55 protein-coding genes (1 of these 55 cut by a window edge) are annotated in these 55,309 nt (G+C 67.2%); 31 read left to right on the top strand and 24 right to left on the bottom strand.

Annotation, left to right across the window (positions count from 1 at the left end; genetic code table 11):
- A protein-coding gene (locus tag AC07Z7_RS15240; protein WP_494766749.1) for a YgiQ family radical SAM protein crosses the window boundary here: on the bottom strand, positions 1-1,023 show its 5' portion. It extends 1,479 nt beyond the left edge of the window; 1,023 of the gene's 2,502 nt are visible here — the first part of the coding sequence; its start codon is at positions 1,021-1,023; its stop codon lies beyond the left edge, outside the window.
- Positions 1,024-1,215: 192 nt separating this feature from the next.
- On the opposite strand from AC07Z7_RS15240, the gene AC07Z7_RS15235 reads away from it, so the two are divergent.
- Together AC07Z7_RS15235 and AC07Z7_RS15230 are read left to right on the top strand one after the other, a co-directional pair.
- Positions 1,216-2,178 carry a bifunctional helix-turn-helix transcriptional regulator/GNAT family N-acetyltransferase gene (locus tag AC07Z7_RS15235; RefSeq protein ID WP_494766748.1) on the top strand — a complete coding sequence of 321 codons (963 nt, stop codon included), beginning with the start codon at positions 1,216-1,218 and terminating at the stop codon, positions 2,176-2,178.
- Between the two features lie 40 nt (positions 2,179-2,218).
- Positions 2,219-2,767, top strand: a complete 549-nt coding sequence (locus tag AC07Z7_RS15230) for a GNAT family N-acetyltransferase (protein ID WP_494766747.1) — start codon at positions 2,219-2,221, stop codon at positions 2,765-2,767.
- An 85-nt stretch (positions 2,768-2,852) separates the two neighbouring features.
- Here AC07Z7_RS15230 and AC07Z7_RS15225 read toward each other — a convergent pair whose 3' ends face one another.
- Entirely contained in the window at positions 2,853-3,044 is a 192-nt protein-coding gene (locus AC07Z7_RS15225) for a hypothetical protein (protein WP_252660126.1), read from the bottom strand.
- A gap of 206 nt (positions 3,045-3,250) precedes the next feature.
- On the opposite strand from AC07Z7_RS15225, the gene AC07Z7_RS15220 reads away from it, so the two are divergent.
- Both AC07Z7_RS15220 and AC07Z7_RS15215 read left to right on the top strand, forming a co-directional pair.
- Positions 3,251-3,844, top strand: a complete 594-nt coding sequence (locus AC07Z7_RS15220; protein ID WP_094286288.1) for an IMPACT family protein — start codon at positions 3,251-3,253, stop codon at positions 3,842-3,844.
- Positions 3,845-3,927: 83 nt separating this feature from the next.
- Positions 3,928-4,143, top strand: a complete 216-nt coding sequence (locus tag AC07Z7_RS15215; protein WP_094286290.1) for a YjfB family protein — start codon at positions 3,928-3,930, stop codon at positions 4,141-4,143.
- A 28-nt stretch (positions 4,144-4,171) separates the two neighbouring features.
- Here the strand turns inward: AC07Z7_RS15215 and AC07Z7_RS15210 are convergent, their stop codons facing one another.
- Genes AC07Z7_RS15210 through dsdA form a run of 4 tightly spaced genes read right to left on the bottom strand, consistent with a single transcriptional unit; the run spans position 4,172 to position 9,319 of the window.
- Positions 4,172-5,317, bottom strand: a complete 1,146-nt coding sequence (locus AC07Z7_RS15210; RefSeq protein WP_494766746.1) for an NAD(P)/FAD-dependent oxidoreductase — start codon at positions 5,315-5,317, stop codon at positions 4,172-4,174.
- Positions 5,318-5,330: 13 nt separating this feature from the next.
- Positions 5,331-6,893 (bottom strand): amidase, encoded by a 1,563-nt coding sequence (locus AC07Z7_RS15205; RefSeq protein ID WP_494766745.1) that lies wholly within the window; start codon positions 6,891-6,893, stop codon positions 5,331-5,333.
- A gap of 34 nt (positions 6,894-6,927) precedes the next feature.
- Complete coding sequence (locus tag AC07Z7_RS15200) at positions 6,928-7,914, bottom strand: Bug family tripartite tricarboxylate transporter substrate binding protein (protein ID WP_494766744.1); 987 nt, start codon at positions 7,912-7,914, stop codon at positions 6,928-6,930.
- 52 nt (positions 7,915-7,966) lie between these two features.
- Positions 7,967-9,319: a D-serine ammonia-lyase gene (gene dsdA, locus AC07Z7_RS15195; RefSeq protein ID WP_494766743.1), complete on the bottom strand. Its 1,353-nt coding sequence runs from the start codon at positions 9,317-9,319 to the stop codon at positions 7,967-7,969.
- Between the two features lie 93 nt (positions 9,320-9,412).
- Between dsdA and AC07Z7_RS15190 the strand changes: the two genes are divergently transcribed.
- Positions 9,413-10,375: a LysR substrate-binding domain-containing protein gene (locus AC07Z7_RS15190; RefSeq protein WP_494766742.1), complete on the top strand. Its 963-nt coding sequence runs from the start codon at positions 9,413-9,415 to the stop codon at positions 10,373-10,375.
- Between the two features lie 196 nt (positions 10,376-10,571).
- On the opposite strand, the gene AC07Z7_RS15185 is transcribed toward AC07Z7_RS15190, so the two are convergent.
- Entirely contained in the window at positions 10,572-11,474 is a 903-nt protein-coding gene (locus AC07Z7_RS15185; protein WP_494766741.1) for a LysR family transcriptional regulator, read from the bottom strand.
- Between the two features lie 167 nt (positions 11,475-11,641).
- Here AC07Z7_RS15185 and AC07Z7_RS15180 point away from each other — a divergent pair, with 167 nt between their 5' ends.
- The 3 genes from AC07Z7_RS15180 (at position 11,642) to AC07Z7_RS15170 (ending at position 13,912) form a co-directional block, all read left to right on the top strand.
- Complete coding sequence (locus tag AC07Z7_RS15180) at positions 11,642-12,682, top strand: aldo/keto reductase (RefSeq protein ID WP_494766740.1); 1,041 nt, start codon at positions 11,642-11,644, stop codon at positions 12,680-12,682.
- A 99-nt stretch (positions 12,683-12,781) separates the two neighbouring features.
- The gene (locus AC07Z7_RS15175) at positions 12,782-13,408 is read left to right on the top strand and encodes a hypothetical protein (RefSeq protein ID WP_494766739.1); all 627 of its coding nucleotides are present in this window, start codon (positions 12,782-12,784) and stop codon (positions 13,406-13,408) included.
- Between the two features lie 216 nt (positions 13,409-13,624).
- Positions 13,625-13,912, top strand: coding sequence for a 7(1) septoil knot domain-containing protein (locus tag AC07Z7_RS15170; protein WP_094290715.1), 288 nt, complete (start codon positions 13,625-13,627; stop codon positions 13,910-13,912).
- Between the two features lie 40 nt (positions 13,913-13,952).
- On the opposite strand, the gene AC07Z7_RS15165 is transcribed toward AC07Z7_RS15170, so the two are convergent.
- Positions 13,953-14,798, bottom strand: a complete 846-nt coding sequence (locus tag AC07Z7_RS15165) for a fumarylacetoacetate hydrolase family protein (protein WP_494766738.1) — start codon at positions 14,796-14,798, stop codon at positions 13,953-13,955.
- A 343-nt stretch (positions 14,799-15,141) separates the two neighbouring features.
- Between AC07Z7_RS15165 and AC07Z7_RS15160 the strand changes: the two genes are divergently transcribed.
- The 3 genes from AC07Z7_RS15160 (at position 15,142) to AC07Z7_RS15150 (ending at position 17,386) form a co-directional block, all read left to right on the top strand.
- On the top strand, positions 15,142-15,750 hold the full coding sequence (locus tag AC07Z7_RS15160) for a chromate transporter (protein ID WP_494766737.1): 609 nt from the start codon (positions 15,142-15,144) through the stop codon (positions 15,748-15,750).
- Positions 15,747-16,343, top strand: a complete 597-nt coding sequence (locus AC07Z7_RS15155) for a chromate transporter (protein WP_494766736.1) — start codon at positions 15,747-15,749, stop codon at positions 16,341-16,343. The genes AC07Z7_RS15160 and AC07Z7_RS15155 overlap by 4 nt, the downstream gene beginning before the upstream one ends.
- 62 nt (positions 16,344-16,405) lie before the next feature.
- Entirely contained in the window at positions 16,406-17,386 is a 981-nt protein-coding gene (locus AC07Z7_RS15150; protein ID WP_494766735.1) for a hypothetical protein, read from the top strand.
- A gap of 43 nt (positions 17,387-17,429) precedes the next feature.
- On the opposite strand, the gene AC07Z7_RS15145 is transcribed toward AC07Z7_RS15150, so the two are convergent.
- The 4 genes from AC07Z7_RS15145 to AC07Z7_RS15130 form a co-directional block, all read right to left on the bottom strand.
- Positions 17,430-18,596: an ABC transporter substrate-binding protein gene (locus tag AC07Z7_RS15145; protein WP_094290749.1), complete on the bottom strand. Its 1,167-nt coding sequence runs from the start codon at positions 18,594-18,596 to the stop codon at positions 17,430-17,432.
- Between the two features lie 161 nt (positions 18,597-18,757).
- Positions 18,758-19,483: an SIR2 family NAD-dependent protein deacylase gene (locus AC07Z7_RS15140; protein WP_494766734.1), complete on the bottom strand. Its 726-nt coding sequence runs from the start codon at positions 19,481-19,483 to the stop codon at positions 18,758-18,760.
- Between the two features lie 11 nt (positions 19,484-19,494).
- Positions 19,495-20,241: a 23S rRNA (guanosine(2251)-2'-O)-methyltransferase RlmB gene (gene rlmB / locus AC07Z7_RS15135; protein ID WP_494766733.1), complete on the bottom strand. Its 747-nt coding sequence runs from the start codon at positions 20,239-20,241 to the stop codon at positions 19,495-19,497.
- Positions 20,242-20,352: 111 nt separating this feature from the next.
- Positions 20,353-21,066, bottom strand: coding sequence for an ABC transporter ATP-binding protein (locus AC07Z7_RS15130; protein ID WP_494766732.1), 714 nt, complete (start codon positions 21,064-21,066; stop codon positions 20,353-20,355).
- Between the two features lie 15 nt (positions 21,067-21,081).
- Between AC07Z7_RS15130 and AC07Z7_RS15125 the strand changes: the two genes are divergently transcribed.
- A complete protein-coding gene (locus AC07Z7_RS15125; protein ID WP_494766731.1) occupies positions 21,082-21,756 on the top strand; it encodes an arylesterase in 675 nt (224 codons plus the stop codon).
- 30 nt (positions 21,757-21,786) lie between these two features.
- Here AC07Z7_RS15125 and AC07Z7_RS15120 read toward each other — a convergent pair whose 3' ends face one another.
- The 4 genes from AC07Z7_RS15120 to AC07Z7_RS15105 all read right to left on the bottom strand — a co-directional run bounded on the left by AC07Z7_RS15120 (position 21,787) and on the right by AC07Z7_RS15105 (position 24,819).
- The gene (locus AC07Z7_RS15120; RefSeq protein WP_094290706.1) at positions 21,787-21,975 is read right to left on the bottom strand and encodes a hypothetical protein; all 189 of its coding nucleotides are present in this window, start codon (positions 21,973-21,975) and stop codon (positions 21,787-21,789) included.
- Positions 21,976-22,052: 77 nt separating this feature from the next.
- Positions 22,053-22,925, bottom strand: a complete 873-nt coding sequence (locus AC07Z7_RS15115) for a DUF2189 domain-containing protein (protein ID WP_252660142.1) — start codon at positions 22,923-22,925, stop codon at positions 22,053-22,055.
- 92 nt (positions 22,926-23,017) lie between these two features.
- Positions 23,018-24,256 (bottom strand): PLP-dependent transferase, encoded by a 1,239-nt coding sequence (locus tag AC07Z7_RS15110; protein ID WP_494766754.1) that lies wholly within the window; start codon positions 24,254-24,256, stop codon positions 23,018-23,020.
- 68 nt (positions 24,257-24,324) lie between these two features.
- Positions 24,325-24,819 (bottom strand): BON domain-containing protein, encoded by a 495-nt coding sequence (locus AC07Z7_RS15105; RefSeq protein ID WP_494766730.1) that lies wholly within the window; start codon positions 24,817-24,819, stop codon positions 24,325-24,327.
- A 165-nt stretch (positions 24,820-24,984) separates the two neighbouring features.
- Between AC07Z7_RS15105 and AC07Z7_RS15100 the strand changes: the two genes are divergently transcribed.
- The 4 genes from AC07Z7_RS15100 to AC07Z7_RS15085 all read left to right on the top strand — a co-directional run bounded on the left by AC07Z7_RS15100 (position 24,985) and on the right by AC07Z7_RS15085 (position 29,249).
- The gene (locus tag AC07Z7_RS15100) at positions 24,985-26,673 is read left to right on the top strand and encodes a SulP family inorganic anion transporter (protein WP_494766729.1); all 1,689 of its coding nucleotides are present in this window, start codon (positions 24,985-24,987) and stop codon (positions 26,671-26,673) included.
- Between the two features lie 103 nt (positions 26,674-26,776).
- Positions 26,777-27,550 carry a GGDEF domain-containing protein gene (locus AC07Z7_RS15095; protein WP_094290703.1) on the top strand — a complete coding sequence of 258 codons (774 nt, stop codon included), beginning with the start codon at positions 26,777-26,779 and terminating at the stop codon, positions 27,548-27,550.
- 10 nt (positions 27,551-27,560) lie between these two features.
- On the top strand, positions 27,561-28,415 hold the full coding sequence (locus AC07Z7_RS15090; protein ID WP_094290746.1) for a MinD/ParA family protein: 855 nt from the start codon (positions 27,561-27,563) through the stop codon (positions 28,413-28,415).
- Between the two features lie 84 nt (positions 28,416-28,499).
- A complete protein-coding gene (locus AC07Z7_RS15085; RefSeq protein WP_494766728.1) occupies positions 28,500-29,249 on the top strand; it encodes a sulfurtransferase in 750 nt (249 codons plus the stop codon).
- 77 nt (positions 29,250-29,326) lie between these two features.
- Here AC07Z7_RS15085 and AC07Z7_RS15080 read toward each other — a convergent pair whose 3' ends face one another.
- A complete protein-coding gene (locus tag AC07Z7_RS15080) occupies positions 29,327-30,115 on the bottom strand; it encodes a substrate-binding periplasmic protein (protein WP_494766727.1) in 789 nt (262 codons plus the stop codon).
- A 169-nt stretch (positions 30,116-30,284) separates the two neighbouring features.
- Here AC07Z7_RS15080 and AC07Z7_RS15075 point away from each other — a divergent pair, with 169 nt between their 5' ends.
- A complete protein-coding gene (locus AC07Z7_RS15075; RefSeq protein ID WP_494766726.1) occupies positions 30,285-32,699 on the top strand; it encodes a putative bifunctional diguanylate cyclase/phosphodiesterase in 2,415 nt (804 codons plus the stop codon).
- A 32-nt stretch (positions 32,700-32,731) separates the two neighbouring features.
- Here AC07Z7_RS15075 and AC07Z7_RS15070 read toward each other — a convergent pair whose 3' ends face one another.
- From AC07Z7_RS15070 to AC07Z7_RS15050, 5 genes are all read right to left on the bottom strand, one after another.
- Complete coding sequence (locus AC07Z7_RS15070; RefSeq protein ID WP_494766725.1) at positions 32,732-33,649, bottom strand: pirin family protein; 918 nt, start codon at positions 33,647-33,649, stop codon at positions 32,732-32,734.
- Positions 33,646-34,053 carry an OsmC family protein gene (locus AC07Z7_RS15065; protein ID WP_494766724.1) on the bottom strand — a complete coding sequence of 136 codons (408 nt, stop codon included), beginning with the start codon at positions 34,051-34,053 and terminating at the stop codon, positions 33,646-33,648. The genes AC07Z7_RS15070 and AC07Z7_RS15065 overlap by 4 nt, the downstream gene beginning before the upstream one ends.
- A gap of 59 nt (positions 34,054-34,112) precedes the next feature.
- Positions 34,113-34,667 carry a flavodoxin family protein gene (locus AC07Z7_RS15060; protein ID WP_094290697.1) on the bottom strand — a complete coding sequence of 185 codons (555 nt, stop codon included), beginning with the start codon at positions 34,665-34,667 and terminating at the stop codon, positions 34,113-34,115.
- A gap of 120 nt (positions 34,668-34,787) precedes the next feature.
- Positions 34,788-35,201 carry a DoxX family protein gene (locus tag AC07Z7_RS15055; RefSeq protein ID WP_094290696.1) on the bottom strand — a complete coding sequence of 138 codons (414 nt, stop codon included), beginning with the start codon at positions 35,199-35,201 and terminating at the stop codon, positions 34,788-34,790.
- 40 nt (positions 35,202-35,241) lie between these two features.
- Complete coding sequence (locus tag AC07Z7_RS15050; RefSeq protein WP_494766723.1) at positions 35,242-35,943, bottom strand: pirin family protein; 702 nt, start codon at positions 35,941-35,943, stop codon at positions 35,242-35,244.
- 105 nt (positions 35,944-36,048) lie between these two features.
- Here AC07Z7_RS15050 and AC07Z7_RS15045 point away from each other — a divergent pair, with 105 nt between their 5' ends.
- From AC07Z7_RS15045 to AC07Z7_RS15025, 5 genes are all read left to right on the top strand, one after another.
- On the top strand, positions 36,049-36,987 hold the full coding sequence (locus tag AC07Z7_RS15045) for a LysR family transcriptional regulator (RefSeq protein ID WP_494766722.1): 939 nt from the start codon (positions 36,049-36,051) through the stop codon (positions 36,985-36,987).
- A 97-nt stretch (positions 36,988-37,084) separates the two neighbouring features.
- On the top strand, positions 37,085-38,227 hold the full coding sequence (locus AC07Z7_RS15040; protein WP_494766721.1) for an NAD(P)/FAD-dependent oxidoreductase: 1,143 nt from the start codon (positions 37,085-37,087) through the stop codon (positions 38,225-38,227).
- Complete coding sequence (gluQRS, locus tag AC07Z7_RS15035) at positions 38,224-39,204, top strand: tRNA glutamyl-Q(34) synthetase GluQRS (RefSeq protein WP_494766720.1); 981 nt, start codon at positions 38,224-38,226, stop codon at positions 39,202-39,204. The genes AC07Z7_RS15040 and gluQRS overlap by 4 nt, the downstream gene beginning before the upstream one ends.
- Complete coding sequence (trmB, locus tag AC07Z7_RS15030) at positions 39,201-39,962, top strand: tRNA (guanosine(46)-N7)-methyltransferase TrmB (protein ID WP_494766719.1); 762 nt, start codon at positions 39,201-39,203, stop codon at positions 39,960-39,962. Before gluQRS ends, trmB begins: the two co-directional genes overlap by 4 nt.
- 44 nt (positions 39,963-40,006) lie before the next feature.
- A complete protein-coding gene (locus AC07Z7_RS15025; protein WP_094290691.1) occupies positions 40,007-41,062 on the top strand; it encodes a GGDEF domain-containing protein in 1,056 nt (351 codons plus the stop codon).
- A 52-nt stretch (positions 41,063-41,114) separates the two neighbouring features.
- Here the strand turns inward: AC07Z7_RS15025 and AC07Z7_RS15020 are convergent, their stop codons facing one another.
- Together AC07Z7_RS15020 and alaS are read right to left on the bottom strand one after the other, a co-directional pair.
- Positions 41,115-44,099 (bottom strand): HD domain-containing phosphohydrolase, encoded by a 2,985-nt coding sequence (locus AC07Z7_RS15020; protein ID WP_494766718.1) that lies wholly within the window; start codon positions 44,097-44,099, stop codon positions 41,115-41,117.
- 92 nt (positions 44,100-44,191) lie between these two features.
- A complete protein-coding gene (gene alaS / locus AC07Z7_RS15015) occupies positions 44,192-46,822 on the bottom strand; it encodes an alanine--tRNA ligase (protein ID WP_494766717.1) in 2,631 nt (876 codons plus the stop codon).
- A gap of 300 nt (positions 46,823-47,122) precedes the next feature.
- On the opposite strand from alaS, the gene AC07Z7_RS15010 reads away from it, so the two are divergent.
- From AC07Z7_RS15010 to AC07Z7_RS14970, 9 genes are all read left to right on the top strand, one after another.
- A complete protein-coding gene (locus tag AC07Z7_RS15010; RefSeq protein ID WP_494766716.1) occupies positions 47,123-48,040 on the top strand; it encodes a dihydrodipicolinate synthase family protein in 918 nt (305 codons plus the stop codon).
- A 75-nt stretch (positions 48,041-48,115) separates the two neighbouring features.
- Positions 48,116-49,267 carry a branched-chain amino acid ABC transporter substrate-binding protein gene (locus AC07Z7_RS15005; protein ID WP_094290688.1) on the top strand — a complete coding sequence of 384 codons (1,152 nt, stop codon included), beginning with the start codon at positions 48,116-48,118 and terminating at the stop codon, positions 49,265-49,267.
- 34 nt (positions 49,268-49,301) lie between these two features.
- Entirely contained in the window at positions 49,302-50,237 is a 936-nt protein-coding gene (locus AC07Z7_RS15000; RefSeq protein ID WP_494766715.1) for a 4-hydroxyproline epimerase, read from the top strand.
- Between the two features lie 28 nt (positions 50,238-50,265).
- Entirely contained in the window at positions 50,266-51,381 is a 1,116-nt protein-coding gene (locus tag AC07Z7_RS14995) for an NAD(P)/FAD-dependent oxidoreductase (protein ID WP_494766714.1), read from the top strand.
- Positions 51,378-51,668 (top strand): 2Fe-2S iron-sulfur cluster-binding protein, encoded by a 291-nt coding sequence (locus tag AC07Z7_RS14990; RefSeq protein WP_494766713.1) that lies wholly within the window; start codon positions 51,378-51,380, stop codon positions 51,666-51,668. Before AC07Z7_RS14995 ends, AC07Z7_RS14990 begins: the two co-directional genes overlap by 4 nt.
- Positions 51,665-52,996, top strand: coding sequence for an FAD-dependent oxidoreductase (locus tag AC07Z7_RS14985; RefSeq protein WP_494766753.1), 1,332 nt, complete (start codon positions 51,665-51,667; stop codon positions 52,994-52,996). Before AC07Z7_RS14990 ends, AC07Z7_RS14985 begins: the two co-directional genes overlap by 4 nt.
- Positions 52,997-53,092: 96 nt before the next feature.
- Positions 53,093-53,728, top strand: a complete 636-nt coding sequence (locus AC07Z7_RS14980; protein ID WP_494766712.1) for a TRAP transporter small permease — start codon at positions 53,093-53,095, stop codon at positions 53,726-53,728.
- Between the two features lie 14 nt (positions 53,729-53,742).
- Positions 53,743-55,008: a TRAP transporter large permease gene (locus tag AC07Z7_RS14975; protein WP_494766711.1), complete on the top strand. Its 1,266-nt coding sequence runs from the start codon at positions 53,743-53,745 to the stop codon at positions 55,006-55,008.
- 62 nt (positions 55,009-55,070) lie between these two features.
- Positions 55,071-55,309 (top strand): twin-arginine translocation signal domain-containing protein (locus tag AC07Z7_RS14970; protein ID WP_494766710.1); only part of this gene is annotated, 239 nt, incomplete at its 3' end.

Raw genomic sequence — 55,309 nt, 5'->3', positions numbered from 1 at the left:
CTGCTCGTAGCTGGGCAGGCGGATCACGCTCTTCTCGCGCGGCGGCACCTTGAGCTTGGCCTTGAGCGCGGGGTTGGCCACAAAGACCATAGGCTGAATGGCGGGGTTGGGCTCGGCTTTTTCAGGGCTTTTTTGGCCGTTACCGCCCGTCCCACCTTCCTTTGCAGCTACAGAATCAGGAGCATCCTCTTTGCTGCAGGTGCTGCCCTGGGCGGCCGCCTGCTCGCTGGTGGTCATGTAAGGGTTGATGTGCGCTTCCACACGGCCGGGTTCGTCCACGGTGGTGGAGTCGATCTCGAACCAGCCCTTGCCGCTTTCGTCGTCGGGGCGGCGCACAAAGGCCGTGCCGCGCACATCGGTGATTTTCTCGACCGGCTCGCGCGCAGCAATGCGGTGGGCCACTTCGACCAAGGCACGCTCAGCGTTGCCGTACAGCAGCAGGTCGCACTTGCTGTCCACCACGATGGAGCGGCGCACCTTGTCGCTCCAATAGTCGTAGTGCGCGATGCGGCGCAGGCTGCCTTCGATGCCACCGAGGATGATGGGCACGTCCTTGTACGCCTCGCGGCAGCGCTGGCTGTAGACGATGGCGGCGCGGTCGGGGCGCTTGCCGCCCACGTCGCCGGGGGTGTAGGCATCGTCGCTGCGGATCTTCCGGTCGGCGGTGTACCGGTTGATCATCGAATCCATGTTGCCCGCCGTCACGCCCCAGAACAGGTTGGGCTTGCCCAGCGCCTTGAAGGGCTCGGCGCTTTGCCAGTCGGGCTGGGCGATGATGCCCACGCGAAAGCCCTGGGCTTCGAGCGTGCGGCCGATCACGGCCATGCCGAAGCTGGGGTGGTCCACATACGCATCGCCCGTCACCAGGATGATGTCGCAGCTGTCCCAGCCCAGTTTCTCCATCTCGGCGCGGCTCATCGGCAGGAACGGGGCCGTGCCAAAGCGCTTGGCCCAGTACGGACGGTAGCTGGTCAAGGGCTTTGCGGCGCGCGCAAAAAAGGAGACGTCAACGGGGGCGTTCATGCAAAGGGGGTCGCGGCCGCCCCCGGTGCGATGGGGGCCTTCGTGGGGCGCGTCTGTGGTGGATAACCCGCGATTTTACGTTGGCAAGCGGTTTTTGTCGCCTTTGCAGCACTTGCCCCTCACCGTTGCAGGCTTGATGTCTCTCAAGTCATATACTTGCTTTTGTCAATCAATTAACTGACAAAGGCATTTATGAGCACCACCACACCAGCCCCTTCGGCCCCGCCCCCCGTCCCTGCCAGCGCCGTGAAGGCGGTACGCCGCTTCAACCGTTTCTTCACCCGCCGCATTGGGGTGCTGGACCCGTACCTGGGCAGCGACCTGTCACTCACCGATGTGCGCGTGCTGTATGAGCTGGCCCACCGCGAGGCCCCCGTGGCCAGCGAACTGGCACGGGAGCTGGGGCTGGACGGCGGTTACATGAGCCGCATCCTGCGCAGGTTCGAACAGGCGGGGTGGATCAGCCGCAGCACCAGCGCGCAGGACGCCCGGCAAAGCGTGCTGACCCTGACGGAGGCCGGGCGCGCGGTGTTCGAGCCGCTGCAGCAGCGCTCGCGCGACGAAGCGACCGCCCTGCTCGCCCCCCTGCCCCCCGCGCGCCAGCAGGAGGTGGTGGATGCCATGGAACGCATCGAAACCCTGCTGGACCCGGCATCGGGCGCAGGTGCGCCCCCGCGCATGGCCGTGCTGCGCGACCCAGTGCCCGGAGACATGGGCTGGGTGGTGCAGCAGCACGGCGAAATCTACTGGCGTGAATACGGCTGGGACAGCCGCTTCGAGGCGCTGGTGGCCGACATTGCCGCGCAGTTTCTGCGCAATTTCCAGCCCGAATGGGAGAAAGCCTGGATCGCCGAGCTGGACGGCGAGCGGGTGGGTGCGGTGTTTGTGGTGCGCAAATCCCCCACCACGGCCCAGCTGCGCATGCTGATCCTGGCCCCCAAGGCGCGCGGACTGGGCCTGGGCGCGCGGCTGACCGACGAATGCCTTGCCTTTGCGCGCGCCAAGGGCTACAAGAAGATGGTGCTGTGGACCAACAGCTGCCTGACCGCCGCGCGGGGCATTTATGCCCAGCGCGGCTTTCGCCTGACCAAGTCGGAGCCCTATGAAGGCTTTGGCCAGCAACTGGTGGGCGAAACCTGGGAACTGAAGCTGTAACAAACACCTGCTGGCACCGCACACCCACAAGGCAGCCACCATGACCCCCAACCCCCGCCCCACGATCCGCCAGGTCACGCCCGAGGATGATTTGGTGCGCCTCACGGCACTCATCCACGCCGCCTACGCGCCCCACGCCCGCCTGGGCCTGCACTACTGGGGCACCCACCAGTCGGTGGAAGACACGGCGAAACGCTTTGCGTCAGGCACCGGCTTGGTGATGGTGGACGGAGGCGACTACGTGGGCACGGCCACCTTGCGGCCGCCCCAGCCGGATTCCACCGTGCCGCTGTACCGCGACCCCACGGTCTGGTCGCTGTGCCAGTTCTGCATCACCCCCCAGGCCAAGGGCCGGGGCTATGGCAAGCAGCTGCATGCCCATGCCACCACGTTTGCCCGCCGGGCAGGCGCCCGGACACTGGCGCTGGACACAGCCCAGCCTGCGGCGGCCTTGATTGCGATGTATGAATCGTGGGGCTACCAGGTGGTGGGCGAATGCGACTGGCGACCGCTGACCAACTACACCAGCGTGCTCATGGCACGCAGCCTGGTGGACCTGCCGGATGACGGCGGCACGGGCGGCGGCTGAAGTCCAACTCAAGCCGGGCCCCGGAAACGGCAATGGCCCCCAAGAGGGCCATCGATGGCAAAGCCGGGATCGGGCCCTGCACCGCTCACCACTCGCCGACTTCCCGCACGCGCTGGGCCAGGTCGGGCAGATCGTCTTCTTCCTCCACCAGGTCGTTCACCACGGGGGCCGCCATGGGCGTGTGGGGGGCGGTCGGGGCGGACCGGGACATGAACCGGCCAAACACCTGGCTGGCAAAACGGGGGGGCACGGGGGCAGAGAACGGAGTGGCAAACATGGCAGTTCCTTTTTTCGGGTGGGCCTGGTGCTTTCAAAAACGTAGCGCCAGCGTAGGCCACCACAACAGCTGGGCAGTGTAGGAATGCACGCCGCTCTGGCGTGTGACAGAACGCACACTCCCGGCCCCGATGCCCATCCCACCGCGTGACGAGAACGCCCGGCGTGACATTCGTCACACAGCGCGCGCCGTACACTCGCTGCCCCATGCCCCACACCCTGGCCGCCCCGGCGCACAGCGAACTCATCATCAAGAAAAGCCGCTTCATCGGCTGCGTGCAACCCATGGCCGACCGCGCCAGCGCCCAGGCGGCCGTCGATGCACTATGGAAGCAGCACCCCGGGGCGGCCCACATCTGCTGGGCTTTGCTGGCAGGCGGGCAGTCAGCGGCGGTGGATGACGGCGAGCCCAGCGGCACGGCCGGCCGCCCCATGCTGGATGTGTTGCGCCACCAGGACCTGGAAGGCGTGCTGGCCACCGTGGTGCGCTACTTTGGTGGAGTGAAGCTGGGTGCGGGCGGCCTGGTGCGCGCCTACACCGACACCATTGCCCAGGCTTTGCTCACCGCCCCCAAGGTCACGCTGCAGCGCATGGCCACCCTGCAGTGCGAGGTGCCCTATGCGCTGGAAGGCTTTGTACGGCGCGAGGTCGAATCGGCCGGAGCAGAGCTGGTGGACGTGCAGCATGGCACGCTGGTGCAGCTGCAGATCCGCCTGCCCGAAGCGCAAGCAGGCGCATTTGTGCAGCGCATCAACGATGGCGGGCAAGGCCGGGTGGGCTGGACGGACAACCGGTCCTGACCCCAGCCCCCTGCCAGAGATGTAACACCCCTCAAGCCCGCCGCCGGGATGCCGATAAACCGCCATTACCCCAAGGAATCGCCATGGATGTCGCCCTCGCCAACAGCATCGTCAGCACCGCCACCAACCTGGCCAGTGCCAAAACCTCGGACGCGCTGAACATGGTGGTGCTGAAAAAGGCGCTGGACATGCAGGCCGTCTCTGCCGCCACCATGCTGGATGCCATGCAGCAGTCCATGCCCCAGCCGCAGCTGGCCACCAGCGGCACGCTGGGCACCAACGTCAACACCTTCGCCTGAGGGGCTGAGCCCCCTCCGCTCGCGCAGCTCAGCGCAACCGCGCAGGCGACAGCCCTTCCACCCCCACGCCCTCGCGCACCAGTTCCTCGGCCAGCGGCTCACCCCGCAACAGCTGCCGCGCCAGCAACGAGGCGCCCGCCGCGCTCTGAATCCCATACCCGCCCTGCCCGGCCAGCCAGAAGAAGCCGGGCACATGGTTGTCCCAGCCAATCACCATGTCGCCATCCGGCACAAACGAGCGCAGCCCGGCCCAGGTGTGCGACGGGCGGCGGATCTGGAAACGTGTCATTTCCTCGATGTGATAGATCCCGGTGGCCACGTCCAGCTCCTCGGGCACCACATCGTGCGGGTGCGTCGGGTCGGCATTGGCGGGTGAGCCCAGCAGTTGCCCCGCATCGGGCTTGAAGTAGAAGCTCTCATCGATGCCGATCACCGCAGGCCAGTGGGTAGCGTCCATGCCCTCGGGCACCGGGAAGGTGAACGCAGTGCGGCGGCGTGGCTCCAGCCCGATGGGTGGCACACCGGCCAGGCCCGCCACCACATCGGCCCAGGCGCCTGCAGCGTTGACGATAGTCGGGGCGGCAAACACCCGCCCGTCGGCCAGCGTCACTTGCCACACAGAGCCTTCACGACTCACGGCCGAGACCTCGGCGTTCGTCAGCACCTGGCCGCCGCGCTGGCGCAGGCCGCGCAGGTAGCCCTGGTGCAGGGCGTTCACATCAATATCGGCCGCCTCGGGTTCGCTCATGCCGGCGGCCACAGCCTCGGGCTTCAGGCAAGGCAGCATCGCCAGCAGCTCGGCCTTGTCCACCCACCGCACATTGGGCGAGGTGGCGTGCGCTTCGTCGTAGGTCTGCTTGAGCAGGTCCAGCTGGTCCGGCCCGGCGACATAGACCACGCCCCGGGGCGAGAGGATGGGATCGGCGCCGAACTCGGGCGGCGGCGCATCGTAGAACGCGCGGCTGGCCCGGGTCAGCGCCTGGATGTTGGGCGTGCCATAAGTCGCCATGTAGAGCGCGGCCGAGCGGCCGGTGGTGTGGTAGCCGGGCTGCGATTCCCGCTCCAGCAGCAGCACGCTGGCGCCCTGCCCAACAGCGCTGGGCTGTACCAGTTGCCAGGCCACGGAGGCCCCGGCAATGCCCGCGCCAATCACGATGGTGTCTGCGGTTTGCATCTGTGTCTCCTGCTCAAACAGCGGATACCTGCGCAGCCGATGCCGCTCGGTCGTCGCGCGGCAGGCTGCGGGCGTCACGGGGGTCGGGCGCGCCGGTCACGATGGAGGTCAGCGAGGGCTCGGCGCGCGTCTGCACCAGCTTGGCAATGTCGGGCCGGGGTCGTGCCAGCCCGGCGATGCCCTTGAACGCCTGCTCCAGCGCATGGCCCACACCCAGCGTGTGCCGGTCGGCACGGAACCGACCCACGATCTGCAGGCCAAACGGCATCCCGGTGTCGTCCAGCCCACAGGGCAAGCTCAGCGCCGGGTGGGTGGTGAGCGTGGTCACATAGGTCAGCGCCAGCCAGCGGTAGTAGTTGGCCTGGGGCTCGCCGTTGATGTGGCTGGCGAACAGCTGGGTCCACGCAAACGGCGACACCGGCGTGGTGGGCGCCAGGATCACGTCGTAGTCCTCGTACAGCTTCTGGAACCGCGCCAGGATGCGTGTCTGCTCGGCCTGCGCCCAGGCGCTGTCCAACAGCGTCATGGCAGCGCCCATTTCGTAGTTGGCGCGGGTGTTGGGGCCCAGGCTGGCGGGGTCGCGCTCGTAGGCCTCGCGCGTGCTGGCCACAAAGGCCTCGGCGCGCAGCACGTCAAAGCAGCGGTGCACGTCGCCCAGGTCGATGTCGATGGCGTCGCAACGGGCAAACAGGTGCTTCATGGCCTGCACCTTGCGGCGGAACACGGCGCGGATGCCGTTGTCCACAGCGCAGGCGCCAAAGTCCTCGGTGTAGGCCATGCGCAGGCGGCTCAGGTCCACGGTTTCAGGCAGCAAGAAACTCATCGGGTCCAGCGGATAGCTCAGAGGGTCGCCCGCCGACATGCCCGCCGATGCCGCCAGCTGCAGGCAGGCCTCTTCCACCGTGCGGCCCATGGGGCCCACCACCGATATCGGCGTCCAGCCCAGCAGCTTGCGCGAGCTGGGCACCACGCCGGGCGAGGGCCGGAAGCCCACCACCCCGCAGATGGATGCAGGAATGCGCAGCGACCCGCCCGTGTCCGAGCCCGTGCACACCGGCAGCATGTCGCACGCCAGCGCGGCGGCCGAGCCGCCCGATGAGCCTCCGGCGTTCAGGTTGGGGTTGAAGGGGTTGCCCGTCGCGCCCCACACGGTGTTGCGCGAATTGGCGCCCGCCCCCATCTCGGGGATGTTGGTCTTGCCCGTGACGATGGCGCCCGCTGCGCGCAGGCGCGCCACCAGCACGTTGTCCTCGGCCGGAATGTGTTCGCGGTAGATCTGCGATCCATAGGTGGTCAGCAGGCCCGCCGTGGCCTCCAGGTCCTTCACGCCCATGGGCAGGCCATGCAGCAGGCCCAGCGGCTCGCCGCGCAGCACCGCCTGTTCGGCCGCCTTGGCCTCGGTGCGGGCGCGGTCGTAGCAGGTGGCGGTGACGGCATTCACATGCGGGTTCACGGCCTCGATGCGGGCAATGCAGGCGTCGAGCAGCTCCACCGGCGAAATCTCGCGTGTGCCAATGCGGTGGCGCAGTTCGTTGGCCGTCAGTTCAACCAGGGCTTGGGGGGTTGTGGTGGTCATCTCGGGCTTGTCTCCTTGTTCTGGTCCCACGGGTTCAGTCTGCGGTGATGGCAGCGCGCTGTGCAATAGCACGCATCAGCGGCAGCTCTTTGTCGATGAGTTCGCTGACGGCCTTGGACGAAGCATAGGACGGTTCAAAGCCCGTGGCGATGAGCTTGTCACGCGTTTCCGGGTCGGCCACCACCTGGGCCAGCGCCAGCTCCAGCCGCGCCTTCACAGCCGGTGGCAGGCCACGCGGCGCCACCATGGCGAGCCAGGTGTCCATCTCCAGGCCGGGGTAGCCACTCTCGCCCAACGTGGGCACCTTGGGCAGCAGGGCTGAGCGTTTGCCGGAGGTCACCGCAATGGCCTTGATCTTGCCGTCCTTGAGCTGTGGCAGCGCGGCCGACACAGTATCGACGGTGAACGGAATCTGCCCACCGAGCAGGTCGGTCATCGCAGGCGCGCTGCCCTTGTACGGCACATGCTGGATCTTGAGACCCGCCGCGTGGAAGAACATCTCGCCCGCAAACTGCGAGGTGGTGCCCGCACCGAACGAGCCATACGAATACTTGTCCGGCCCGGCCTTCACCAGGGCCATGAACTGCTTCACATCCGCTACCGGCACGTCCTTGTTGGCCAGCAAGATCAGCCCCGTGCGCCCGGCAATACCAATGGGCTCGAAGCTCTTGACCGGGTCATACGGCAGCTTGGCGCGCACGGCGGGGTTCACTGTGAAGGTGGTGCCCGAACTCATGAGCAGCGTGTAGCCATCCGGCGCCGCCCGCGCCACCGATGACGCACCGATCACCGTGCCCGCGCCCGCGCGGTTGTCGATCACCACGCTCTGGCCCAGCTTGTCGCCCAGTTTCTTGCCAATGAGGCGGCCCAGCACGTCGGTGGCACCACCGGGCGGAAACGGGATCACCAGCGTGATCGGCTTGGTGGGGAACGCCGCCTCCTGCGCCATGGCCGGGGCCAACGCGGTGGACCCCAGGGCGGCAAAAAGGGCGGCAGACAAAAGCAGTTGCTTGCGGTTCATGGGGTTCTCTCCAAAGGTCACAAAGATTGGGGAATGGGGGAATGAGAAGAAATCAGCCCTGCGCAGCCAGCACGGCCCGCCCGCGCTGCACAAAGCCCTGGTACTGCGCCTTGGGCACCAACAGGCCGCCCGTGGTCCACACCAGATGCGTGGCCTGGTGCAGCACGGCGTCAATGCCCGTGCTGCGCAGCCAGGCCTGCCCGGCGGTGGTGCCGGTCAACATCGCCGGGCCGCTGAAGCCTGCAGCGGCGGAGGGCTCGATGCGCTCGCCCAGGGCATCCAGCACCCGCACCAGGTGCGTGAACAGGGTGTCGTCGGCCACCGTGAACACGCCCGACAGCAGCGGCCGCATCAGCTCCGCCGCCAGCAGCGACGCACGTGGCACGGCCAGGCCATCGGCCTCGGTGCGGTTGCTCAGGCCCCAGTCGTACACCGAGGGGTGCGCCCCCGGCCCGGCCATCATCTGCACCATGAAGCACGGCGACTGCACCGGCTCCGCAAAAAAGCAGTGCACATGCGGCCCCAGCACCTGCCGCAGGCCAAAGGTGATGCCCGCTGGCGCGCCACCCACGCCACACGGCAGGTAAACGATGAGCGGGTGCTCGGCATCCACCGCCACGCCCTGCTCGGCCAGTTGCTTTTGCAGGTGCAGCGCCGCTGCGCTGTAGCCCAGCAGCAGCGAGAACGATTGCTCGTCGTCCACAAAGTGGCACAGCGGGTTGATGGCCGCCTCGGCACGGCCTGCGGCCACGGCGCGCTCGTAGTCGCCAGCGTGCTCCACGACCTGCACACCACGCTGGCGCAGGCGGTCTTTCTTCCATTCCTTGGCATCGGCCGACATGTGCACCGTGGCCTGGAAACCCAGGGCCGACGCCACCACACCGATGCTCATGCCCAGGTTGCCCGTGGAGCCCACTGCCACCTGGTAGCGGCCCAGCACCTCGCGCGCCGCAGGGCTGGCCAGTGCGCGGTAGTCACCGCCGGGCTGCACCAGGCCATGCTGCAGCGCCAGCCCCTCGGCAAACTCCAGCACCTCGTGCATGCCGCCCCGGGCCTTGATGGAGCCCGCCACGGGCAGGCTGTGGTCGGCCTTGATGAACAGGCGGCCTTGGCCTTCCGCCATGCCCAGCACGGGCTGCAGCGCAGTGGCGGGCAGCAGGGGCGACTCCACGACGCCCCCGGTGGCGGCCAGTTCGGGGAACACCTGGGCCAGCAGATCGGCAAAACGGGCCAGGCGCGCAGCCGCTGCGTGCGTATCATCCAGACTAATGGTTCTACCCAGTGCAGGCAGCGCGGCGGCGCGCTGTGCCTGCCGCGCCGGGTTGGTCCACAGGGCGGGCTGGGCGTTGCGCAGGCGGGTTGCCAGCAAGGCATCGATGGCAGTTTGGGGTTCGGCAATCGTCATGGCGCGTTCATCTCGAAAAGTCTTGCCCCCATTTTTCGCCGGTCACGCCCCCGCCACAAACCATTTATATTGAGCACAGTATTAGTATTAATAATGGATATTCGCCTCTCCCCCTCCCTGCTCGCCTGGCTGCGCAGTTTTGATGCAGCCGCCCGCCACGGCAGCTTTACCAAAGCGGCGGCCGAGCTGTGCATTACCCAGGGGGCAGTGAGCCAGCAGGTCAAGCAGCTTGAAGACTGGCTGCGCCGCCCCCTGTTCCTGCGCACCCCGCGCGCCCTGGTGCCCACGCCCGAGGGCAAATGGCTGGCCGTGGTGCTGCGCGAGAGTTTTGACGCCATCGAAAGCACCCTGGCCCAGATGCGCCAACCGGCCGAGGCCGCCACCGCCACGCTGAGCTGCTCGCCCTCGTTCGCCATGAGCTGGCTCACCCCCCGGCTAGGCGACTTTTTCCGTCAGCACCCCCATACCGGGCTGCGCGTGTTTGGCGAGTTCCACACGCTGGACCGCACCCGCATGGTGCGCGACGGCGTGGAAGCCGCCGTGCGCTTTGACCTGGGCGGCTACCGCGACCTGAACGCCACCGTGTTCCTGGACGAATGGCTCATCCCCGTGGCCAGCCCCGAATTCCTGGCCCGGCATCCGCCCATCAACACGCCCGAGGATCTGCACGGCGACTGGCTGCTGCACGACGGCAGCGCCTGGGATGGCGCGGACACGTACGAAGAATGGCAACACTGGTTTGCGCAGAGGGGCGCCACGTCACCGCCCTGGGCGGGCGGCCAGCAATTCAACCTGTCGCAACTGGCCCTGGGCGCCGCGCTGGCCGGCCAAGGCATCGCCATGGGCCGCGCCGCGCTGGTGCTGCAGGACGTGAAAGCCGGACGCCTGGTGCCGCTGCTGGGGCGCAGCGTGCCGTCACGCGCGGCCTATTCGTTTGTGACCACCACACACCCCAGCCCCGCCATGGAGCTGGTGCGGGAGTGGCTGGGGGACGAGGCGCGGAAGTTTAATGAGGAGCGGGCGCAGGTGCTGCCGCCGCTGCTGGATACCAAATAGGTCGGGCTGAGCCGCTCTGCGGGATGGCAGGAAACATAACTGGCCACCCCACGCCTGCGCTGCTCAAAAATTGGATAAAAAACAGCCCTTTGCGCGCTTCCATCATGCGCAAGCAGCTATCATTTTTGACAAAACGCTGCATCGACCTGAGAACCGTCCCTTCGGTACAAACCACCCGGCTGTGCCAGCGCCGCCCCTACCCCTGCCCCCGCAGCCATCCAATCAAGGCGCGCAGTGCCGGGCTGACCTGCTTGCGCCCGGGGTAGTACAGCGCGAAGCCAGGCTCGGCCGGGCACCAGTCGGCCAGGGCCTGGACCAGGTGGCCCGCGCGCAGGTGGGGCTGGGCCATGGCTTCGTACACGTAGGCCCAGCCTGCGCCCCCCAGTGCGGCGCGCAGGGCCAGGCGCTGGTCGTCCACGGTGAGCGGGCCTTCAACGGCCAGGTCAAAGGCCTGGGCGCCCTCACCCGGGGGCACAAATTGCCAGCGGTACAGCGCCCCGCTGGGGAAGCGCTGGCGCACACAAGGCCGCTGCAGCAGGTCTTGCGGGGTTTCGGGCACGCCCAGGGCGGTGGCCAATGTGGGGGCGGCCACCACGGCAAACCGCTGCTGCGGCCCGATGGGCACGGCCACCATGTCCTGCGGCAGGGCTTCGGGGAAGCGGATGCCCGCATCGAAGCCCTCGCGCACGATGTCCACCAGCCCGTCCTGGGTGCACACCTCCAGCGCCACGCCGGGGTGGGCCTTCAAGAAGCCGCCCAGCAAAGGGCCGAGCAGCAGGTCGGCGGCGCTGCGCGGCACATTGAGCCGCAAGTGCCCACGCACCTCCTGGCCCCACTGGGCCGCTTCGGCCAGCGCGCCGTCCAGCCCCTGCATCACCGGCGTGAGCTGGGCCCGCAGCTGGGTGCCCGCCTGGGTCATGGCCACGCTGCGCGTGCTGCGCTGCAGCAGGGGCACGCCCAGCCGCTCTTCCAGCGTGCGCACGGCCTGACTTACCGACGACGGCGACAGGCTCAGCGCCCGGGCCGCGCGCCGAAAGCTGCGCCACTCGGCCACGGCCATGAAGGCGCGCAGGTGCTGGAGGTCAGGGGGTGCAGGCATGGGGTGGATTGTTCCACACCCACCGGCCCGCAAAGGGCGGCATGGCGCGGCCATTGTGCGGCCTGGCCGGACAGTGCATTCAGACCAGAAGCGCTTGCGGGAGGGTGCTCAAAGGCAGAACATTCACTTCTTTGCCTCAGGCACCTGCCACTACCCAAAGGAACCATATGGCTGAACCAAACAATTCCTCGAACAACATCCCTCCACTGCCGCGCCCGCTGGGGCAGCGCCAGGTCCACCCCCTTGGGCTGGGCTGCATGGGCATGAGCGAGTTCTACGGGCAGACCGACGATGCGCAATCGCTGGCCACGCTGCACATGGCGCATGGCCTGGGCGTGAACCATTTCGACACGGCCGACGCCTATGGGTTTGGCCACAACGAATCCCTGCTGGGCCGCTTTCTGCGTGAACTCTCCCCCAGCCAGCGCACGCAGGTCACGGTGGCCACCAAGTTCGGCATCGTGCGCGAGCCTGGCCGCTACGAGCGGCGCATTGACAACTCGCCCGACTACATCCGCCAGGCTTGCGATGCCTCGCTGCAGCGCCTGGGGGTGGAGCGCATCGACCTGTACTACTGCCACCGCCGCGACCCGGCCGTGCCGCTCGAAGAGCTGATGGGCACCCTGGGAGACCTGGTGCGCGCCGGCAAGATTGCCGCCGTGGGCCTGTCGGAGGTGAGTTCAGAGAGCCTGCGCGCCGCCCATGCGCTGCACCCGGTGGCGGCCGTGCAAAGCGAATATTCGCTGTGGGAGCGTGGCGCCGAACAGGCTGTGCTGCCCACCGCCCAGGCGCTCGGCATTGCATTTGTGGCCTACAGCCCGCTGGGCCGGGCCTTCCTGACCGACCAGCCTCCCGTGGTGGATGCGTTGGCCCCCGACGACTTCCGGCGGGCGCTTCCGCGCTTCAATGGCGCCGAGGGCCAGGCCAACCGCAGCCTGCAGCAAGGCCTGGCGCAGCTGGCGCAATCCGCAGGCCTGCCGGTGACCACGCTGGCGCTGGCCTGGATGCTCCACCGGCACCCCCATGTGCTGCCCATCCCCGGCACCCGGCGCAGCCAGCACCTGCAACAGAACCTGGCAGCAGCCCAGGCCACACTGCCCGCCGAGGTGATGGATGCGCTGGACGCCCTGTTCGCCCCGGGCCGGGTGGCCGGTGCCCGCTACACGGAGGCGGGCTGGGTGGGCATCGAGGCCTCTGCCACGGCCTGAGGGCGCATTCAGGGTGCGCCTTCGGCAACGGATTGGCGCACCCACCGCTTCTGCGCACAATCCGGTGCCACCACGCCCTTCTGCCCGGCCTGCCGCACCATGAGCCTCTCCACCGTCGTCAAGATCGCCATCGCGCTGCTGATCGCGTTTTTTGCCATAGAGAAGCTGCGGGTTCACCGGGCCGATCAGCGGCTGCGCAGCCCGGTGGGCACCACACAACAGCAGCCGTTTGCCGACACCCCCGTGCAGACGGCCACGCGCGATGCGCCGTTTGTGCGGCAGGGGTACGAGATCAAGCCGCTGGCGAACTTTGCCGTGCGGGCGCGGGTGCTGTCGCGCGAGGACTATGTGCTGGGCAGGGAGGCGGACCTGTCGCGCACCGACCTGGCACTGGGCTGGCAGCGCATGGCCGACCCGGCGGTGTACGGGCCGCTCAACGTCTCCCAGGGCGGCCGCTGGTACCGCTATTCCTGGCGCGACCAGCCGCCCATCCCGTTGCAGGAGATCATCGAGTCGTCTGCCAACATGCACATGATTGCGGCGGACGCCACGGTGGAGCGCGCCCTGGCGAAGGTCCGCAAGGGCCAGTTTGTGCACATTACCGGCAAGCTGGTGGAGGTGAGCCATGCGAGCGGCTGGCGCTGGACCAGTTCGCTCACCCGGACCGATTCGGGCGCCAGCGCCTGCGAGCTGGTGTGGGTGGAGTCACTGCAGGTGGAAGACTGATGGCGCTCGTCGGGCTGCGGGCCAAACTCCGCAACGCTGCGAAAACGGTAGCTATCAACCCATGACCATAGCGCGCAAGCGGGGTTTTTTGTTCAAATCCCCAGCGCACCGTACGGTCAGCTTCCCACCGTGCGGGCCAAGCCTGGATACTGCGACTGCAGGGTTTGCAAAACCGGCAGACCACAGGATTCCCCAGAACCCCAGCAAAGGACGCCCATGGCCAAGATCCTGGAAGTGAAGTACGAGCACCAGGCCGATGCCCGCGTGTGCGAGGTGGCCCACAAGAGCCAGGCCGACCTGTGCTGGCACGAAGTGCACTACCCCGCACAGGCCAGCGGCGACGCGATCTGGTTTATGGTGGCCTATGCGAACCAGGCCAGCTTCAAGATCTTCCGCGTCAAGCACGCCAGCCTGGCGGATCTCAAGCTCTTCAAGGTGGCCACGCCTGAGGAAGCGGGCTGGAACACCAAGGACCACTTGCTGATCGGCAAGCTGGGCAAGTAACCGGGCAAGCTGTCGACCTGGGCGACAAGCTCAGGTCAGCTCAACCCCCTACACACTTTTGCACCTGCTCGCCCAGGCCGGTCGCGCCCAGGCGCATCACATCGCCAGGCTTCAGGAACCAGGGAGCGGGCTTCTGGCCCAGACCCACGCCGGCAGGGGTGCCGGTCAGAATCAGGTCGCCGGGTTCCAGCGTCATGAACTCGCTGATGTACGACACCACCGTGGGCACATCAAAAATGAAGTTGCGGGTGCTGCCGTTCTGCACGCGGCGGCCGTTCACCTCCAGCCACAGATCGATGGCGTGCGGGTCGCCCACCTCGTCGGACGTCACCAGCCAGGGGCCGATGGGGGCGAAGGTGTCGTGGCTCTTGCCTTTGTCCCACTGGCCGCCGCGCTCCATCTGCCAGGCGCGTTCGGACACATCGTTGGCCAGCACATAGCCCGCCACATGCTCCAGCGCCTGCGCCTTGGCCACGTTGCGCGCGCGGGTGCCGATGACGATGCCCAGCTCCACCTCCCAGTCGGTCTTGACCGCGCCGGCGGGGATGCGCACATCGTCGTGGGGGCCGCTCAGCGCCGTCACGGCCTTCATGAACAGCACGGGCTCGGCGGGGGGTTGCAGACCGGCCTCGCGCGCGTGGTCGGCGTAGTTCAGCCCCACACACACGATCTTGCCCACGCCCCCCACCGGGCTGCCCAGGCGCGGTGTGCCGTAGACAGGCGGCAGGCGGCTGGCGTCGATGGCGGCCAGGGCAGACAGGGTGCGCGGGCTGAGCTGGGCGGGGCCGATGTCGGGCAGCAGCATGGACAGGTCGCGCAGCGTGCCGGTGGCGTCCAGCAGGCCGGGGCGTTCGGCGCCGGGCTGGCCGTAGCGGAGGAGTTTCATGGCGGGGAGTCCTTCTGGATGGTCTTGTGGGTGATCGATGGAGGGGCTGCGCAGGCCTCAGGTACCAAGTGCCCGGCAAAGAATGGACAGGTGCCGTGCGCTGCCCGCTGCGCCCAGCGCGCAGCATAGCCGCGTGCCATCCCCCGTGCAGACGCAAATCACCGCCCCTGCCTTGCCACAACGCGACGCCAGCGCCCCACCCGCAGCCCTCGCCCGCCGCGCAGCACGCGTAACATGGCGCACGGGGCGCACCACCCAAGGCCGCCCCACCAAAAACTCCTGATTTGATAGCTATTACCGCAATACAGACGCGCGGTAATGGCCATTTTTTGCACTATTCATCATGGCCCCTGCTGCCAATCTGACCTCCGCGCCCCCCGCCTCCCCCGAGCCCCCTCCCCGGCCCCAGCCGCGCAATCCGGCCGATCTGTTCTGGTCCTTCACCTGGCTGGCCCTGCAGGGTTTTGGCGGCGTGCTGGCCGTGGTGCAGCGCGAGCTGGTCGAGAAAAAACGCTGGATGACGAACGAGGAGTTCGTCGAGGACTGGGCCGTGGCGCAGATCATGCCGGGCCCCAACGTGGTCAACCTCAGCATCATGATCGGTGACCGCTACTTTGGCCTGCGCGGCGCGTTCGCGGCGCTGGCGGGCATGCTGACCTTTCCGCTGATCCTGGTGCTGGCGCTGGCCGTGGTCTATGCGCAGTTCGCCAGCCACCCGGCCGTGGCCGGTGCGCTGCGCGGCATGGGCGCGGTGGCGGCCGGGCTGATCGCCGGGGTGGCCATCAAGCTGTTCAGCTCCATCAAAAGCCACCCGCTGGGCCGCCCGCTGTGCGTGGCCTTCCTGGCGCTGACCATCGTGGCCATGGTGGTGCTGCGCTGGCCGCTCTGGTGGATCCTGCCGGTGATTGGCGGCGCGGCCTGCGTGCTGACCTGGAGGAAGCTCGCACCATGAACAGCCTCGCCCTCACCCTCGGCCCGATGGACTGGCTGAACCTGTTCCTGTACTACATGTCGCTGTCGCTGCTGGCCGTGGGCGGCGCCATTGCCACCGCGCCCGACATGCACCGCTTTCTCGTCGAACGCCAGGCCTGGCTTACCGACCCGCAGTTCAACGCCTCCATCGCCATCGCCCAGGCCGCCCCCGGCCCCAACGTGCTCTTCATCGCCCTGCTGGGCTGGAACGTGGGCATCAACGCGGGTGGCCCCGGCGTGGCGGGCTGGCTGCTGGGCGCACTGGGCATGGCGGTGTGCATGCTGGGCGTGATGCTGCCCAGCAGCCTGCTCACCTGGCTGGCCACGCGCTGGGGCCACCGCAACCGCGAACGCCGGGGCGTGCGCGCCTTCAAGCAAGGCATGGCGCCCGTGGTGATCGGCCTGCTGCTGGCCACCTCGTGGGTGCTGGCGCGCGCCCACGGCGGCCCCGCCGAGGCCTGGCCCCTGTGGCTGCTGAGCGGCGCCACCGTGCTGCTGGTGTGGCGCACCAAGCTGCATCTGCTGTGGATGCTGGGCGCGGGGGCGGTATTGGGGGCGATCGGCTGGGTGTGATGCGGTGGCGCCGTGCCACCCCGCCGCAGCCGGTGTAGATTGCGGCCCGGAGGGAACCACACATGATCGTTGCCAACCATTGGGCAGAAGCGCGCCGCCAGCACGGCCTGGGCCGCAAGAAGGTCACCGTCCAGCGCTGGGGCTGGTCAGACACCAGCGAGGCCGAAGCGCAGGCCATGGCCGACGCCCGAGCGGATGCCGCGCTGGCACAGGTACTGCAAGACCATGCAACACCCCGCCGCGAGCGCAAGGTGGCCTACAACGGGGCAGAAGGTGTCCCCATCCGCGAGGAAGTGCTGGAGCGCCATGGCGACACCGTGATCACACGCAACACCTATGGCGCGCACTGTCTGAACACGCCCGACGTGCTCTTTGCGGATGTGGATTTCGCCACCGGTGCAAGCTGGAAGCTGCACACCGTGGCGGCGGCCCTGCTGGTGGTGGCCGTGCTGCTGCCGGCGCGGTGGGTGCTGGGCGGCTGGGGTTTTGCGGTGGGCATCCTGGCCCTGCTGCTGTTCACATCGCCCCTGGCCAAGCTGCTGCAGCGCCTGGCCCACGCCCTGCAGGGCGGCCCGCAGGCACAGGCCATGGCCGGGCTGCAGGCCTTTGTCCAGCAACATCCCCATTGGGCCGTGCGGGTGTACCGCACGCCTGCGGGGCTGCGCCTGCTGGCCACCCAGGGGCCGGTGGACCCGCTGAGCGCCGAAGCGCAGGCATTTTTCTCTGCCGTTGGTGCAGACCCTCTGTATGTGCGGATGTGCACCAACCAGCGCTGTTTCAGGGCTCGTCTGACGGGCAAACCCTGGCGCATGGGCATCGACCAGCACATGCGCCCACGGCCCGGCGTCTGGCCCGTGGAACCAGAGCGGCTACCCCAGCGCCAAGCATGGGTGCAGCACTACGAGCAACGCGCCGCACAATACGCCGCCTGTCACTGGCTTGCAACGGTGGGCAGCGGCGCCCAGCACATGGCGGTGCTGCCTGTGGTGGAACTGCACGACCGGCTCAGCGGGGCGCTGGAGCCCGCCCGCCCCCTGGCCTGACGCCGCCTGGGCGGCCCCAGCGCGGCATCACCACCAAGCCTGCTCAGCTGATCCGCCGCCCGTTCTCTGCATACACGGCCAGATAGATCGCGTCCGAACCGATGTAGGGCGCCTTGTTGCCAAAGCCCACGTTAAAGTCGCCAAACGACAACGCGCGGATGCTGGCCAGGCCTGCGCGCAGGCGCTCGCGGGTGGGTTCCTTGCCTGCGTTTTTCAGGCCCTCGATCATGATCTGGGCGTTGAGCCAGCCTTCGAGCGCACTGCCGCTGTTGAGGTAGGCGGCGTCGCCACCGGTGGCTTTCATGGTGCTCTGGAACTTGCGCACCACCACCGACTTTTGCGAGTTGGCGTCGGGAAACACCTGCACCAGTGCCAGGCCGCGCGTGGATGCGGCCAGCTTGGGCAGCTCGGACGAGATCACCGTCACCGACAGGCCCGCCAGCGGCACGCCCTGGGCCTTGGCGCGGAAGGCCTGCACAAAGGCCGTGTTGGCCGTGCCCGTGGTGGCCAGCAGCACGGCACCGGGGCGCTCGGCAGCCACCTTGTCGGCCAGCTCGGCGCCGTTCTTGCCGTCCACGGCCAGCGCAAATTCGCCGCCGCGCTCGACCTTGATCTCATCGAGCGCCGCAGACATGTCCTTGAGCACTTCCTTGCCGAAGGGGTTGTCCAGGTACACCACGGCAATGCGCTTGAGGCCCATGTCCACTATCTGCTTGACCAGGCGCTGGGTTTCCTCGCGGTAGGTGGGGCGCAGGAAGAACACATGCTTGTTGCCGGGTGCGCGCAGCGAGGTGGCACCCGTCACGGGGCCCACAGTGGGGATGCCCTTGGACTCGACGAGCGGCAGGATGGACGCGGTGTTGGCCGTGCCCAGCGGCGAGATCAGCGCAAACATGGACTGCGCCTCGACCATCTCGGTCACGTTCTTGAGCGTGCGCGCGGCCACGTAGCCGTCGTCCTTGGCATCCACACGGATTTCGCGGCCATGCACGCCGCCCGCGGCGTTCACTTCGGCAAACGCAGCCTTCATGCCCGCGAGCTGTTCGATGCCGGCCTGGCCCAGCGGGCCGGTGAGCGCAATCGAGCAGCCCAGGGTGATGGAGCGGGCGGTCAGCGCCTCTTCAGCGGCCAGGGCGTGGTGGGCCCAGGCGGGCAGACCGGTGGCAGCGACAGCCTGGGTGGCGCGCAGCAGAAATTGACGACGGCTCATGGTGGTGCGGGGGCTGAATGGATAAAAGTGGCGCAGGCTACCGGCCACCGCGCGCACCCACTGTCCGCTGCGCGACAAAAGCCGGCCTGGGGGCCCGAAACCGGGGGTTTTCACCGAGCCGATGCAGCACGCGTGGCTGCCCGGGGGCCTGGACTGTGGCGTCAGCAGCCCAGCAGTGGGGGCAACAAAGTGGCGGCAGTGCCGCGCAGCAGCGCGTGTGCCGTGTCGTCCAGCGCGCTGGGCGCGGGGTTCAGCACCACCACATGCGCCCCCGCAGCCCGCGCCTGGTGTGCCAGTCCCGCTGCGGGGTAGACCGCACCGGCCGTGCCCACCACCAGCATCAGGTCGCACTGCCGGGCCGCGTCCTCGGCGGCTTGGAGCGTGGCCCAGGGCAAGGCCTCGCCAAACCACACCACGCCGGGCCGCACTAGGTTGCCGCAGCGGTCGCAATGGGGCGGATGCCCGGCCACGGCATGGTCGAGATGGCAGCACGGGCGGGGGGTGTCGAGCCAACGGTTGCTAAAGATGTCGCCGTGCAGGCACAACACACCGGTGTTGCCCGCACGCTGATGCAGGCCGTCCACGTTCTGGGTGATGAGGGTGAGCCTGCCCGGGTGCTGCTGCGCAAAGCGGGCCAGTGCATGGTGCCCGGCGTTGGGCTCCACGTCGGCCAGCAGGTCGCGCCGGTACTGGTACCAGTCCCACACGCGCTGGGGGTGGGCGCGGAAGCCGGCTTCGGTCGCCATGTCTTCGGGGCGGAACTGCGCCCAGTAGCCGGTCTGCGCGTCGCGGAAGGTGGGCACGCCCGATTCGGCACTCACGCCTGCGCCGGTGAGCACGGCGATGTGTTGTGCTTCGTGTACCCAGCCTTGAACTGTCTCCAGCATGGCTGCGCGGGTCAGGTCCTCTGGCGCAGGGCTTCGTAGAGGCACACGCCGCTGGCCACCGACACGTTCAGGCTTTCCACCGCGCCCTTCATGGGGATGCTGACCAGTTCGTCGCAGGTCTTGCGCGTGAGCTGGCGCATGCCGTCGCCCTCGGCGCCCAGCACCAGGGCCACGGGGCCTTTCAGATCGACCTGATAGATGGTCTTGGGTGCATCGTCGCTGGTGCCGATGCACCAGATGTTGCGCTCCTTGAGTTCGTTCAGGGTGCGCGAGAGGTTGGTGACCATGAAGTACGGCATGGTCTCAGCCGCGCCGCTGGCCACCTTGGCCACGGTGGCGTTGATGCCCACGGCGTGGTCCTTGGGGGCGATGACGGCATGCGCGCCCGCGCCATCGGCCACCCGCAGGCAGGCGCCCAGGTTGTGGGGGTCGGTCACGCCATCCAGCACCAGCAGCAGGGGCTGCTCGATGCCTGCGGCTTCCAGGTCCTCCAGCAGCTCATCCAGCGAGGTGGCAACCTTCACAGACTCCACCCGCGCGGCCACGCCCTGGTGGCCGTGGCTGCCTGCCAGCTTGGCAATGCGCACGCTGTCGGCTTCGATGAGGCGAGCACCGGCCTCGCGGGCGCGGTCGAGAAACTGGCGCATGCGCGCATCGCGACGCGTGGCTTCGTAGTAAATCTCGATGATGGACTGTGGCGCGGTCTTCAGACGCACGCCCACGGCGTGAAAGCCGAAGAGAACTTTGGGGCTGGACATGCGGGGATTATCCGCTGGCCACGGGGCCACCCCGCTTCACACTATGAATTTAATAGCTATCAAGGCAATACCATCGCGCGGCAGAGGCACAAAAAGCTCAAATTTTTTGCCTTAAACAACACGCCCTGCGTCGATGGTGATGCGATGTTCACATTGCGCGGCGATGGCCCGGTCGTGGGTGTCAAGGACCAGGGTGGTGCCCTGCTCGCGGTTCAGCTCGAACATGAGCCGCATGATGGTCTCGCCGGTTGCAAAGTCCAGGCTGCCCGTGGGCTCGTCGGCCAGCAGCACGGCGGGCTGCACCACAAAGGCCCGCGCCAGCGCCACGCGCTGCTGTTCGCCGCCCGACAGCACCTTGGGGTAGTGCGACAGGCGCTGACCCAGGCCCACGCGGGCCAGCATCTCGGTGGCGGCCTTGCGCGCGTTTTTTCGGACCTCGGGGCGATTGGACAGCTCCAGCGGCAGCATCACGTTCTCCAGCGCCGTGAGGTTGCCCATGAGCTGGAAGCTCTGAAACACAAAACCCACCTTCTGCGCGCGCAGCGCGGCGCGCTCGTCTTCGTCGATGGCAAACAGGTCATGGCCGTCCAGCCGCACTGTGCCGCGCGTGGGGGTATCGAGCCCCGCGATGATGGACAGCAGCGTGCTTTTGCCCGAGCCCGAGGCGCCCACGATGGCGGCGGTTTCCCTCGCGGCCAGGCGGAAATCGATATCCCGCAGAATGTCGAGGGTCCCGGTGGAATCGGTCACCGACTTGAAGACATGCTCCACGGCGATGATGGGGGTTGCGGACGGTGTCTGCGGCAGTGGGGAGGATTCGGACATGAAAGGATTTTTGCTTTGATTCGATACCTACGTCGGCGCCACTTTATCGTGAGCGCAGCCACCGGCGCGCTGGTGGGGCTTTGCGCCCCGGTCGTCCTCGCCCAGGCCAAGGCCCCGACACAGCCCGCACGCGCGCCCTTGCTGCTGGTGCTGGGCGACTCGCTCAGCGCCGAATACGGCCTGGCGCGCGGCACCGGCTGGGTGGCACTGCTGGAGAAACAACTGGCGCAGGACAAGATGAATGTCACCGTGGTCAACGCCAGCGTGAGCGGCGAGACCACCTCGGGCGGCCGCTCGCGCCTGGCGGCGCTGCTGGCCCAGCACAAGCCCACGCATGTGGTCATTGAGCTGGGCGGCAACGATGCCCTGCGCGGCCTGCCGCTCAAGAACACCGAAGAAAATCTGACCTGGATGACCCAGGCCGCGCAAAAAGCAGGCGCCAAGGTCTTGCTGGTGGGCATGCAGGTGCCGCCCAACTATGGCACCGACTACGCGAACAAGTTTGCGGGTTTGTTTGCCACCGTGGCGCAGACCCAGAAGGCGGCCGTGGTGCCCTTTCTGCTGAAAGGGGTGGCGGATGGGCCGGACCCAACCCGCCTGTTCCAGCCTGACCGCATCCATCCGCGCGCCGAGGCACATCCGCAGATGCTGGCCAATGTGTGGCCGGAACTGAAAAAGCTGCTGCGCTGAAGATAAACAGCCCCAGGCAGCTCCAGGCTGTCAGGCGCTGGCGGGGCCCCCGGGCTGGCCGGGGGTGGCAGCATCACCCGCAGGCTGGTCGTCAGCGGGCTGGTCCCCGTGCGGCTCATCCGGTCTGCGGTGCGCCTTGGCCCTCAGCTTCTCTTCTTTTTTCTGTTTTTTGGCGAGTTCGCGCTGGCGCTTTTCGTATCCGTAGTTAGGTGTTGCCAAGGTAATTGCTTCCTGAAGTAGAGGCCCACTGTAACAGCATGCTCCTTGGAACCGACTCCAAGAACCTGCTCGAAGCATCACGCCGCAGCAGGCGGTGGCGGCGTGACCCGTGCAACCGATGCGCGGTAGGCATGCCAGCTCGCAAAGCCCAGCACCGGGCCCGCCAGCAGCAGCCCCACGCCCCAGAACCACAGCGATGCCGCCACGATGGTGGTGATGAGCGCGCCCCACAGCAGCATGACCAGCGGGTTCTCCAACACCACCCGCATGCTGGTGATGCCTGCGGTCAGGGCATCGGTGTCGCGGTCCAGGATCATGGGGATGGACACCACCGAGGTGGAAAACACCAGCGCGGCGAATACCCCGCCCACCACGGCATATACGGCCACAAAACTCCAGTTCTGCGGGTTGAACACCGCCTGCAGCACACCGGTGGTGGACGGCATGCCGGTGTTGAAGAACACTGCAAACACCACCAGCGATGCACGGCCCCAGAGCAACTCCAGCACCACGAGCACCAGCACCAGCATGCCCATGCTGCTCATGTGGCTGTCCCAGCAGGTGAGCGATTCGCTGAGTTGCGGCTTCAGCCCGGCCTCGCGCCGGCGGCTGGTGTCATACAGCCCCATGGCCAGAAACGGCCCCAGCAGCAAGCAGCCGCTGGCCATGGACATGGTGTATTCAGGCCGCGTGCGGAACACCCAGCCCAGCACCACGGCCATGCCCCAGAAACACAGGCCATAGAACAGCGCAATTCCCGGTGCGGCGCGCACATCGCCCAGGCCCTGCAGCAACCACCGGAAGGGATCGGCCAGGCCCAGAGCTTGCAGCTCGACAGGCTGGGCCGTCTGGGCTTTCACGCGGTTGGCGATGGCCTCGGCCTGCTGGGATTCCGAGGGATCTGGCGCGTTGAGTGCGTCTGGCGCGGGCTTGGAGGATGTCGCGTTCATGCCGCCACACTAAGCCCGCCCGTTCGGCCGCGCCACTGAGGAAAGCCCGTATCCCGGGCTGCATCGACCGCCGGCTGCGGTGCCAATGCCGTTCAGGCGGCGGGCAAGGCCCGTTCCATGGCCTGCTGCAGATCGCGCCGCAGGTCTTCCACCGCTTCGAGCCCGATGGAAAAACGCACCAGCGTGCCCGACTTCAGGTGCTGCGGAGGACGGCTGCGCATGCTGCCGATGGTGTAGGGCACAACCAGGCTCATGGGGCCGCCCCAGCTGTAGCCCAGCTTGAACAGACGCAGGCCGTCGCAGAACGCGTCCACCTGCTGCTGCGTGTAGCGCGCATCGATCATCACGCTGAACAAACCCGCCGCCGCGCCCTGCCCGCCGTGGGCCGCGCCACACAGCGCCTTCCACTGCGCATGGCCGGGGGCGCCTTCCAGCGCGGGGTGCAGCACCTGCGCAATGGCTGGCTGCTGCTGCAGCCAGCGCGCCAGCGCACGGGCGGCTTCGTCATGGGCGCGGTAGCGCAGGCCGATGCTGGGCAGCGCGCGCAGCACGGCCTCAACATCGTTCACCCCCACGCCCAGGCCCAGCCGCATGTGGGTCAGCTTGATCTTCATGTGCAGCCCCAGGTCGCGCGTGATGACGCTGCCCATGAGCACATCGCCGCCGCCGCTGGGGTACTTGGTGAGGGCATGGGCCGAGATGTCCACGCCCAGGCTGCCGTCGCCCGTCAGGTCAAACGGTGCAAACGCCAGACCTGCGCCCCAGGTGTTGTCCAGCGCCGTGGTCACGCCGCGTGCGCGGCAGATGCGCACCTGCTCGCACAGATCGGGGAACTCCATGCTCACCGAGCCCGGGGCCTCCAGCCACACCAGCCGTGTGGCGGGAGTGATGCGGGCGGCCAGGTCCGCCGGGTCCAGCGGGTCATAGAACACATGGGTGATGCCAAAACGGGCCAGCTCGCCGTTGGCGAAATCCTTGCCGGGGCCGTAGGCGTTGTCCGGAATCAGCACCTCGTCGCCGGGCTTGAGCAGGGCCAGCCCCACGTTGGCGATGGCGGCCAGGCCGCTGGGCACCAGCACGCACTGCAAACCGCCCTCCAGCGTGCACAGGCGCTCTTCCAGAATGAAGGTGGTGGGTGTGCCATGCAGGCCGTAGGTGTAGCCACTCTTGTCTTTCCATTCGCGCGAGCGCATGGCTGCGACGCTGGGGAAGATGACGGTGGACGCCTTGTAGACCCCGGGCTGGGGGGCTTCAAAACCGGCGGGGGGCAGGTAGCCGTGGTGGACGATGCGGGTGGCGAGATCGGTGTCATGGTCTTTCATGCCGACCATGGTAGCGCGCCGCCCAGAGCCAGCCTGGGCGGCGCGGTGCATGCGAGCTGCAGCGGATTGCCGCGGGTTTAGCTGGCGCTTACCACCAGCTGGTTGTTCACCGAGGTCACGCCGCTGACCGCCTTGGCAATGCTCTCTGCGCGGTCACGGGCCACGGTGGATGGGGCGGGGCCGTTCAGCGTGACCTTGCCGTTCACGGTGTCCACATTGATCTTGACGGCACTGAGGTCGGGGTCCTTGGCCAGGCCCGCACTCACCTGGGCGGTGATGGTGGCGTCATCAATCGCCCCCTTGGCGGTATCGGCGGCCTGCTTGGCTGTCGCTTCGGCGCTGGCAGCGCTCTTTTCCATCTTGGTTTCCGCACTCTGCATGGCCGCTTCGGCCTTGGCGCGGGCATCTGCAGCGGCCTGCTCGGTCTTCTCGACAGCGGAGTCGAGCCGCTGGCCCACCGTGGGCTCTTCGGTCTTGCCGCAGGCCGCCAGCCCCAGGGCCAGGGCGCTCACGGCCAGCAGGCTGGCTACGCGGTGGGCGGGGTGGAAGCTGGTTTTTGTCGAGGTGTTCATGTCGTGACTCCTTCAGGTTGGAACATGGGCCCCACTGTAGGCAGCCCCCCAGGGCCTGCGGGTCGGACAGGGCCGAACTGCCTGTAGGACGGTGCCGGGCGGCTCTGCCGGGCCGTTGCCCATGCCAAAGGCATCACCCCCGCCTTGGCACGCGACAATCGGGCCATGATTTCGCCGTCGCTGACCCGCTGGTTTCCGTTTCTCACCTGGCCCCGCCCCGACCGCCACCTGCTCAAGGGCGAGTTCTGGGCCGGCATGACCGTGGGCCTGATGCTGGTGCCCCAGGGCGTGGCCTATGCCGCGCTGGCGGGCATGCCGCTGGTCACGGGCATCTACGCCTCGCTGATCCCTGCGCTGATCGCCGTGTTGTTCAGCGCCTCCACCCGGCTGGGCGTGGGGCCTACAGCACTCACCAGCCTGCTGATTGGCGCATCGCTCACGGGTCTGGCCGAGCCCGGCAGTGCCCAGTGGGTGGCCATGGCGGCGTGGATGGCCATGCTCTCGGGCCTGCTGCAGCTGGTGATGGGGCTGGCGCGTTTTGGCTGGCTGCTCAACCTGGTCACCTCGCCGGTGCTCAATGGTTTCACGCAGGCGGCGGCGCTGCTGATCCTGGGCTCGCAGCTGGGTGCGCTCACCGGCCTCAGGGCCGCAGAATGGAGCACCCTGCTGACCACGCCCTCGCCCGGCCTGTTCGACATGACGGCCGCTGCCTTCGGTCTGGGCAGCCTGGCACTGCTGATGCTGGCACGCCGCTGGCGGCCCAACTTTCCGGCCGCCATCGTGGTGGTGGGGGCTGCCGGGGCACTGAGCTGGGCCCTGGGGTATGCCGATGCCGGTGGCGCGGTGGTGGGCACCCTGCCATCGGGCCTGCCCGCCCCGTACTGGCCGGGCGCCCTGCCCTGGTCCAGCTTTTCGGCCCTGGTGATGCCAGTGCTGGTGGTCACACTGGTGAGTTTTCTGGAGACCGCCTCCAGCGCCAAGGTTGAGAGCCAACGCTCGGGCGAGCAATGGAACGAAAACCAGGACCTGATCGGCCAGGGCCTGGCCAAGATCAGCAGCGGCCTGTGTGGCAGCTTTGCCACCAGCGCATCGTTCTCGCGCTCGGCCATCAACCTGTATGCCGGCGCCAAAAGCGGCTGGGCCACGTTGTTTGCGCTCAGCCTGGTGCTGGTCGTGCTGCTGTGGCTCACGCCTGCGCTGTACCACGTGCCGCAGTCGGTGCTGGCAGCAGTGGTGGTCACGGCCGTGACCAGCCTCATCAAGCCCGGCACGATGCTGCGGCTGTGGCGGGTGTCGCGGGTCGAGGCCGTGATCGGCGGCATCACCTTCGCCCTGACGCTGGCCACGGCGCCGCGCATGTACTGGGGCGTGCTGGTGGGGCTGCTGATGAACCTGAGCCACTTTCTGTACCAGCGGCTGCACCCGCGCATCATTGAAGTGGGCCTGCACCCCGATGGCAGCCTGCGCGACCGCCACCTGTGGCACCTGCCTCCCCTAGCCCCCCGCCTGCTGGCGCTGCGAATGGATGCCGAACTCGACTTTGCCTCGGCCAGCGCACTGGAGCGGCGGGTGGCCGAGCACCTGGCCCAGCACCCTGACGTGGTGCACCTGTGCCTGCTGGCCCAGCCCATCAACCGCATCGACGTGACCGGGGTGGAAACCTTCGCGCAGTTGCTGGCGCTGATGCAATCCCGGGGCGGAACCCTGCACCTGAGCGGCCTCAAGCTACCCGCCGAGCAGGTGTTGCGGCAGGCGGGCCTGCTGGAGCCCCGTGCCGGGCTGGCCATGTACCGCACCGACGCCGACATGCTGATGGCCATGCAGCATCTGCCCGAACCCACGCCCCGGGTGTAGAACGGCGCCAGACAAGCCCCTGCGCGGGTTTAACCTACACTCCGGACAGGCACTGGGATAACCCCTGCGCTGGTACACTGCGCAAACTCTCTTTGCTCGATTTGTGTCTGATTCTGCGGCCTCTCATCTGGTAGATCTGCGCGAACTTCGCCTGGATACTGCTCACGCGCTGGTGGCTCAGGCCGGCGGCAGTGAAGCAGCGTTGCACCGCGAAGCCCCTTCGCGCTACTTGCAAGGCCTGATCGATGGCCTGTGCGAACTGTCCCTCAAAGACCCCCTCACCGGCTTGGCCAACCGCCGGCATTTCCGCGCGGTGCTGGAGCGCGAGATCGACCGCGTGACGCGCTCGGGCGAAGCCGCCCTGCTGCTCATGCTCGACATCGACCACTTCAAGAAAGTGAACGACACACATGGCCACCTGGCGGGCGATGTGGTGCTGCAGTCGGTGGCCCGCACGCTCAGCGCCTGTGTGCGCCCTATGGACACCCTGGCGCGCTACGGCGGCGAGGAGTTTGCCGTGGTGCTGCCCGCCTGCCAGGCCGCGTTTGGCCGCGTGGTCGCCGAACGCATCCGCCGGGCCGTGGCCAACACCCCCATCCGCATCTCGCCCGGGGTGGAGCTGAACGTGACGGTGAGTATCGGGGGCGCCTTTGCCATGCAGTGGATCCGCTCGACCACCCTGCTCTGGACCGACCGGGCCGACCACCAGCTCTACCAGGCCAAATCGGCCGGACGCAACCGCGTCAGCATTGAGGAGCAACCCGACAGCACCGTCAGTGCCGAGGAAAAAAGCCTGTTGTTTGGCCCGCTCTACACCCCCTCGGGTTGGGGCGACCTGCCTCCGCTGGACCCCAACCCCACAGGCAGCGCCTACTGAAAGTTAGATGATGAGCGACGCGCTGACCCCTCAACCCACCACGCCTGCAACCCCTGCAGGCGCCACCACCCCCTCGGCCCCCGCCCCGGATGGCGCCCGCATCATTGCGGTCACCAGCGGCAAAGGCGGCGTGGGCAAGACCTTTGTTTCCGCCAACCTGGCAGCCGCCCTCACCCGCCGGGGCCAGCGTGTGCTGGTGCTGGACGCCGACCTGGGCCTGGCCAACCTCGACGTGGTGCTGAACCTGCACCCCAAGATCACATTGCACGATGTGTTCACAGGCAAGGCCGCGCTGGACGACGCCGTGATCGCCGCCCCGGGCGGTTTTGACGTGCTGCTGGCGGGCTCTGGCATGGTGGAGTATTCGCGCCTCACACCCGAGGTGCGCAACCAGTTTTTGAGCGTGATCCAGGCGCTCACGCCGCGCTACGACGTGGTGCTGCTGGACACCGGCGCGGGCATCTCCGATGTGGTGCTGTTCTCGGTGTCGCTGGCCTCTGAGGTGCTGATCGTGGCCACGCCCGAACCCACCTCGCTCACCGACGCCTACGCTGCCATCAAGGTGCTGGCCATGCAGCAAAAGCGCCAGCATGTGCGCATGGTCATCAACCAGGCGGCGCGCCCGGGCGATGGCCGCGCCATCACCAGCCAGCTGCAGCAGGTGCTGGATCGCTTTGTGAGCACCGAGTCCGGCCGCCCCATGCGTCTGCTCCACATGGGCGACATCCCGGCCGACCCCTCGGTGCGCGATGCCGTGATGCGACGCCAGCTGCTGCTGCTGCAAACCCCTGGTTGCCCGGCAGCGCTGGCCATTGCCCAGCTGGCCAACAAGATAGAAACCACGCTGCTGTCACCTGCAGCCTGACTGGCACATGCCAGGGCGCGCCTTGGCCACTGTGCCAACCTGACCCACAGGCCCGCCAGCGGGCCTTTGTGCATTTTTACTGCCGTGAACACCACCCACACCGTCCTCAACATCTCCTGCTACAAGTTTGTGCCGCTGCCCGACGCCGCCGCGCTGCGCGAGGTGCTGCACGAGCGCGCAGTGGCCGCGCAGCTCAAGGGCACCATCCTGCTGGCCGAGGAAGGCATCAACTTCTTTCTGGCAGGCCCGGCCGATGCGGTGCGGGGGTTTGTCGGGCAGCTGCGCACCGATGCCCGTTTTGCGGATCTGGAGCCCAAGGAGAGCTGGTCGGCCGCGGTGCCGTTTCGCAAGATGCTGGTCAAGGTCAAGCGCGAGATCATCCGCATGGACCACCCCACCATCCGCCCCGCCGAGGGCCGTGCGCCAGCCGTGGACCCAGCCACCTTGCGCCGCTGGCTGGACCAGGGGCATGACGACGAAGGCCGCGAGGTGGTCACGCTCGACACCCGCAACGCCTTCGAGGTGGACGCTGGCACCTTCGACAACGCCATTGACTGGCGCATCGACAAGTTCACCGAATTTCCGCCCGCTTTGCGCGCCCACAAGGCCGAGTTGCAGGACAAGACCGTGGTGAGCTTCTGCACCGGTGGCATCCGCTGCGAAAAGGCGGCCATCTTGATGCGCGAGGAAGGCCTGCACCATGTCTACCAGCTGGAAGGCGGCATCCTGAAGTACTTTGAGCTGACCGACGGCGCGCACTACCACGGCGGCTGTTTTGTGTTTGACGAGCGCGCCGTGCTGGCCACGGACCTGCGTGCGGCAGACAGCAAATAGCTATCAAATCAATAGCTAAAAAGGCATACCCATCGCGCGGTAGCGGCCATTTTTTCTTGAAATTCTGACCTGTTTCTTCAGCCACCCTGCAGCGCCTGCGCCAGATCGGCGGCGCAGGGCTGCTGCTGCAGGATCTTGCTGTACTCCCCCGACTGGCGCAGCGCTTTCAGCCCCCGGTTGAAGGCCTCCATGCGCTTGGCGCTGGCGGGCAGCTTCTCGCTCATCATCAGGTGGGTTGTGAAGTCGGGCACAAACAACTTGGGATGCGCCCGCACGCGGCGCGCCTGCTCGCCCGTGAACTTGGCGCCGAGCAGATCACAGGCCACGTTGCGGTCCAGCGGCACCACGTCCACACGGCCTGCCAGCAGCTTGTTGAGGTTGCTCACGTCGTCGGGCGCCACGTCTGCGCGCAGGGTGCCGTCCTTGACCATGCGCCAGAACGCGGGGGTGTAGCTGTAGTCGGCCACCACGCCAATGCGCAGGCCCGCCAGGTCCTGCAGACTGCTCCAGGTGAAGTTCCGGTCACTGCGGTAGAGGATCTGCCACTGCTCGGTCAGCACGTTGTCGCTGACCAGAAACCCCTTGTCGCGCTCGGCATTGCGGCCCCAGGCGGCAGTGGCATCCCACTTGCCGTCGCGCGTCTCGATCAGGGCGCGCGTCCAGGGCAAAAACACATATTCCACCTGCACCCCGGCCCTGGCAAACGCCTGCCGCACGATGTGCAGGGACATCCCTTGGTCCTTCCGCGCCGAGCTGGCATAGGGCGGCAGCTCGCCGGTGGAGATGCGCAGCGTTTCGGCCTGCGCACTGGCGCCCCCCGCACACGCCAGCAGCAAGCCCCACAAAAGGCAAAGATGGCGTCGCATGGCGTGCTCCTTTTTTGACCACAGAGGAAAACAACCTAACCAGCTGTGTGCGTTGTGTCAATGTCGAGGCGCCGACATAATGGCCCAACCCCGCTGGCAAGATCATTGCTTGCCCCTCTGACAACCCGGCCGTGCAGTCATGGCGCAGGTACCCCCAGCCCACGGCCCCATGCGTTTTTTCAAACCTTCTTCGCTGACCGCCAAAACCCTCGCCTGGGTGGTTGTGGCCAGCCTGGTGGCGTTTGCCGCCATCACCGGGGTCACTGTCTGGCAAGAAAGGGCCCTGCTGCTGCAACGGGCCCATGAGCAGGCCCAGCGCAGCGTGCAGCAAAACCTGCCCGCGCTCAGCGAAAGCCTCTGGAACTTCAACAACGCCAGCCTGCGCGCCCTGCTCAGCGGCATGGTGGGCGAAGGCGCCATCGTGCGCGCCGACATCCTGGACGGCGAGCGCACGCTGATGACGGTCTCGCGACCTGGCGAGGTACCACCCATCGACACCACCTGGACCGCCCCCATCGCGGATCCGACCCACCCCGGCGCTGGCCAGCCCCCGCTGGGCGAGATCCGCGTGTACGAGTCCTACGCTGCGCTGCGCGCCCAGCAGGCTGAAACCGCCTGGCGCATCGCCATCGCCCAATTGCTCCAGATCGCGAGCATTGCCGCCATGCTGGTGGTCATCGTGCGCTGGCTCATCATGCGTCACCTGTCGGCCCTGGCGCGGGCCGTCACCGGACTGAACCCGCTGGACCACCAGGACCGCATCCGCCTGCAGCGCCGAACCAGCGGCGCACAGCCCGACGAGCTGGACGCGCTGGTGGATGCCCTCAACCGCTTCCACACCGAACGTGCCACCGAAGCCGGGCTGCGCCTGCAGGCCGAACACGCGCTGCGAGCGCGCGTGCAGGAGATCGAGGCCACGCTGGGCGCGCTCAGCGACGGTGTGCTGGCCCTCAACAGTGCGGGCGAAGTGGCCTATGCCAACGGGGCGGCGGCGCGCCTGCTGGGCATGGCCGAGCCCGCCCTGCAAGGGCAGCCGTGGCACAACCTGCTGAGGCTGCTGGACGAGGCCACGGGCGAGCCGCGCGGCGAATGGCTGGAACAGGCCCGCCAGTCCGGCAAGCCGCAGCGCGTGCGTGGCGAGTTGCGCATTGCCCCGGCACACGCACGGGCCTTTGTGGCCGAACTCAACGCCGTGCCCCTGCACAACCCGGGGGACGTGGTGCTGCTGCTGGTGCTACGCGACATCTCCGAAGAAATCGACAAAGAGCGGCAGATCGTCTTCCAGGCCTTCCACGACCCGCTCACCGGCCTGGGCAACCGCTCCAAGCTGGCGCGCGACCTGCCACAGGACCTGGCCCGCGCGCGGGCGGCGCAGGGCCGCCTGGCCCTGCTGTTCATCGACCTGGACAACTTCAAGGACATCAACGACACCCTGGGCCACCAGGTGGGCGACCTGCTGCTGCGCCAGCTGGCGTTGCGCCTGCAGGCCACCGTGATGCCCCCGGCCTGGGTCACGCGCCATGGTGGCGACGAGTTTCTGGTGGTGCTGCCACAGCTGGACAGCGACGAGCAGGCCATTGCGCTGGCGCAGGAGCTGATGAACCAAATCCGCCGCCCGTTCACCCTGGAGGGCTACCAGCTGCATGTCACGCCCTCCGTGGGCATCAGCTTCTTCCCGGACCACGGCAGCACCCCGGCCGAACTCGTGAGCCGCGCGGACATGGGCATGTATGCAGCCAAGAAGCTCGGGCGCAACACCTACTGTGTCTTTGACGACCGGCAGCTGCAGGAGTCGTCGCGGCGGCTGAGCATGGAGAACGGACTGCGCACCGCGCTGGCCCAGAGCGAGTTCTGGCTGGCCTACCAGCCCAAGGTGGATCTGGCGACCGGCCGGGTGGCGGGTGTGGAAGCCTTGCTGCGCTGGGAAAGCCAGCAGCTCGGCCGCATCCCGCCGGCCAGCTTCATCCCCATTGCGGAGGAAAGCGGCCTCATCATCGACATCGGCGACTGGGTGCTGCGCGAAGCTATCGCCGCCGCACGGCGCTGGCGCGACATGCTGGGCACGGAAGTGCCCGTGGCGGTGAACGTGGCGGCAGCGCAGTTCCGCAGCCCGCGCCTGCTGCAGGCCCTGCGCGCCATCGCAGCCGAAGACCGCGACATCCCCCGCCTGATCCAGCTTGAAGTGACCGAAAGCGCGCTGATCAGCGGGCTGGAGGACGTGACCGGCAAGTTCATTGCCATCAAGGAGCTGGGCTACGGCATTGCCATCGACGATTTCGGCACCGGGTACTCATCCCTGTCGTACCTGAAGAACCTGCCGGTGGACACGCTCAAGATCGACCAGGCCTTCATCCGCGACCTGCACCGCAGCGCGCAGGACGTGACCATCGTCACGGCCGTGGTGCGCATGGGCCAGAGCCTGGGGTTTGCCATCGTGGCCGAAGGGGTGGAGGAAGCGCGCCATGTACAGATCCTCCAGGGCCTGGGCTGCGACCAGGGGCAGGGCTACCACTTCAGCCGCCCCGTGCCTGAGGCGGAGCTGATCCCCCTGCTCCGGCAGGGGTGCGGCACGGTCAAGGCCTGAAGCCTGAAAGGCGCTGCTGGCCGCAGGCGGTTTCAGTCCGCCTTGAAGCGCTGGGGCGGCAGCGGAATGAACTCCGTCTCGCCCGGCACCGGGTCAAACCGTTGGGCCTCCCAGTCTTGCGCCGCCTGCACGATCCGCTCCTTGCGGCTGGACACAAAGTTCCACCACATGTGGCGCGGGCCATCCAGCGCATCGCCGCCAATCACCATGAGCCGGGCCGCCGCATCGGCCGGGGCCGCGAGATGCATGCCCTGCCCGGTCTCGACCACGCCCAGCAGCTGCGCATCCAGCGGCTGGCCGTTGAGCTGGACTGGCTGGTCTACCGTGTAGACCGCCATTTCCTGCGCCAGCGCCGGGATCTCCAGCGCGGCACCTGCGGACAGTTGCACATCCAGGTACAGCGTGGGCGACAAGGTGGCCACCGGCGAGGTCTGGCCGAAGGCCGTACCGATGAGCACGCGCACCGTGGCGCCTGCGGCACCACCTGCATCGGCCACATGCACCTCGGGAATGTCGGCAGCAGGTGTGTGCACAAAAGACGGGGCCGCCTCTTCATGCGCCACCGGCAGCGCCGTCCACAGCTGGATACCGTGGTTCACATAGGACTGGTTTGCCAGGCTTTCTGGGCGCCGCTCGGAATGCACGATGCCCCGACCCGCTGTCATCCAGTTGATGGCGCCGGGCTCGATCTGCTGCACGCAGCCCAGGCTGTCGCGGTGCATGATGGCGCCAGAGAACAGGTAGGACACCGTTGCCAAGCCAATGTGCGGATGGGGCCGCACATCGTGGCTGTCGCCCGGCAAAACCGTCACCGGACCGAAGTGGTCGAAGAACAGGAAGGGCCCCACGGCCTTCCGCTGCACTGCGGGCAGCAAGCGGCGCACGGTAAAGCCACCGCCCAGGTCCTTGGCATGGCCCTTGAGGGGCAGGAAGGTGGGCGATTCGCTCATGCTGCACGCTCCACCGCAGTGCTGATCTCGGTGGTCACCGTGGTCATCAGCTTGTGCACGGGGCATTTCTGCGCCACGGTTTCCAGTTCGGCGATCTGGGCATCGGTGAGGTCGCCGCTGACCTGCAACCGGGTCGCGAGGCGGTAAACGCCCGTGCGCTCGGCCGAGGCATCGCGCTCGACCACGGTCTGCACATCGTCTACCGGCAGGCCCTTGCGGCGTGCGTACCACAACACCGTGAGCGCCTTGCAGGCCCCCAGTGCAGCGTCATACAGATCGTGCGGGCTGGGGCCGCTGTCGGTGCCGCCCTCCTCCACACTGCCATCGGCCATGAGTTCGTGCGCGCGGATGTGCACGGTCTGGGCCATGGGCGCGCCGGGGACGCGCCGCAATTCAACTGCCATGGGGTGTTCTCCTGGTTGTGCTGGGGCGCGCCACTGTAGCGCCAAAAGTGGGCTGGACCTTAACGGTCGAGTCGGCGGGCCACGTCGGCCACGCGCTGGCCGAACTGCTTGCCCGTCTCCAGGTCGCCGGGGAACATCTCGGCAGCCGAGGCATCGGACGGCGACTGCGCCATGGCGCCGCTGAACGAGCCGATCCAGTTCACATCGTTGCGCGTGGCTGCCTTGGAGTTGGCAGGCATCATGCCGTTGCCTACCCAGATGCCGCCGTGCTGCATGGCCAGGTGGAACATGTAGTCCAGCGTGATCTGCTTGTCGCCATTGGTGCTGGCGCTGTTGGTGAAGCCTGCGAACAGCTTGTCCTTCCAGGCCTGGCTGAACCAGGGCTTGGACGAGGCATCGGCAAACTTCTTGAACTGCCAGCTGGGGCCGGCCATGTAGGTGGGCGAGCCAAAGATGATGGCGCTGGCGGCCGCCAGCGTCTCCCAGCCGCCTTCGGGCAGGTTGCCCTCGGCATCAATGGCAACCAGCTGGGCGCCTGCGCCCTCGGCCACGGCTTGCGCCAGGCGTTGTGTATGACCGTAACCCGAGTGATAGACAACTGCGATCTGTGCCATGAGAAAACTCCTGTTGAAACGATGGGGAACGACGAAAGACAAAAAAACTAACCAGGGCGGATTGGATGCCAGAACCTGCAGCCCTGCGGGCTGCAGGCCCATTCATTCACACGCGCCGGATCAGCGGCCTGCACGGCGTGCGTCCAGGCTCCAGGCGCCCGCGCCAAACGCAGCCAGGGCCAGCAGGCCGCCGGTCACGCCCACGTTCTTGAAGAACATGAGCTGCTGCATCATCTGCTTGTCGGCGGGCAGGTTCCAGTAGGCGTGGAAGAAGAAGCTGGCCACCAGCGTGAAGAAGGCCAGAGCCAGCGCGGCAAACCGGGTGCCCACGCCAAAGATCAGCGCCAGGCTGCCCAGCACCTCCACCGCTGCCGCAATGGCGGCCGCCACCGTGGGCATGGGCAGGCCCACGGACGTGATGTAGCCCACGGTACCGGCAAAGCCGGTGAGCTTGCTGATGCCCGCAGGCAGGAACAGGGCGGCCAGCAGCAGGCGCGATGCCAGGGCCAGGGGGTTTTGCAGGGATGTGAACATGGTGAAGAACTCCTGAGTGAAAGTGGTTACGAAGTAAGAATCAGGCGGCCAGGTCAAACACCAGCACCTCGGCGTCGTGGCCATCGGTCAACGACAAGGTGGTTTCCTTTTCCATCAGCAGCGCATCGCCGCCCGACAGGGCCTGGCCGTTGGCGGTCAGTGCGCCGCGCACCAGGTGCACATAGGTTTTGCGGGCGGGGTTGAGCGCCAGCGTGGCGGATTCCGAGCCACTCAGCAAGCCTGCATACAGGGCCGCATCGGCATGGATCTTGACCGAGCCCTGGGCGCCGTCGGGCGATGCCACCAGGCGCAATGCGCCGCGCTTTTCAGCCTCGGCAAAGGTCTTTTGCTCGTAGCTCGGCGGAATGCCGCGCACATTGGGCTCGATCCAGATCTGCAGGAAATGCGTGGTCTGGCCGACAGCGTGGTTGAACTCGCTGTGCTGCACGCCCGTGCCCGCACTCATGCGCTGCACGTCGCCGGGTGGGATGCCCTTGATGTTGCCCATGCTGTCCTTGTGGGCCAGTTCGCCCGACAGCACGTAGCTGATGATTTCCATGTCGCGGTGGCCATGGGTGCCAAACCCGGTACCCGGCGCAATGCGGTCTTCGTTGATGACGCGCAGGTTGCCAAAGCCCATGTGGGCGGGGTCGTAGTACCCGGCAAACGAGAAGCTATGGAAGGAATTGAGCCAGCCATGGTCGGCGTGGCCCCGGTCTTGCGATTTACGAACAGTCAGCATGGTGATGGCTCCTTTGAAGACTCGACTGTAGGACTGCAAGCCTGCCTGCGGGGGCAGGTGAATTGATGGCAATGTTCAAATAATCTGAATTAACATGGCACCACCATGCAAAACACCCGCGATGTCCTCACCCCCGATGCGCTGACCATGCTGCAGGTGATTGCCGAGGCGGGCAGCTTTGCCGCCGCCGCACGGCAGCTGGGCCTGGTGCCCAGTGCCCTCACCTACCGCGTGCGGCAGATTGAAGACGCGCTGGACGTGCTGCTGTTCGACCGCAGCGCGCGCCAGGCCCGCCCCACCGAAGCGGGGGTGGAGCTGCTGCGCGAAGGCGCGCGCCTGCTGCAGGACATCGACGCCGTGGCCCATCGCGTGCGCCGCGTGGCCACGGGCTGGGAGCCGCAGCTCACGCTGTCCATCGACGGCATCGTCTCGCCCCACACCATGCTGGAGCTGGTGGACGCCTTCTATGCCATGCAGCCACCCACACGGCTGAAGCTGCGCGACGGCATCATGACCGGCACGCTGGAAGCCCTCACCTCAGGCCGTGCCGACCTGGCGATTGGTGTCTCGGTGGCGGGCAACAACGTGGCGGGCCTGCAGCAGGCCTTGCTGGGGGATGTGCTGTTCATCTACGTGGTGGCGCCGCACCACCCGCTGGCCACTGCGCCCGAACCCATCTCCGACGCCACCCTGCTGGAGCACCGGGCCGTGGCCGTGGCCGACTCGGCCACGCGCGGCGGCGCCACCATGGGCCTGCTGGGCGGGCAGGATGTGCTCACGGTGGACACCATGCAGGCCAAGGTGCAGGTACAGCTGCGTGGCCTGGGCGGCGGCTTTCTGCCCGAGCCCATGGTGCGCCCCTATGTGGAGGCCGGCCGTCTGGTGGCGCGCCGCGTGGCCCGGCCCGAGCGCAACGTGCGGGTGCACTACGCCTGGGGCGGCCCGGGCTTCACCGCGCCCGGCAGGGCACTGCAGTGGTGGCTGAACCAGCTGCAAAGCCCCGCCACACGCCGTGCTCTGCTGGAAAACCACCATCATTTCTGATCCCGATCAAGCGCCTATGACCCAGCCGCGCGTGTAGAGTGGTCACCGTTGGTTCTGTACTGCATTTCATCTGCCGACCGTCACCGAAAGGCCTCCCATGAGCACACCCGATCCTCGCCCCGCCAAACGGCTCCGACGCACCAGCGCCCCGACCTCCGCCCCCGTTGCGGCCCCCGCAGCCCCTACCACCCCATCTGGCAAACCCCAGCGCCACTTCGCCATCATCGGCGCCGGCATGGCGGGCATTGCCTGTGCCCGCACCCTGGTGCAGGCCGGGCACCGCGTGACGGTGTTCGAGAAATCCTCCCAGGCCGGTGGCCGCACTGCCACCATCGACACCCCGTTTGGCAACTTTGATGCCGGGGCCCAGTATTTCACCGTGCGCGATCCGCGCTTTGCCCGCGCCATCGACACCGTGCCCGGCATATGCAAGCGCTGGAGCGCCAACTCTGTGCAGGTGCTGGACGCCGCAGGCCGCGTGGCCGCTGCAGGCCTGCCCCACCGCGAGGCGCACTGGGTGGCCAGCCCCGGCATGCAGGCCCTGGTGGGCACCTGGGCCGAGCCACTGCGCCTGGCTGGGCAGCTCCTCACCAACACCCGCGTCACGCGCATCGAACCCGACCCCCTGAACACCCCCGGCTGGCAACTGCGCACCGAAGGGCCCGGTGGCAGCCAGCATGTGTATGCCGGTTTTGACGCCGTGCTGCTGGCCCAGCCCGCCGTGCCCGCGCAGGCACTACTGGCCAGCTCGGCTGTGGACACGCCCCTGACCGACGCCCTCTCCAAGGTGGCCATTGCCCCCTGCTGGACGCTCATGCTGGCCTACCCCCAGGCCGTGCGTCCGGGCCTGACCACGCTCGGCCCGCAGTGGAACGCGGCGCGCAGCACCCACCACCGCATTGCCTGGCTGGCGCGCGAATCGTCCAAGCCCGGCCGCAATGTGGTCGAGCGCTGGACGGTGCAGGCCAGCCCCGCCTGGTCGGCCGAGCACCTCGAAGACGACGAAGCCCGCGTGCAGGCCAAGCTGCTCAAGGCCTTTGCCGAAGTCACCGGCATCCGTGCCACCCCGGCCCATGCCGACACGCGCCGCTGGCGCTATGCACAGACCACCCACCCCCTGGGCAAAACCCACCTGTGGGACACCGCCATGGGCCTGGGCGCCTGCGGCGACTGGTGCCTGGGGCACCGTGTGGAAGACGCCTTTGTGTCGGGCCTGGAGCTGGCACTCGCGGTGGCATGACGGAGAGCGCGGCCCACCGGGCCGCTCGGTACATCGGACGCTTTGCCCCCTCGCCCACCGGCCCGCTGCATGCGGGCTCGCTGGTCGCGGCCCTGGCCAGCTGGCTGGACGCGCGGGCCCACGGCGGCCATTGGCTGGTGCGCATCGAAGACGTGGACCCCCCCCGCTGTGTGCCGGGCGCCGACCAGTTCATCCTGCAGCAGCTCGCCACCTGCGGACTCGTGCCCGACGCCCCGCCCGAGTGGCAGTCTGCACGTTCTGCCCACTACCAGCGCGCGCTGGACCAGCTGGTGGCCCAGGGCCACGCCTACCCCTGCGCCTGCTCGCGCAAAGACATCGAAGACGCCCAGGCCGCCCTGGGCCATGCGCGCGAACGCCATGCCGCGCTGCCCTACCCCGGCACCTGCCGCCACGGGCTGCAGGGGCGCACCGGGCGCTCGTGGCGCTTCAATGCCACCGATTTCAAGCAAAAACAGCCCCTCCCGCCCGATGGATATGCCCTACCAGCTATCAACTCAATAGCAAACAACACTCTTCACTGGCATGACCGCCGCCTGGGCCCGCAGCAGCAGGACGTGGCCCGCAGCGTGGGCGACTTTGTGCTGCACCGGGCCGACGGGCTCTGGGCCTACCAGCTGGCCGTGGTGGTGGACGACGCAGCCCAGGGCATCACCGACGTGGTGCGCGGCGAGGACCTGGCAGACAACACCCCGCGCCAGATCCTGCTGCAGCAGGCCCTGGGCGTGCCCACGCCCCGCTACCTGCACACCCCACTAGTGCATGGCGCCAATGGCGAGAAGCTCTCCAAGCAGAACGGCGCGCGCGCGCTGGACCTCGCCGACCCGTTGCAGGCCCTCGCGCAAGCGGCCCAGGTGCTGGGCCTGCCCGCACTGGAACATCTGCACAACAATCACCTGGGGGACGCACTAACACGGTGGGTTGCGGCGTGGCGACGTCACTACAATGGCTCACCGTGATTGAACCGACCCTTGCTTCCGCCCCCGCGAGCGCAGCACCCGCTGCCGCTCCCTCCGCCCCTGGTGCAGCGCCTGCGGGCGTGACCCACCCCAAGACCATCAAGAGCTTTGTGCGCCGTGCAGGCCGCACCACCACCGGCCAGGCCAAGGCCTTTGAAGACTTTGGTCCCCGTTTTGTTCTGCCCTATGCCCCCGCCCCGCTGGACGCCACGGCCACCTTTGGCCGCAGCGCCCCGCTGGTGCTCGAAATCGGCTTTGGCATGGGCGAGGCCACGGCCCACATCGCCCGCGTGCGCCCGGACGACAACTTTTTGTGCTGCGAAGTGCACGAGCCCGGCGTAGGTGCGCTGCTCAAGCGCATCGGCGAGCAGGAGCTGACCAACATCCGCATCCTGCAGCACGACGCCGTGGAGGTCATCGACCACATGCTGCCGCACGGCGTTCTCGACGGCGTGCACATCTTCTTCCCCGACCCCTGGCACAAGAAGAAGCACAACAAGCGCCGCCTGATCCAACCCCCGCTGGTGGCCAAGCTGGCCGCCCGCCTCAAACCCGGTGGCTACCTGCATTGCGCCACCGACTGGCAACCTTACGCAGAGCAGATGCTGCAGGTGCTGAGCGCCGAGCCCCTGCTCCAGAACACCGCCGCTGGCTTTGCGCCGCAGCCCGACTACCGCCCTCTCACCAAGTTCGAGAACCGCGGCCTGCGGCTCGGACATGGGGTGTGGGACGTGGTGTTCGTGCGACGCAACCAGTAGCAGCACCAGCCACCATGCCCCGACCGGCCCGCCAAACACCGCCTATGAAACCCATCCTGCAAAACCTGGTGGAGATGACTGGCCACCGCGACCACCTGCGGCTGGAGGTGTCGGTGCTGTCCACGCTGCAAAAGCTCAGCAGCATCACCGAGGTGCGGGCCCTGGAGCTTTTTACCGATGCAGGCGTGCCCTACGTGCGCCCGCGCACCTGGGTGGACAACGGCCAGCTGGTTTCCACCGACTCGGAGGCCGCCGCAGACCCCCGCCGCGAGCCGCTGGACAACTACCCCGCGCTGCGCGGCTGCGTGGACACCCATGGCGAAAGCGCCCTGGCCTCGCCGCGCAAGGGCCGGTATGTGCTGTGGCTGCCGGTGTGGATGCATGACAAGGTCAGCACCTGCCTGGAGATCACGCAGTCGCGGCCCTTCTCGGCCCACAAGCTGGATGTGCTCATGGGTGTGTTCCAGGTCTACCAGAACTACCAGAGCCTGCTTGACTACAGCGAGCGCGATGCGCTGACCGGGCTGTTCAACCGCAAGACGTTTGACGAGCAGTTCTCGCGCCACACCATGAGCGGGCTGGCCAGCCGCACCAGCGCCGCCAACGAATCGCTGGTGGCCGACGAAAGCCCGGTAGCCAATGAACACGAGCCTGTGCAGCAATGGCTGGCTGTGGTGGACATCGACCATTTCAAGCAGGTCAACGACCGTTTCGGTCACCTGTATGGCGACGAGGTGCTGATCCTGATCGCCAACATCCTGCGCAGCTCGTTCCGCAGCCACGACCGCATCTTCCGCTTTGGCGGCGAGGAGTTTGTGGTGCTGCTGCGCTCCACCACGCTGAGCACGGCCCACAAGGTGTTCAACCGCTTCCGGCTGGCGGTGCAGGAATACAACTTTCCGCAGGTGGGCCGGGTCACTGTGAGCCTGGGTTTTGTCTGCACCACCAAGGGCTCGCCAGTCGAAATCCTCGGCCAGGCCGACCAGGCGCTTTACTACGCCAAGGAGCACGGCCGCAATCAGGTCTGCTTTTACGACGACCTGGTGGCCAACGGCCACCTTGCGGCCAAGGTTGCCAACGACGACGTCGAACTGTTCTGAAGCGGCCGGCCCCTCGCCTGCCCACAGCTGACGAAGCCCCCGCCGGGATGGATCAGGCCAGCGACGCCAGGATGGCGTCCACATCCACCACATCGCGCTGCGCAGGCGCGAGGAACTGCTCGGCATACTCGCGCCACACCCCACTGGTGAGGAAAAACCGGAACACCTCGGCATCGATGTGCCGGTCGCGCACCATGTGGGTCATGATCTTGAGCGACTCGGACAAGGTCTTGGGCGGCTTGTAGGGGCGGTCGGCCGCCGTCAGCGCCTCGAAGATGTCGGCCAGGGTCATCACCCGGTCGGCCAGGGTCAGCTCGGCGGCCTTCAGGCGCCGCGGGTAGCCCGTGCCATCCAGCTTTTCGTGGTGCGAGCCCGCAATCATCGGCACCCGCGCCAGGTGCGGTGGAAACGGCAGGCCGCTGAGCATGATGATGGTCTGCACGATGTGGTCGTTGATCTTGAAGCGATCCTCTGACGTGAGCGTGCCGCGCTGGATCGACAGGTTGTGCAGCTCGCCCAGGTGGGCCTCCTGCGGCGGCAGCACCATGTCAAAGCCCCAGCGGTTGGCGGGGTTGCCCGCCTCCACCGGCGGCTTGCGTGCCCCCCAGGGCACGATGTGCTCCGGACGGTCGGCCAGCAGGGGTTCATTGGCAGGCAGCGGGCGCGCTGGCACGTTGGCCAACCGCAGCATCTCGGCGGCCGACAAGCCCAGGCGGTCGTCAAAATGCCGCTGCCACACCTGGCGGCCAATGGCCTTGAGGCGGGCGATGTCGGCCTCGGCCATGAATTCGCCGCCCACGTTGCAGCGGGCCACAAAGGCAAAGTCCTGATGCAATTGCTCGCGCCGCTGCAACAGCTCGCGCTGCAGGCGCACCGGGTCCACCCCCGCAACCTGCTGCTTCCAGTAGTCCAGCTCGGCATCGCGCCACAGCACCTCGAAGCGCATGCGCACCTCGTGGATGCGGTTGTAGAGCGTCTCCAGCTTGGTGGCCTTGTCGATGATGTGCTCGGGGCTGGTGACCTTGCCGCAATCGTGCAGCCAGGCGCCCAGGCGGAACTCGTAGCGCTCGGCATCGGTCATGCTCACCTGGGCAAAAGGCCCCTCGTCGGCCTCACACATGCGCTGCATCAGCGACTCGGCCAGCTGCGGCACGCGCTCGCAGTGCCCGCCGGTGTAGGGGCTCTTGGCGTCGATGGCGTCGGCCAGCAGGCGGATCACGGCGTCCAGCAGCTTCTTCTGACCTTCAATCAGGTTGCGCGTTTCAATCGCCACCGACAGCGTGCCCGAGAGCTTCTCGACAAAGGCGCGGAAGTGCGCATCGTCCTGCAATGCATCGGCCACATACCGCAGCACCAGCAGCCCCAGGGGCTGCCCATCCCGCGTGCGCAGCTGCACGCGCAGCACACGCACGGGTTCGGCGTCGTCATCGTCTTCGTGCTGGTCACCTTCCTGTGCCTGGGTATGGTTGATGAAGTGCACCATCGCCAGGTGCTCGGGAAAGCGTGACTGCTGCTCAGGGTCTTCGCAGTAGCGGGCTGTGCGCAGCAGGCCCGCACGCTGGGCTTCCACCATGTAGACCGCGCCGCCCGTACAGCTGGTGGCACGCACCAGCTCGTACAGCACGCTCGACAACATCAGGTCGGTGCGCGATTCGGCGCTGATGTGGTGGGTGATGTGAAGAAACTCCTGGATGGTGTCCGACATGCGGTCCATCACCTGCCCCAGGTCACGCACTTCGCGCACGGGCGACAGCGGGCGGGCCGCCCGCCGGAAGTCGAACCGCGCCAGCGCCCGCGCCTGTGACGCCAGGCCAAACAGGCTGCGCCCCACGCGCCGCCCGGCCAGCCAGCCCACGGGCAGCATGAGCCCGATGAGCGACACCGACAGCCACACCTGGCGCCGCAGGTTCTCGTTCACATCGGCCAGCAGCGCCTGGGTGGGAATGGCCATCAGGATCTGCAGCCCCCGCCAGCGCATGGATTCGAGCGGCAGGGCACGGGTCAGCCACTCCTCGCCATCGGCCACCAGGCGCTGCGACTTTCCGCTTTGCAGCCCGGGCCCTTGCATGGCCTGCAGGCTGCTCACCCCCAGGTCGCCCAGCGTGCGCAAGCGCAGGCCAGACGTCGCGCCATCGCGCATGATCACGCGGGACATGTCCGGGTAGGCCAGCACGCGCAGGTCCTTGTCCACCACGGCAATTTCGGTGCGGGGCATCAGGCGCAGCCCGGCAATCTCGCGCCCCAGATCGGTCAGCGCCACATCCAGACCAATCACCGCCCGCCCGTCTTCGCTGGGCTGGCTCAGCGTGACGCCCACTTCCTGCGTGGTGAAGAAAACATAGGGTGCCGTCAGGATCTGGGTGTTCTTTTCAGCCGCCTCGGCATACCAGGGCCGGGTGCGCGGGTCATAGCGGTACTCGGGCCGCACGGAGGAATCAATCTGGCGCAGCGCAGCGTCGTAGTAGCTCCAGCGCCCCACCATGCCGCTCACACCCCGCTCGCGCGCCATGGACTGCACCAGAAAGGCCGTCTCGCGGGGCGCATCCAGCCGCAGGCGCATGGCTTCGTCGCGCACGGGGCGCACCAGCAAAAACTGGCCATCGGGATAGCCGATGAATACGGCCGAGAGCAGCGGGTTCTGCTCCAGCAGGCGCGCCAGCACCGGCAGGCGGCGCATACGTGCGGGCAGCGAGGTGGCCGAGGCAATGGGGTCGAACGCCAGCAGGCGGATGGCTGCATCGGCCGGGTCCACGATGCGCTGCACCCGCTCGGCCACCAGCTGGCTGATGTGCTGCGCACTGTCGTCGGACGCTGCAATGATGGCCTGGCGCGCGCTGGTGCTCACCTGGTAGACCAGCAGCGCCGTAAGCAGCAGCATGGCCGAGACCACCACGGAGGCGATCAACACCTCGAACGGCACCGTGATGCGCCGCCACCAAGGCAGGTCGGCCGCCGCGCCCTGAGTGAGCAGGGTCGGCGAGTCGTCAGGCACGGTGGGCTTGGGCGCTGGCGGGCTTTCGCGCATGGTGTCGTCCATGCGGCTGAATGTAGGGGGAAAGCCCGTCGCGCGTCATCCCCTTTTTCGCAACACCACCCAGGCAGCCAGCGCCGCCGGGGTGGCGCCGGGGATCAACCCAGCTGCTGCGTGACCCAGCCGGTCACCGAGGCCAGCGCCGCAGGCAGCTTGGAGGCATCGGTGCCGCCCGCCATCGCCATGTCGGGCTTGCCGCCGCCTTTGCCACCCACTTGCTGGGCCACAAAGTTGACCAGTTCTCCGGCCTTGAGCTTGCCCACGCTGTCGGCCGTGACGCCGGCAGCGATCTGCACCTTGTCGCCATCCACGGCAGCCAGCACGATGGCAGCGGTCTTGAGCTTGTCCTTGAGCTTGTCCATGGTGTCGCGCAGGGTCTTGGCGTCTGCGCCGGGCAGCGCGGCGGCCAGAACCTTGAGGCCCTTCACCTCCACGGCCTGGTTCACCAGCTCGTCGCCCTGGCTGGAGGCCAGCTTGCCCTTCAAGGCCGCCACTTCCTTTTCCAGAGCGCGGGCGTTGTCCAGCGCCTGGCTGATGCGACCGTTGAGTTCGGCCACGGGCGCCTTGAGGGTGCTGGCGGCCTGGTTCACTGTGTCTTCCAGGTTCTGCAGATAGGCCAGCGCGTTGGCGCCCGTAACGGCCTCGATGCGGCGGATGCCCGCAGCCACGCCGCCCTCACCCACCACCTTGAACAGGCCGATGTCGCCCGTGCGCTGCACGTGGGTGCCGCCGCACAGTTCGCGGCTGGTACCGATGTCGAGCACGCGCACGGTTTCGCCGTACTTCTCGCCAAACAGCATCATGGCGCCGGTCTTCTGGGCGGACTCGATGTCCATCACACGGGCCTGCGTGGGCTGATTGGCCAGAATTTCTTCGTTGACCCGGCGCTCGATCTCGCGGATCTCTGCGGCCGCGACTGCACCGTTGTGCGTGAAGTCGAAACGCGTGCGGTCAGCATTGACCAGGCTGCCCTTTTGCTGCACGTGGCTGCCCAGCACTTCGCGCAGCGCCTTGTGCATGATGTGCGTGACCGAGTGGTTGCGCATGGTGGCGGCACGCACTGCCGTGTTCACCTGGGCCTGCACCGTGTCGCCCACGTTCAGCGTGCCCTCTTCCAGCGTGCCGTGGTGGCCGTACACATCGGCCTTGATCTTGAGCGTGTCGCCCACCGCAAAGCGGGCCGAACCACTGGTGATGGTGCCTTCGTCACCCACCTGACCGCCGCTTTCGGCGTAGAACGGGGTGGTGTCGAGCACCAGCACTCCGTTTTGACCGGCTTTCAGTGCCGCTACGCTCGTCCCATCTACATAGATTGCTACGATTTTTGCAGTCTCAGCCAGGTGCTCGTAGCCGGTGAACTGGTTGGCCACGCCGGTGTACTCCAGCGCCTTGTCCATCTTGAACTTGCCAGCGGCGCGGGCCTGGGCCTTTTGCTTCTCCATGGCGGTCTTGAAACCAGCCTCGTCCACTTCCACGTCGCGCTCACGGCACACGTCGTTGGTCAGGTCGAGCGGGAAGCCGTAGGTGTCGTGCAGCTTGAAGGCCACATCGCCGGGCAGCACCTTGGCGCCGCCTTCCAGCGCGGCATCCAGAATTTCCATACCGTTGGCCAGCGTTTCAAAGAAGCGCTCTTCCTCGGTCTTGAGCACATCGGTGATGCGCTGCTCCTGCTCGCGGATGGAGGGATAGGCGTCACCCATCACACGCACCAGGTCGGCCACCAGCTTGTGGAAGAACGGCGTCTTCTTGCCCAGCTTGTAGCCGTGGCGGATGGCGCGGCGCACGATGCGGCGCTGCACATAGCCCCGGCCTTCGTTGCTGGGGATCACGCCGTCGCTCACCAGGAAGGCGGTGGCGCGGATGTGGTCGGCAATCACGCGCAGGCTCTTGTTGTTGAGGTCGGTCACACCGGTCTCGCGCGCGGCAGCCTTGATCAACGTGTCAAACAGGTCGATCTCGTAGTTGCTGTGCACATGCTGCAGGATGGCGGCCAGACGCTCCAGGCCCATGCCGGTGTCCACGCAGGGTGCGGGCAGCGGCGTGACCGAGCCGTCTTCGGCCATGTCGAACTGCATGAACACGTTGTTCCAGATCTCGATGAAACGGTCGCCGTCTTCATCGGGGCTGCCAGGAGGGCCGCCAGCAATGTGCGGACCGTGGTCGTAGAAGATTTCGCTGCAGGGGCCGCAGGGGCCGGTGTCAGCCATCATCCAGAAGTTGTCGGACTTGTAGCGGCCACCCTTGTTGTCGCCGATACGGATCACGCGCTCGGGCGGCAGGCCGATTTCCTTGGTCCAGATGTCGTAGGCCTCGTCATCTTCCAGGTACACGGTGGCCAGCAGGCGCTCGGGCGGCAGCTTGTAGACCGTGGTGAGCAGTTCCCACGCCCATTTGAGCGATTCGCGCTTGAAGTAGTCGCCAAACGACCAGTTGCCCAGCATTTCAAAGAAGGTGTGGTGGCGCGCGGTGTAGCCCACGTTTTCCAGGTCGTTGTGCTTGCCACCGGCACGCAGGCAGGCCTGCACGGACACGGCCCGGTTGTAAGGGCGCTTGTCGGTGCCCAGGAACACGTCCTTGAACTGCACCATGCCCGAATTGGTGAACATCAGCGTGGGGTCGTTGCCCGGCACCAGGGGGCTCGATGCCACAACGGTGTGGCCCTTGGAGACGAAGAAGTCCAGGAAGGACTTGCGGATGTCGGCGACAGAAAAAGTGGGTGTGCTGCTCATGGTGTGGTGGAGTGGTTTCACACGGTGGGGCGCCGTGCAGGCCGATGCCTGCGGACGGCCCAGCGGGACCAACCTTTCATTATAGGTTTGGCGCCTCGCAGCCCGTGGCTGGGGAGCGACACCGCCTGGCTTACGGCCTGTGCCCGCCCCCACCCCATCCGCCCCACTCGCGGATGCCTGCCGTCAGGCATGGCCCGCACGCACTTTGCAAAAAGATGAAAACGCCCACTGCATTTCAAATATTTCTTTAATATATTTACAACATACTGAAGTTCATCACCCACCCCGGAGCACGTTCCCATGAATCCCCAACCCCGCTGGCAAGGCATCTTCCCCGCCATCACCACCAAGTTCCACGCTGACGAGTCGATCGATGCCGAAGGCACGGCCCGCCACATCGACTTCCAGATCCGCAACGGCATCCACGGCCTGGTCACCTGCGGCTCGCTGGGCGAAGCCAGCACCCTGAGCCTGGAAGAAAAGCTCCAGGTAGCAAAGATCGCCCTCGAAGCCGCCGACGGCCGCGTGCCCGTGCTGGCCAATGTGTCCGAAACCAGCACCCGCGAAGCGCTGCGCTACATCGACGGTGCCAACAAGCTCGGCGTGGCGGGCTACATGGTCATGCCCTCGGTGATTTACGTAGCCGATGCGCGCGAGGCCATGGCCAATGTGCGCGCCATGGCCGCAGCCGCCCAGCGCCCGCTGATGGTCTACAACAACCCCGTCGCCTATCGCGTGGACCTGAAGCCCGAGCACATGCTGGAGCTGGCCGATTGCGAATGGATCGCCGCCATCAAGGAAAGCACAGGCGACATCCGCCGCATCACCGACCTGCGCAACACCGTGGGCAACCGCTACCAGCTCTTCCTGGGCGTGGACGACCTGGCCTACGAAGGTCTGGCGCTGGGCTGCGACGGCCTGCTGGCGGGCGTGGGCTGCGCCTTCCCGCGCGAAACGGTTGCGTTGTATGACCTGATGAAGGCCGGAAAATTTGCCGAAGCGCTGCCGCTGTACCAGTGGATGACGCCGATGCTGCACCTGGATGTGTCGAACAAGCTGGTGCAGAACCTCAAGCTGATCGACGTGCTCGTGGGCGTAGGCACCGAGCACATGCGCCGCCCCCGTCTGCCGCTGGTGGGCGAAGAGCGCGCATTTGTCGAGCGTGTGGTCCGCCAGGCGCTCGAAACCCGCCCGACCCAGTACCAGTCCGTCGCCTGACACGCCCCGCCATTTCCGTCACCGGGCCGGACGAGACACCGGCCCTTTCCATCACGCACACACAAGAGGTTTTCCATGACACGTGCATCTTTCGGATTTCGGACGCTCACGCCCGCTGCCATTGCGGCCCTACTTCTGGCGGGCCACGCCCACCAGGCCAGCGCGCAAGAGCAGGTCATCAAGATCGGCCACAGCGGCCCGCTCTCGGGCCCCAACGCCTTCGCGGGCAAGGACAACGAGAACGGCGTGCGCCTGGCCGTCGAGGAACTCAACGCGAAAAAGATCGTGGTCGAGGGCAAGACGCTGAAATTCGAACTCGTGTCGGAAGACGACCAATGTGATGCGCGCACTGGCGTGAGCGTGGCCCAGAAACTGGTGGACAGCGGCGTGAAGTTCGTCATGGGGCCTTATTGCTCGGGCGTGGCCATCCCCGCGTCCCGGGTCTACAACGACGGCGGCGCCATGGTGTCCACCGTGGGCACCAACCCCAAGGTGACGGAAGGCGGCTACAAGAACCTGTTCCGCATCATCGCCAGCGACACGCAGATTGGCTCCAACATGGCCGTGTATGCCGCGCAGGTGCTCAAGGTCAAACAGGTGGCCGTGATCGACGACCGCACCGCCTTCGGCCAGGGCGTGGCCGACCAGTTCACCAAGGAGGCCAAGAAGCAGGGCCTCACGGTGGTGGGCCAGGAGTTCACCACCGACAAGTCCACGGACTTCCTCTCCATCCTCACCAGCCTCAAGGCCAAGCAGCCGCAGGCCATCTTCTTTGGCGGCTATGCGCCCCAGGCCGCGCCCATGGCACGGCAGATGAAGCAACTCGGCCTTACCGCCAAGCTGCTGGGCGGCGACACCCTGTGCAGCCCCGAGGTAGGGAAGCTCGGCGGCGAGGCCGTGAACGACACTGTGTTCTGCGCCCAGGGCGGCACCATGCTCGACAAGGTGGCCAACGGCCCGGCCTTCAAGGCCAAGTACAAGGCGCGCTTCAAGCTGGATGCCGACGCGTATGCCGCCTCCTACTACGATCAGGTGATGTTCATGGCCGACGCGATGCAAAAGGCCAACTCCACCCAGCCCGCCAAGGTGGGCGCACAGATGCTCCAATCCAGCCACCAGGGCGTGGCGGGCACCTACGCCTACGATGACAAGGGCAACCTCAAGCAGGCGCCCATCACGGTGCTGACCTTCCGCAACGCTGCGCCCGTGCCCCTCGCAAGTTACTGACCCCGTTCTCAGCCCTTACCCCTGAAACAACTCCATGAAACGCATCCAGATCCTTGACTCCCACACCGGCGGCGAGCCGACCCGGCTTGTCATTGGCGGTTTTCCGGACCTGGGCACTGGCACCATGGCCGAGCGGCGCGAGCGCCTGGCGCGCGAGCACGATGCCTGGCGCGCCGCTACCGTGCTGGAGCCGCGCGGTAGCGACGTGGTGGTGGGCGGGCTGCTCTGCGCACCGCAAGACCCTGCCAACGCGGCAGGCGTGATCTTCTTCAACAACAGCGGTTACCTGGGCATGTGTGGCCACGGCACGATTGGCCTGGTCGCATCGCTGGCCTACATGGGCCGCATCCAGCCTGGCGAACACCGCATCGAAACGCCCGTGGGCACGGTCACCACGACACTGCACACCGATGGATCAGTCAGCGTGCGCAATGTGCCCGCCTATCGCCTGCACCACCAGCTGGCGGTGGATGTGCCCGGCTACGGGCGCGTAGTGGGTGATGTGGCCTGGGGCGGCAACTGGTTCTTTTTGATCTCGGACCACGGCCAGCGCGTGGCCAGCGACAACCTGGAGGCCCTGATGCACTACAGCTGCGCCGTGCAGCAGGCCCTGAAGGACCAGGGCATTCGCGGCGACAACGGTGGCGAGATCGACCACATCGAACTCTTTGCGGACGACGACAATGCCGACAGCCGCAACTACGTACTGTGCCCCGGCAAGGCCTACGACCGCTCCCCCTGCGGCACCGGCACCAGCGCCAAGATTGCCTGCCTGGCCGCCGATGGCAAGCTGGCACCCGGTGCCATCTGGCGCCAGGCCAGCATCATTGGCAGCCAGTTCGAGGCCAGCTACACGCTGCAGGACGATGGCAAGCTGGTCCCCACGCTGCGTGGCCGCGCCTACATGAGCGCAGAAGCAACCTTGCTGATCGACGACGCAGACCCCTTCGGCTGGGGCATCCGGCTGTAAAGCGCCTCTTTCCATCCCCACAGGCCCCATGCAAACCACCGATGTCCTTGTGATTGGCGCTGGCATCGTCGGCGCGGCCTGTGCCCATGCGCTCGTGCAGGCCGGGCTGTCGGTGCGAATCATCGATGCGCGCCTGGGCGGTGCCACGGCGGCGGGCATGGGCCATCTGGTGGTGATGGATGACAACCCGGCTGAGCTGGCACTCAGCAAATCGTCGCTGGACCTCTGGCACGCCTGGGCACCGCAGATGGATGCGGGCTGCGCCTTCACCGTCTGCGGCACGCTGTGGATCGCAGCCAATGAAGAAGAACTGCAGGCCGCACACGCCAAGCGTTCCACCTTGCAAGCACAAGGCGTGATTTGCGAGATGCTGGATGCCACCGCCCTCGCCCGCGCAGAACCCGCGCTGCGCCCCGGCCTGGCGGGCGCGCTGAAGGTGAATGGCGATAGCGTGGTTTATGCCCCGCGTGCCGCCCAGTGGTTGGTGGCCCAGGCCGCAGCGCATGGAACCGTGGTGGTCGAACAGGCCGAAGCCACGCAGATCGACGGCCACACCGTCACCTTGCGCGATGGCAGCCAGCGCAGCGCGGGCGCCATCGTGCTGACCAGCGGCATCCAGGCCCCGCAGCTGTGCCCCGGCCTACCGCTGCGCCCCAAAAAGGGCCACCTCGTCATCACCGACCGTTACCCGGGCACCGTGCACCACCAATTGGTGGAACTGGGCTACATCACCAGCGCCCACCACAGCGATGGCACCTCGGTGGCCTTCAATGTGCAGCCCCGGCCCACGGGGCAGTTGTTGATCGGCTCGTCGCGCGAGTTCGACACCACCGACGCGGCCGTCAACCACGCCGTGCTGGCGCGCATGCTCCAACGCGCACTGATGTACCTGCCCGGCCTGGCGGACCTGAACGCGATCCGCACCTGGACAGGGTTTCGCGCCGCCACGCCCGACAGTCTGCCCATCATCGGCCCGCACCCCGAGCGCCCCCACCTGTGGCTGGCGGTAGGACATGAAGGGTTGGGCGTGACCACGGCACCCGCCACCGCACAACTGCTGGCGGCACAGATCACCGGAAGCACGCCGCCCATCGACCCCAGGCCCTACGCGGCGCAACGTTTTGATTTGCGGGGTGCTGCATGACGCGCCCGGCAACCACCACCGTGCAGATCGTCGTGAACGGAGTCCCCCGGCAAGTGCCAGCGGGCACCAGCGTGGCCGCCGCGCTGGCGCAACAACCGCCGGGCACCACCCGCACCTCCGTCACCGGCCATGCGCGCGCACCGCTGTGTGGCATGGGCGTGTGCCACGAATGCCGCGTACGCATCCACGGCCGCATCCGCCTGGCCTGCCAGACGGTGTGCGCCGACGGCATGGCCATCGACACCGATGCAGGTATGGCCCCCGGGAGCGCTACGCCATGCCCATGAATCGCCCCACCCCCATGCACGAACGCTGCGACATCCTCATCATCGGCGCAGGCCCGGCGGGCATGGCCGCAGCCCTGGCCGCCGCACCCAGCGGTGCAGTCATCACCGTCGTGGACGACAACCCCCAGCCCGGCGGACAGATCTGGCGCGATGGCCCACAGGTGGCCCTGCCGCCGCTGGCGCAGCAGCACCGCGCGGCCCTGGCCAAGCACGCCAACATCCGCGTGCTGACCGGCACCCGGGTGGTGGGCCTGGGCGCACGCCAGCCCACCGACAAGGCCCCCACCCTGCTGCTGGAAGACGCCGACCGGGGATGGACCCAGCACAGCCACCGCATCATCCTGTGCACCGGCGCACGCGAGCTGCTGCTGCCCTTCCCCGGCTGGACCTTGCCCGGCGTGACGGGCGCGGGTGCACTGCAGGCCCTCATCAAGGCGGGGCTGGATGTGCGCGGCCAGCGCATCGTGATTGCTGGCACCGGCCCGCTGCTGCTGGCGGCCGCCGCCACCGCCACGCAAGCGGGCGCCACCGTAGTGCGCATTGCCGAGCAGGCCTCCTGGGCCGCACTGGCGGGCTTTGCGGCGCAGCTGCCGCGCTGGCCTGCCAAGGCGCTGCAGGCCCTCACGCTGCTGAATACTGGTTTGCGTGCCAACACCCATGTGCTGGAGGCACAAGGCACCACCCAGGTGCAGTCCGTGCGGCTGCGCAAGGGCACGCACGCAGAAGAAACCATCGCCTGCGACCGCATCGCCTGCGGCTTTGGTCTGGTGCCCAACACCCAGCTGGGCCGGCTACTTGGTTGTGCGCTGGGCGGACCACTGAGTGATGGCCTGGGCCTGGTGGTGGACGCGCAGATGCGCACCTCGGTGGCAGGTGTGTTGGCTGCAGGGGAAAGCACGGGCTTTGGCGGCAGTGAGCGGGCCCTGGTGCAAGGCGCGATCGCGGGCCATATCGCGGCAGGCCACGTGCAACAGGCACATGCAATGCGCACGCAACTCGCGCGCTGGGAAGATTTTGCCCAGGCGCTGCAGACCTCGTTTGTGCTGAACGAACAGCTCAAGGCCCTACCCCGCCCCGACACCCTGGTGTGCCGCTGCGAAGACGTGGCCTATGCCGATCTGGCCCCGCGCCAGGGGTGGATCGACGCCAAGCTGCACACCCGCTGTGGCATGGGCGCCTGCCAGGGCCGTGTTTGCGGCGCGGCCACGCAGCACCTGTTTGGCTGGACACCTGCCGCGCCCCGGCATCTGCTGGCGCCTGCGCGCATCGCCACGCTGGCAGCCAGCGACAAGCCCACGCTCGAAGCCGCTGGCGCGCCGCCTGCCTGACGAGCGCACCACGCACGGGATCACCAGGCACAGCACGCAGGCACCTATCTTGCTTATAAATATATCAACCGGATATTAAAAACTGCACATCGCCCCATGCCCTCATCCCACAGCCCCACCCCACCGCTTGCTGCCACGCCGCGTACCCCTGTTCGCTGGGTGCTGGCGCTGTCCTCGCACATCCTGCGCGTCGAGCGATATGTACTCACCGGCCTCATGACGCTGCTGGTGCTGCTCATCCTGTTCAACGTCGGCACACGCTACTCAGGCATGCCCATCTACTGGGTGGACGAAGCAGCGGTCTACACCGTGGTATGGCTGACTTTTGTGGGGGCCTCGGTGATGACGCGGCTGCGCATGGACTTTGCCGTGGGCCTGCTCACCGACCACCTGGGCCCGCGCAGCGTCCGAGCCGCCAAGGTGGTGGCCATGTTGGGTGTGCTGGTCTTTGGAGTAGCCATGCTGGTGATGTGCTGGGTGTGGATGGACCCGGTGGGCATTGCGCGCCATGGCTTTGATGCCAAGGAGTTTGCGGCCGAACGCTTCAACTTTTTGTACACCGAGCGCACGCAGACGCTGAACTGGCCCACCTGGGTGCTGCAGCTCATCCTGCCGCTGTTTTCAGCCACCTTCACCGTGCATGCGCTGGCCAACCTGCTCGAAGACCTGGGCGCCGCTGAACGCGTGCAGCACCCGGGCTTCGACGTGGTCAACGCCGACGCCGTGAACTGACCTCCGAGGCCCCCATGCTCACCACCCTTTTCTTCCTCGCCGTGCTGATGGTGGGCGTGCCCATCGGGGTATGCCTGTGCCTGGCAGGCATCGTGTACATCCTCAGCATCAACAGCCCGGTGTTGTTCCAGTCCTTCCCCGTGCAGATGTTCGGCGGGGTGGACAGCTACGGCCTCATCGCCATCCCGCTGTTCATCCTGATCGGCGAGATCATGAACAGCGGCGGCATCACGCGCCGCCTGGTGGACCTGGCCATGGCCTTCATCGGCTCGGTCAAGGGGGGGCTCGCCTACGTCAACATCCTCGCCAACATGCTGGTGTCGTCCATCATCGGCTCGGCCACCGCGCAGGTGGCCATCATGTCGCAGGTGATGGTGCCCGAGATGGAGAAGCAGGGCTACGACAAGACCTTTGCCGCCGGGCTCACGGTGTACGGCGGCATGCTCGGCCCCATCATCCCGCCCTCGGTGATGTTTGTGGTGTTCAGCGTGCTGGCCCAGGTGGCCGTGGGCGACATGCTGATTGCGGGCATTCTGCCCGGCGTCCTGCTCACGCTGCTGTTCTTTGTCGTGATCGCGCTCATGGGGTTTGTCTACGACTACCCCCGCAGCGAAAAGCGCACGCTGGCCCAGCGCGCGCGCACCGCCGCGCAGGCCAGCCCCACGCTGCTGATCCCGATTGTCATCGTGGGCTCCATCCTGAGCGGCATTGCCAACCCCACCGAATCGGCCGCCGTGGGCGCCGTGGCCTCGGCCCTGGTGGGGCGGTTTGTCACCAAGGAGTTCCGCTTCAACGCGCTGCCGCGCATCCTGCTGCGCTCGGCCATCTACTCGGCCGTGGTGCTGTTCCTGGTGGCAGCAGCGGCCGTGTTCTCGTGGCTGCTGATCTACGGCAAGGTGCCGCAGATGGTGGCCGCCTGGGTGCAGACCGTGGCGCACGACCCGGTCACCTTCCTGCTGTTGGCAAATGTGATCCTGCTGGTGATCGGCACCGTCATCGACGGCATCCCCGGGCTCATCATGACCGTGCCCATCCTGCTGCCCATTGCCACCGAGGTTTATCACATCGACCCGCGCCACTTCGGCGTGGTGGTGGTCATCAACCTGGTGCTGGGCCTGATGTCGCCGCCCGTGGGCCTGAGCTTCTTTGTGGCATCGGCCGTTACCGGCGCCAAGCCCGGAAAGATGTTCATCGTCACCCTCCCGTTTTTCATCATCAGCTGTGTGGCGCTGGTGATGTTGTCGCTGTTCCCCTGCCTGTCGCTCGGCCTGCTCAAGTAGCAGGGCATGCCGTACGACAGATCCGTCCCCCTCCCAACGTTCTTTCACTCACGGAGTTCATCATGACGACCCAGCCCGCCCGCCCAGTCTCCCGTCGCCACTTCATCCAGCGCCACGCCGTGGCCGCAGCCGCCGTCACGGGGCTGGGCTTTCCGGCCCTGGCGCGGGCTGCCGACGCCAAGGAGTTCCGCCTGGGCCTGATCACGCCCGCAGGCCATTCGTGGAACCGCGCTGCGCTGCAGTTTGGCGAGGCGCTGAAGAAGGAAACCGATGGCCGCCTGAGCGTCACGGTCTTCCACTC

The sequence above is a fragment of the Acidovorax sp. GW101-11A03 genome (genome assembly GCF_059424825.1).
The sequence above is the reverse complement of the archived record's forward strand: the minus strand, read 5'-3'. Positions and strand labels throughout refer to the sequence as shown.

Excerpts from the sequence above, each read along its gene's own strand:
- AC07Z7_RS15130 (WP_494766732.1), bottom strand. The coding sequence starts at position 21,066 with ATGTCCGAATCCTCCCCACTGCCGCAGACACCGTCCGCAACCCCCATC.
- AC07Z7_RS15165 (WP_494766738.1), bottom strand. The coding sequence starts at position 14,798 with ATGAAACTCCTCCGCTACGGCCAGCCCGGCGCCGAACGCCCCGGCCTG.
- AC07Z7_RS15060 (WP_094290697.1), bottom strand. The coding sequence starts at position 34,667 with ATGGCACAGATCGCAGTTGTCTATCACTCGGGTTACGGTCATACACAA.
- AC07Z7_RS15220 (WP_094286288.1), top strand. The coding sequence starts at position 3,251 with ATGCCCCACACCCTGGCCGCCCCGGCGCACAGCGAACTCATCATCAAG.
- AC07Z7_RS15235 (WP_494766748.1), top strand. The coding sequence starts at position 1,216 with ATGAGCACCACCACACCAGCCCCTTCGGCCCCGCCCCCCGTCCCTGCC.
- AC07Z7_RS15075 (WP_494766726.1), top strand. The coding sequence starts at position 30,285 with ATGCGTTTTTTCAAACCTTCTTCGCTGACCGCCAAAACCCTCGCCTGG.
- AC07Z7_RS15020 (WP_494766718.1), bottom strand. The coding sequence starts at position 44,099 with ATGGACGACACCATGCGCGAAAGCCCGCCAGCGCCCAAGCCCACCGTG.
- AC07Z7_RS15180 (WP_494766740.1), top strand. The coding sequence starts at position 11,642 with ATGGCTGAACCAAACAATTCCTCGAACAACATCCCTCCACTGCCGCGC.
- AC07Z7_RS15215 (WP_094286290.1), top strand. The coding sequence starts at position 3,928 with ATGGATGTCGCCCTCGCCAACAGCATCGTCAGCACCGCCACCAACCTG.
- AC07Z7_RS15110 (WP_494766754.1), bottom strand. The coding sequence starts at position 24,256 with ATGGTCGGCATGAAAGACCATGACACCGATCTCGCCACCCGCATCGTC.
- AC07Z7_RS15005 (WP_094290688.1), top strand. The coding sequence starts at position 48,116 with ATGACACGTGCATCTTTCGGATTTCGGACGCTCACGCCCGCTGCCATT.
- AC07Z7_RS15115 (WP_252660142.1), bottom strand. The coding sequence starts at position 22,925 with ATGAACGCGACATCCTCCAAGCCCGCGCCAGACGCACTCAACGCGCCA.
- alaS (WP_494766717.1), bottom strand. The coding sequence starts at position 46,822 with ATGAGCAGCACACCCACTTTTTCTGTCGCCGACATCCGCAAGTCCTTC.
- AC07Z7_RS14975 (WP_494766711.1), top strand. The coding sequence starts at position 53,743 with ATGCTCACCACCCTTTTCTTCCTCGCCGTGCTGATGGTGGGCGTGCCC.
- AC07Z7_RS15065 (WP_494766724.1), bottom strand. The coding sequence starts at position 34,053 with ATGGCAGTTGAATTGCGGCGCGTCCCCGGCGCGCCCATGGCCCAGACC.
- AC07Z7_RS15055 (WP_094290696.1), bottom strand. The coding sequence starts at position 35,201 with ATGTTCACATCCCTGCAAAACCCCCTGGCCCTGGCATCGCGCCTGCTG.
- AC07Z7_RS15045 (WP_494766722.1), top strand. The coding sequence starts at position 36,049 with ATGCAAAACACCCGCGATGTCCTCACCCCCGATGCGCTGACCATGCTG.
- gluQRS (WP_494766720.1), top strand. The coding sequence starts at position 38,224 with ATGACGGAGAGCGCGGCCCACCGGGCCGCTCGGTACATCGGACGCTTT.
- AC07Z7_RS14980 (WP_494766712.1), top strand. The coding sequence starts at position 53,093 with ATGCCCTCATCCCACAGCCCCACCCCACCGCTTGCTGCCACGCCGCGT.
- AC07Z7_RS15160 (WP_494766737.1), top strand. The coding sequence starts at position 15,142 with ATGGCCCCTGCTGCCAATCTGACCTCCGCGCCCCCCGCCTCCCCCGAG.
- AC07Z7_RS15155 (WP_494766736.1), top strand. The coding sequence starts at position 15,747 with ATGAACAGCCTCGCCCTCACCCTCGGCCCGATGGACTGGCTGAACCTG.
- AC07Z7_RS15010 (WP_494766716.1), top strand. The coding sequence starts at position 47,123 with ATGAATCCCCAACCCCGCTGGCAAGGCATCTTCCCCGCCATCACCACC.
- AC07Z7_RS15185 (WP_494766741.1), bottom strand. The coding sequence starts at position 11,474 with ATGCCTGCACCCCCTGACCTCCAGCACCTGCGCGCCTTCATGGCCGTG.
- AC07Z7_RS14990 (WP_494766713.1), top strand. The coding sequence starts at position 51,378 with ATGACGCGCCCGGCAACCACCACCGTGCAGATCGTCGTGAACGGAGTC.
- AC07Z7_RS14995 (WP_494766714.1), top strand. The coding sequence starts at position 50,266 with ATGCAAACCACCGATGTCCTTGTGATTGGCGCTGGCATCGTCGGCGCG.
- AC07Z7_RS15000 (WP_494766715.1), top strand. The coding sequence starts at position 49,302 with ATGAAACGCATCCAGATCCTTGACTCCCACACCGGCGGCGAGCCGACC.
- rlmB (WP_494766733.1), bottom strand. The coding sequence starts at position 20,241 with ATGTCCAGCCCCAAAGTTCTCTTCGGCTTTCACGCCGTGGGCGTGCGT.
- AC07Z7_RS15070 (WP_494766725.1), bottom strand. The coding sequence starts at position 33,649 with ATGAGCGAATCGCCCACCTTCCTGCCCCTCAAGGGCCATGCCAAGGAC.
- AC07Z7_RS15225 (WP_252660126.1), bottom strand. The coding sequence starts at position 3,044 with ATGTTTGCCACTCCGTTCTCTGCCCCCGTGCCCCCCCGTTTTGCCAGC.
- AC07Z7_RS14985 (WP_494766753.1), top strand. The coding sequence starts at position 51,665 with ATGAATCGCCCCACCCCCATGCACGAACGCTGCGACATCCTCATCATC.
- AC07Z7_RS15150 (WP_494766735.1), top strand. The coding sequence starts at position 16,406 with ATGATCGTTGCCAACCATTGGGCAGAAGCGCGCCGCCAGCACGGCCTG.
- dsdA (WP_494766743.1), bottom strand. The coding sequence starts at position 9,319 with ATGACGATTGCCGAACCCCAAACTGCCATCGATGCCTTGCTGGCAACC.
- AC07Z7_RS15090 (WP_094290746.1), top strand. The coding sequence starts at position 27,561 with ATGAGCGACGCGCTGACCCCTCAACCCACCACGCCTGCAACCCCTGCA.
- AC07Z7_RS15175 (WP_494766739.1), top strand. The coding sequence starts at position 12,782 with ATGAGCCTCTCCACCGTCGTCAAGATCGCCATCGCGCTGCTGATCGCG.
- AC07Z7_RS15190 (WP_494766742.1), top strand. The coding sequence starts at position 9,413 with ATGGATATTCGCCTCTCCCCCTCCCTGCTCGCCTGGCTGCGCAGTTTT.
- AC07Z7_RS15145 (WP_094290749.1), bottom strand. The coding sequence starts at position 18,596 with ATGAGCCGTCGTCAATTTCTGCTGCGCGCCACCCAGGCTGTCGCTGCC.
- AC07Z7_RS15200 (WP_494766744.1), bottom strand. The coding sequence starts at position 7,914 with ATGAACCGCAAGCAACTGCTTTTGTCTGCCGCCCTTTTTGCCGCCCTG.
- AC07Z7_RS15210 (WP_494766746.1), bottom strand. The coding sequence starts at position 5,317 with ATGCAAACCGCAGACACCATCGTGATTGGCGCGGGCATTGCCGGGGCC.
- AC07Z7_RS15140 (WP_494766734.1), bottom strand. The coding sequence starts at position 19,483 with ATGCTGGAGACAGTTCAAGGCTGGGTACACGAAGCACAACACATCGCC.
- AC07Z7_RS15100 (WP_494766729.1), top strand. The coding sequence starts at position 24,985 with ATGATTTCGCCGTCGCTGACCCGCTGGTTTCCGTTTCTCACCTGGCCC.
- AC07Z7_RS15040 (WP_494766721.1), top strand. The coding sequence starts at position 37,085 with ATGAGCACACCCGATCCTCGCCCCGCCAAACGGCTCCGACGCACCAGC.
- AC07Z7_RS15025 (WP_094290691.1), top strand. The coding sequence starts at position 40,007 with ATGAAACCCATCCTGCAAAACCTGGTGGAGATGACTGGCCACCGCGAC.
- AC07Z7_RS15230 (WP_494766747.1), top strand. The coding sequence starts at position 2,219 with ATGACCCCCAACCCCCGCCCCACGATCCGCCAGGTCACGCCCGAGGAT.
- AC07Z7_RS15105 (WP_494766730.1), bottom strand. The coding sequence starts at position 24,819 with ATGAACACCTCGACAAAAACCAGCTTCCACCCCGCCCACCGCGTAGCC.
- AC07Z7_RS15050 (WP_494766723.1), bottom strand. The coding sequence starts at position 35,943 with ATGCTGACTGTTCGTAAATCGCAAGACCGGGGCCACGCCGACCATGGC.
- AC07Z7_RS15205 (WP_494766745.1), bottom strand. The coding sequence starts at position 6,893 with ATGACCACCACAACCCCCCAAGCCCTGGTTGAACTGACGGCCAACGAA.
- AC07Z7_RS15170 (WP_094290715.1), top strand. The coding sequence starts at position 13,625 with ATGGCCAAGATCCTGGAAGTGAAGTACGAGCACCAGGCCGATGCCCGC.
- AC07Z7_RS15080 (WP_494766727.1), bottom strand. The coding sequence starts at position 30,115 with ATGCGACGCCATCTTTGCCTTTTGTGGGGCTTGCTGCTGGCGTGTGCG.